General features: G+C 27.2%; 54 protein-coding genes, 5 tRNA genes and 1 other RNA gene (1 of these 60 only partly in view). 38 read left to right on the top strand and 22 right to left on the bottom strand.

Going from position 1 to position 57,671, the window contains the following annotated elements; translation table 4 throughout:
• The 8 genes from VY93_RS00595 to VY93_RS00560 all read left to right on the top strand — a co-directional run.
• Nucleotides 1-242: the 3' portion of a winged helix-turn-helix domain-containing protein gene (locus tag VY93_RS00595; RefSeq protein WP_020003086.1), read on the top strand. The gene continues 421 nt to the left of window position 1, outside the view; only the last 242 of its 663 coding nucleotides appear in the window; its start codon lies beyond the left edge, outside the window; the stop codon is at nt 240-242.
• Nucleotides 243-342: 100 nt separating this feature from the next.
• Nucleotides 343-1,986, top strand: coding sequence for an alpha-amylase family glycosyl hydrolase (locus VY93_RS00590; RefSeq protein ID WP_020003087.1), 1,644 nt, complete (start codon nt 343-345; stop codon nt 1,984-1,986).
• Nucleotides 1,987-1,994: 8 nt separating this feature from the next.
• On the top strand, nt 1,995-4,367 hold the full coding sequence (locus VY93_RS00585; protein WP_020003088.1) for a glycosyl hydrolase family 65 protein: 2,373 nt from the start codon (nt 1,995-1,997) through the stop codon (nt 4,365-4,367).
• On the top strand, nt 4,357-5,034 hold the full coding sequence (gene pgmB, locus VY93_RS00580; protein ID WP_020003089.1) for a beta-phosphoglucomutase: 678 nt from the start codon (nt 4,357-4,359) through the stop codon (nt 5,032-5,034). The genes VY93_RS00585 and pgmB overlap by 11 nt, the downstream gene beginning before the upstream one ends.
• A gap of 157 nt (nt 5,035-5,191) precedes the next feature.
• Complete coding sequence (locus VY93_RS00575; protein ID WP_020003090.1) at nt 5,192-6,745, top strand: variable surface lipoprotein; 1,554 nt, start codon at nt 5,192-5,194, stop codon at nt 6,743-6,745.
• A gap of 2 nt (nt 6,746-6,747) precedes the next feature.
• Nucleotides 6,748-7,602, top strand: coding sequence for a carbohydrate ABC transporter permease (locus VY93_RS00570; protein WP_020003091.1), 855 nt, complete (start codon nt 6,748-6,750; stop codon nt 7,600-7,602).
• Nucleotides 7,602-8,459 carry a carbohydrate ABC transporter permease gene (locus VY93_RS00565; protein WP_011283267.1) on the top strand — a complete coding sequence of 286 codons (858 nt, stop codon included), beginning with the start codon at nt 7,602-7,604 and terminating at the stop codon, nt 8,457-8,459. The genes VY93_RS00570 and VY93_RS00565 overlap by 1 nt, the downstream gene beginning before the upstream one ends.
• Nucleotides 8,460-8,462: 3 nt before the next feature.
• Nucleotides 8,463-10,205, top strand: a complete 1,743-nt coding sequence (locus VY93_RS00560) for an ABC transporter ATP-binding protein (RefSeq protein ID WP_020003092.1) — start codon at nt 8,463-8,465, stop codon at nt 10,203-10,205.
• A 245-nt stretch (nt 10,206-10,450) separates the two neighbouring features.
• Here VY93_RS00560 and VY93_RS00555 read toward each other — a convergent pair whose 3' ends face one another.
• On the bottom strand, nt 10,451-11,770 hold the full coding sequence (locus tag VY93_RS00555; RefSeq protein WP_020003093.1) for a DUF2179 domain-containing protein: 1,320 nt from the start codon (nt 11,768-11,770) through the stop codon (nt 10,451-10,453).
• Between the two features lie 136 nt (nt 11,771-11,906).
• Here VY93_RS00555 and gltX point away from each other — a divergent pair, with 136 nt between their 5' ends.
• The 12 genes from gltX to VY93_RS00495 are packed head-to-tail and all read left to right on the top strand — an operon-like array spanning nt 11,907 to nt 21,509.
• Complete coding sequence (gltX, locus tag VY93_RS00550; RefSeq protein ID WP_020003094.1) at nt 11,907-13,307, top strand: glutamate--tRNA ligase; 1,401 nt, start codon at nt 11,907-11,909, stop codon at nt 13,305-13,307.
• Nucleotides 13,297-13,695 (top strand): hypothetical protein, encoded by a 399-nt coding sequence (locus VY93_RS00545; RefSeq protein ID WP_020003095.1) that lies wholly within the window; start codon nt 13,297-13,299, stop codon nt 13,693-13,695. The genes gltX and VY93_RS00545 overlap by 11 nt, the downstream gene beginning before the upstream one ends.
• A complete protein-coding gene (locus VY93_RS00540; RefSeq protein WP_020003096.1) occupies nt 13,695-14,000 on the top strand; it encodes a 4'-phosphopantetheinyl transferase superfamily protein in 306 nt (101 codons plus the stop codon). The genes VY93_RS00545 and VY93_RS00540 overlap by 1 nt, the downstream gene beginning before the upstream one ends.
• Nucleotides 14,001-14,002: 2 nt before the next feature.
• Nucleotides 14,003-14,761, top strand: coding sequence for a lysophospholipid acyltransferase family protein (locus VY93_RS00535; RefSeq protein ID WP_020003097.1), 759 nt, complete (start codon nt 14,003-14,005; stop codon nt 14,759-14,761).
• Nucleotides 14,751-15,494 (top strand): segregation/condensation protein A, encoded by a 744-nt coding sequence (locus tag VY93_RS00530; protein WP_020003098.1) that lies wholly within the window; start codon nt 14,751-14,753, stop codon nt 15,492-15,494. Before VY93_RS00535 ends, VY93_RS00530 begins: the two co-directional genes overlap by 11 nt.
• The gene (scpB, locus tag VY93_RS00525) at nt 15,484-16,053 is read left to right on the top strand and encodes an SMC-Scp complex subunit ScpB (RefSeq protein WP_011283259.1); all 570 of its coding nucleotides are present in this window, start codon (nt 15,484-15,486) and stop codon (nt 16,051-16,053) included. The genes VY93_RS00530 and scpB overlap by 11 nt, the downstream gene beginning before the upstream one ends.
• A complete protein-coding gene (locus VY93_RS00520; protein WP_020003099.1) occupies nt 16,053-16,898 on the top strand; it encodes an RluA family pseudouridine synthase in 846 nt (281 codons plus the stop codon). Before scpB ends, VY93_RS00520 begins: the two co-directional genes overlap by 1 nt.
• A 6-nt stretch (nt 16,899-16,904) precedes the next feature.
• Nucleotides 16,905-17,207 (top strand): Asp-tRNA(Asn)/Glu-tRNA(Gln) amidotransferase subunit GatC, encoded by a 303-nt coding sequence (locus VY93_RS00515; RefSeq protein ID WP_020003100.1) that lies wholly within the window; start codon nt 16,905-16,907, stop codon nt 17,205-17,207.
• A complete protein-coding gene (locus VY93_RS00510) occupies nt 17,207-18,526 on the top strand; it encodes an amidase family protein (protein WP_020003101.1) in 1,320 nt (439 codons plus the stop codon). Before VY93_RS00515 ends, VY93_RS00510 begins: the two co-directional genes overlap by 1 nt.
• Nucleotides 18,519-19,940 (top strand): Asp-tRNA(Asn)/Glu-tRNA(Gln) amidotransferase subunit GatB, encoded by a 1,422-nt coding sequence (gene gatB / locus VY93_RS00505; protein WP_020003102.1) that lies wholly within the window; start codon nt 18,519-18,521, stop codon nt 19,938-19,940. Before VY93_RS00510 ends, gatB begins: the two co-directional genes overlap by 8 nt.
• On the top strand, nt 19,924-21,042 hold the full coding sequence (locus VY93_RS00500) for a YihY/virulence factor BrkB family protein (RefSeq protein ID WP_020003103.1): 1,119 nt from the start codon (nt 19,924-19,926) through the stop codon (nt 21,040-21,042). Before gatB ends, VY93_RS00500 begins: the two co-directional genes overlap by 17 nt.
• Nucleotides 21,036-21,509: an L-threonylcarbamoyladenylate synthase gene (locus VY93_RS00495; protein WP_011283253.1), complete on the top strand. Its 474-nt coding sequence runs from the start codon at nt 21,036-21,038 to the stop codon at nt 21,507-21,509. Before VY93_RS00500 ends, VY93_RS00495 begins: the two co-directional genes overlap by 7 nt.
• Before the next feature lie 42 nt (nt 21,510-21,551).
• Here VY93_RS00495 and VY93_RS00490 read toward each other — a convergent pair whose 3' ends face one another.
• On the bottom strand, nt 21,552-22,151 hold the full coding sequence (locus VY93_RS00490) for an FMN-dependent NADH-azoreductase (protein ID WP_020003104.1): 600 nt from the start codon (nt 22,149-22,151) through the stop codon (nt 21,552-21,554).
• Between the two features lie 197 nt (nt 22,152-22,348).
• Between VY93_RS00490 and cypl the strand changes: the two genes are divergently transcribed.
• Genes cypl through VY93_RS00475 form a run of 3 tightly spaced genes read left to right on the top strand, consistent with a single transcriptional unit; the run spans nt 22,349 to nt 25,990 of the window.
• Nucleotides 22,349-23,563 (top strand): ABC transporter thiamine pyrophosphate-binding lipoprotein p37/Cypl, encoded by a 1,215-nt coding sequence (gene cypl / locus VY93_RS00485; protein WP_020003105.1) that lies wholly within the window; start codon nt 22,349-22,351, stop codon nt 23,561-23,563.
• Nucleotides 23,553-24,323 (top strand): ATP-binding cassette domain-containing protein, encoded by a 771-nt coding sequence (locus tag VY93_RS00480; protein ID WP_020003106.1) that lies wholly within the window; start codon nt 23,553-23,555, stop codon nt 24,321-24,323. Before cypl ends, VY93_RS00480 begins: the two co-directional genes overlap by 11 nt.
• Nucleotides 24,284-25,990, top strand: coding sequence for a PhnE/PtxC family ABC transporter permease (locus VY93_RS00475; protein WP_020003107.1), 1,707 nt, complete (start codon nt 24,284-24,286; stop codon nt 25,988-25,990). The genes VY93_RS00480 and VY93_RS00475 overlap by 40 nt, the downstream gene beginning before the upstream one ends.
• Nucleotides 25,991-26,262: 272 nt before the next feature.
• Here the strand turns inward: VY93_RS00475 and VY93_RS00470 are convergent, their stop codons facing one another.
• The gene (locus VY93_RS00470) at nt 26,263-27,708 is read right to left on the bottom strand and encodes a protein kinase family protein (protein ID WP_020003108.1); all 1,446 of its coding nucleotides are present in this window, start codon (nt 27,706-27,708) and stop codon (nt 26,263-26,265) included.
• An 82-nt stretch (nt 27,709-27,790) separates the two neighbouring features.
• Between VY93_RS00470 and VY93_RS00465 the strand changes: the two genes are divergently transcribed.
• Together VY93_RS00465 and rbfA are read left to right on the top strand one after the other, a co-directional pair.
• Nucleotides 27,791-28,978, top strand: coding sequence for a phosphopentomutase (locus VY93_RS00465; protein ID WP_026365195.1), 1,188 nt, complete (start codon nt 27,791-27,793; stop codon nt 28,976-28,978).
• A complete protein-coding gene (gene rbfA / locus VY93_RS00460; protein WP_020003110.1) occupies nt 28,978-29,313 on the top strand; it encodes a 30S ribosome-binding factor RbfA in 336 nt (111 codons plus the stop codon). The genes VY93_RS00465 and rbfA overlap by 1 nt, the downstream gene beginning before the upstream one ends.
• 282 nt (nt 29,314-29,595) lie before the next feature.
• On the opposite strand, the gene VY93_RS00455 is transcribed toward rbfA, so the two are convergent.
• Both VY93_RS00455 and VY93_RS00450 read right to left on the bottom strand, forming a co-directional pair.
• Nucleotides 29,596-30,273, bottom strand: a complete 678-nt coding sequence (locus tag VY93_RS00455) for a 16S rRNA (uracil(1498)-N(3))-methyltransferase (protein WP_020003111.1) — start codon at nt 30,271-30,273, stop codon at nt 29,596-29,598.
• A complete protein-coding gene (locus VY93_RS00450; RefSeq protein ID WP_011283244.1) occupies nt 30,273-31,889 on the bottom strand; it encodes an ABC-F family ATP-binding cassette domain-containing protein in 1,617 nt (538 codons plus the stop codon). Before VY93_RS00450 ends, VY93_RS00455 begins: the two co-directional genes overlap by 1 nt.
• Before the next feature lie 110 nt (nt 31,890-31,999).
• Here VY93_RS00450 and VY93_RS00445 point away from each other — a divergent pair.
• Nucleotides 32,000-32,086 (top strand) — tRNA-Leu (locus VY93_RS00445).
• A 3-nt stretch (nt 32,087-32,089) separates the two neighbouring features.
• Nucleotides 32,090-32,165, top strand: a tRNA-Lys gene (locus VY93_RS00440).
• Nucleotides 32,166-32,298: 133 nt separating this feature from the next.
• On the opposite strand, the gene VY93_RS03895 is transcribed toward VY93_RS00440, so the two are convergent.
• From VY93_RS03895 to VY93_RS00390, 9 genes are all read right to left on the bottom strand, one after another.
• Nucleotides 32,299-33,987 (bottom strand): IS1634 family transposase, encoded by a 1,689-nt coding sequence (locus VY93_RS03895; RefSeq protein ID WP_082071141.1) that lies wholly within the window; start codon nt 33,985-33,987, stop codon nt 32,299-32,301.
• A 140-nt stretch (nt 33,988-34,127) separates the two neighbouring features.
• Nucleotides 34,128-35,474, bottom strand: a complete 1,347-nt coding sequence (locus VY93_RS00425; RefSeq protein WP_020002796.1) for an aldehyde dehydrogenase family protein — start codon at nt 35,472-35,474, stop codon at nt 34,128-34,130.
• Nucleotides 35,475-35,543: 69 nt separating this feature from the next.
• Nucleotides 35,544-35,620: transfer RNA gene (locus tag VY93_RS00420), tRNA-Ile, on the bottom strand.
• 32 nt (nt 35,621-35,652) lie between these two features.
• The gene (rpsI, locus tag VY93_RS00415) at nt 35,653-36,048 is read right to left on the bottom strand and encodes a 30S ribosomal protein S9 (RefSeq protein ID WP_011283241.1); all 396 of its coding nucleotides are present in this window, start codon (nt 36,046-36,048) and stop codon (nt 35,653-35,655) included.
• Nucleotides 36,048-36,482 (bottom strand): 50S ribosomal protein L13, encoded by a 435-nt coding sequence (gene rplM / locus VY93_RS00410; RefSeq protein ID WP_020002795.1) that lies wholly within the window; start codon nt 36,480-36,482, stop codon nt 36,048-36,050. Before rplM ends, rpsI begins: the two co-directional genes overlap by 1 nt.
• Before the next feature lie 102 nt (nt 36,483-36,584).
• A complete protein-coding gene (locus VY93_RS00405; RefSeq protein WP_223211464.1) occupies nt 36,585-37,865 on the bottom strand; it encodes a hypothetical protein in 1,281 nt (426 codons plus the stop codon).
• Nucleotides 37,852-38,784: a DNA polymerase III subunit delta gene (gene holA, locus VY93_RS00400; RefSeq protein ID WP_036434382.1), complete on the bottom strand. Its 933-nt coding sequence runs from the start codon at nt 38,782-38,784 to the stop codon at nt 37,852-37,854. Before holA ends, VY93_RS00405 begins: the two co-directional genes overlap by 14 nt.
• A gap of 11 nt (nt 38,785-38,795) precedes the next feature.
• Nucleotides 38,796-39,884 carry a ComEC/Rec2 family competence protein gene (locus tag VY93_RS00395; protein WP_223211463.1) on the bottom strand — a complete coding sequence of 363 codons (1,089 nt, stop codon included), beginning with the start codon at nt 39,882-39,884 and terminating at the stop codon, nt 38,796-38,798.
• 182 nt (nt 39,885-40,066) lie between these two features.
• Nucleotides 40,067-40,489: an MAG0490 family ComEA-like DNA-binding protein gene (locus tag VY93_RS00390; RefSeq protein ID WP_020002791.1), complete on the bottom strand. Its 423-nt coding sequence runs from the start codon at nt 40,487-40,489 to the stop codon at nt 40,067-40,069.
• Between the two features lie 140 nt (nt 40,490-40,629).
• On the opposite strand from VY93_RS00390, the gene rnpB reads away from it, so the two are divergent.
• The 4 genes from rnpB (at nt 40,630) to VY93_RS00375 (ending at nt 45,592) form a co-directional block, all read left to right on the top strand.
• An RNA gene (gene rnpB / locus VY93_RS03890) (RNase P RNA component class B) lies at nt 40,630-40,904 on the top strand.
• An 84-nt stretch (nt 40,905-40,988) separates the two neighbouring features.
• On the top strand, nt 40,989-41,255 hold the full coding sequence (gene rpsT, locus VY93_RS00385) for a 30S ribosomal protein S20 (protein WP_020002790.1): 267 nt from the start codon (nt 40,989-40,991) through the stop codon (nt 41,253-41,255).
• 90 nt (nt 41,256-41,345) lie between these two features.
• The gene (locus tag VY93_RS00380; protein WP_046128303.1) at nt 41,346-43,442 is read left to right on the top strand and encodes a putative immunoglobulin-blocking virulence protein; all 2,097 of its coding nucleotides are present in this window, start codon (nt 41,346-41,348) and stop codon (nt 43,440-43,442) included.
• Between the two features lie 71 nt (nt 43,443-43,513).
• Nucleotides 43,514-45,592 carry a putative immunoglobulin-blocking virulence protein gene (locus tag VY93_RS00375; RefSeq protein ID WP_046128302.1) on the top strand — a complete coding sequence of 693 codons (2,079 nt, stop codon included), beginning with the start codon at nt 43,514-43,516 and terminating at the stop codon, nt 45,590-45,592.
• 44 nt (nt 45,593-45,636) lie between these two features.
• Here the strand turns inward: VY93_RS00375 and VY93_RS00370 are convergent.
• Together VY93_RS00370 and VY93_RS00365 are read right to left on the bottom strand one after the other, a co-directional pair.
• Nucleotides 45,637-45,712 (bottom strand) — tRNA-His (locus VY93_RS00370).
• Between the two features lie 36 nt (nt 45,713-45,748).
• Complete coding sequence (locus VY93_RS00365; RefSeq protein WP_011283232.1) at nt 45,749-45,964, bottom strand: MAG6790 family protein; 216 nt, start codon at nt 45,962-45,964, stop codon at nt 45,749-45,751.
• 122 nt (nt 45,965-46,086) lie between these two features.
• Here VY93_RS00365 and VY93_RS00360 point away from each other — a divergent pair, with 122 nt between their 5' ends.
• Nucleotides 46,087-46,734 carry a DUF402 domain-containing protein gene (locus tag VY93_RS00360; protein WP_020002832.1) on the top strand — a complete coding sequence of 216 codons (648 nt, stop codon included), beginning with the start codon at nt 46,087-46,089 and terminating at the stop codon, nt 46,732-46,734.
• Between the two features lie 41 nt (nt 46,735-46,775).
• Here the strand turns inward: VY93_RS00360 and rpmB are convergent, their stop codons facing one another.
• Complete coding sequence (gene rpmB / locus VY93_RS00355; RefSeq protein WP_020002833.1) at nt 46,776-46,967, bottom strand: 50S ribosomal protein L28; 192 nt, start codon at nt 46,965-46,967, stop codon at nt 46,776-46,778.
• A gap of 256 nt (nt 46,968-47,223) precedes the next feature.
• On the opposite strand from rpmB, the gene VY93_RS00350 reads away from it, so the two are divergent.
• The 5 genes from VY93_RS00350 to VY93_RS00330 all read left to right on the top strand — a co-directional run bounded on the left by VY93_RS00350 (nt 47,224) and on the right by VY93_RS00330 (nt 49,484).
• Nucleotides 47,224-47,616: an MG284/MPN403 family protein gene (locus tag VY93_RS00350; protein WP_020002834.1), complete on the top strand. Its 393-nt coding sequence runs from the start codon at nt 47,224-47,226 to the stop codon at nt 47,614-47,616.
• Nucleotides 47,606-48,739: a hypothetical protein gene (locus VY93_RS00345; protein ID WP_020002835.1), complete on the top strand. Its 1,134-nt coding sequence runs from the start codon at nt 47,606-47,608 to the stop codon at nt 48,737-48,739. Before VY93_RS00350 ends, VY93_RS00345 begins: the two co-directional genes overlap by 11 nt.
• Complete coding sequence (locus VY93_RS00340) at nt 48,732-49,136, top strand: MHO_1590 family protein (RefSeq protein ID WP_109536922.1); 405 nt, start codon at nt 48,732-48,734, stop codon at nt 49,134-49,136. The genes VY93_RS00345 and VY93_RS00340 overlap by 8 nt, the downstream gene beginning before the upstream one ends.
• A gap of 21 nt (nt 49,137-49,157) precedes the next feature.
• Nucleotides 49,158-49,385 carry a phosphopantetheine-binding protein gene (locus VY93_RS00335; protein WP_011283226.1) on the top strand — a complete coding sequence of 76 codons (228 nt, stop codon included), beginning with the start codon at nt 49,158-49,160 and terminating at the stop codon, nt 49,383-49,385.
• Between the two features lie 24 nt (nt 49,386-49,409).
• A tRNA-Trp gene (locus VY93_RS00330) sits at nt 49,410-49,484 on the top strand.
• 6 nt (nt 49,485-49,490) lie between these two features.
• Here VY93_RS00330 and VY93_RS00325 read toward each other — a convergent pair.
• The 5 genes from VY93_RS00325 to VY93_RS00305 are packed head-to-tail and all read right to left on the bottom strand — an operon-like array spanning nt 49,491 to nt 56,259.
• Complete coding sequence (locus VY93_RS00325) at nt 49,491-50,306, bottom strand: alpha/beta fold hydrolase (RefSeq protein WP_020002837.1); 816 nt, start codon at nt 50,304-50,306, stop codon at nt 49,491-49,493.
• 2 nt (nt 50,307-50,308) lie between these two features.
• Nucleotides 50,309-51,289, bottom strand: a complete 981-nt coding sequence (locus VY93_RS00320) for a lipoate--protein ligase (protein WP_020002838.1) — start codon at nt 51,287-51,289, stop codon at nt 50,309-50,311.
• A 9-nt stretch (nt 51,290-51,298) separates the two neighbouring features.
• A complete protein-coding gene (locus tag VY93_RS00315; RefSeq protein WP_020002839.1) occupies nt 51,299-51,649 on the bottom strand; it encodes a hypothetical protein in 351 nt (116 codons plus the stop codon).
• Between the two features lie 14 nt (nt 51,650-51,663).
• The gene (uvrB, locus tag VY93_RS00310; RefSeq protein ID WP_020002840.1) at nt 51,664-53,670 is read right to left on the bottom strand and encodes an excinuclease ABC subunit UvrB; all 2,007 of its coding nucleotides are present in this window, start codon (nt 53,668-53,670) and stop codon (nt 51,664-51,666) included.
• Nucleotides 53,671-53,676: 6 nt separating this feature from the next.
• Nucleotides 53,677-56,259, bottom strand: coding sequence for a DNA topoisomerase IV subunit A (locus tag VY93_RS00305; protein WP_020002841.1), 2,583 nt, complete (start codon nt 56,257-56,259; stop codon nt 53,677-53,679).
• A 252-nt stretch (nt 56,260-56,511) separates the two neighbouring features.
• On the opposite strand from VY93_RS00305, the gene VY93_RS00300 reads away from it, so the two are divergent.
• Nucleotides 56,512-57,630, top strand: coding sequence for a YwaF family protein (locus tag VY93_RS00300; protein WP_020002843.1), 1,119 nt, complete (start codon nt 56,512-56,514; stop codon nt 57,628-57,630).
• The last annotated feature ends 41 nt before the right edge of the window (nt 57,631-57,671 follow it).

The following is a 57,671-nucleotide window of genomic DNA, read 5'->3' as shown; positions in this document are numbered from 1 at the left end:
GCGTTAGCAAAAAAGAAAACATTAATTTAAATATTCCAATTACCGATCTTTTAATTCGACGTAAAATTTTAACCAACGTGGTTTATCAGATCGAATTTGAAAAAATCATAAAATTTGGAGCTAACCCTAGCGTTGCTGTAATTTTTTATGGCTACGATGTCGATAGCATTTGCATTGCCGGTAAATTTTACGTAGATCCAGAGAATTTTAAATTCTATCATCAAGAATTTTCACTTAATTAACTCTAAAACTTGCCGGGTCAAGATTTTAGATTTTACAAAGCTATAAACCTAAATTTTCAATGAAAAAAATATAACATTTACTTGAAAAGTAAAAGTTATTATGAATAAAAAAGTTCTTGAAAATAAAATAATTTATCAAATCTTTCCAAGATCATTCTACGACGCTAATGACGACGGAGATGGTGACTTACAAGGAATTATTAAAAAAATTCCTTATTTAGCTAATCTTGGAATTAACGCAATTTGACTTTGCCCAATTTATTCAACAAAATTCGTAGACGCTGGCTACGATGTTTTAGATTACAAAAATGTCTGAAAACAATTTGGAACTTTAGCTGACTTTAAAAAACTTCAAAAAGTAGCTCAAAAAAATGGAATAGATATCATCATGGATATCGTGATAAATCACGTATCTAGTGATCATGTTTGGTTTAAAAAAGCGCTCGAATCAAAAAATAATAAAGAGCATGATTATTTCATTTGAAGAGATAATCTTTCTGAAGAAGAAAAGAAAGCAGAAAGCCTTTTTGGCGGAAGCGCTTGAGAATACGTTCCACATTTAAATAGATATTATTTCCATTTATTTAGCAAAGAACAAGTTGATTTAAATTGAAACAATCCAAAAATGATAGATGCCATGGTTGACGTGGTTGATTTTTGATACAAACTTGGTGTTAAAGGGTTTAGAATTGACGCCATAAAACATATTGCTAAAGATTTTAAAACACTAGAATCTAATCCTGCATTTGCATGATGTAGTGGCGCTGTTAAATTTTTAAAAGAATTTAACAAAAAAGCTTTTGCTGATAAGCCCGACGCATATACTTTTGGAGAAGCTAGTTCTATAACTGCTGATGAAGTGCTAAAATATGCATCCGGAAAACAAAAAGTTGCAGATAACTATTACAACTTTGCATGATGATGAATAGGTTGGGGGAAATTAGGAAGAAATGAGTACAATCCTAATTGAGAAATAAAAGCTTTTGCTGATAGCCAAAAACCTTTCCAAGAAAATCTTAAAATTAAGCCATACATGATTACAAACTTTTTATCTAATCATGATACTTCTAGATCTATATCTCGTTGAGGAGATACTGACTTTTTCTTTGAAGAATCTGCAAAAAGTCATGCAATGCTTTTATTTATGCTTAAAGGAATTCCTTGTATTTATTATGGAGAAGAAATCGGTCTTTTAAATACTAAATTCAGTGACATTTCAGAATTTAGAGATTGCGATTCATTTAACTTCTACGATAAATACGTTAAGCAAGATAAAGTATTTTCAGATAAAGAATTTTTAAGAAATTCAAATATAAATTCTAGAGATGCTGGTAGATCTTTAATGCAATGAGACAACTCAATAAATGCTGGATTTAATCTAGGATTTGAAACTTGATTTAATTTAGGATCTAATCAAGAAAAAATAAATGTCAAAGATCAAATAAAAGATAAAAATAGTATTTTCAACTTTTACAAAAAATTAATTTACTTAAGAAAAAATGAATTAAATAGTATTTTAATTCATGGTACTAGCGAAATAAATTGCGATAGTAAAACAAATTTAATAACTATAAAAAGAGTTTATAAAACTAAAAAATTAACAGTTTTAATAAACATGACAAATCGTGAAATAAAATTAAACAAACTTCCACAAGGAAGCGTGATTTTGTCAACTTACAATTTAGAAAATGTAGTTATTGACAGTAAATTAAGACCTTATGAATCTATTACAATTTTAAAGTAAAAGATATTATGAAATTTTTAAATTACAATACAAAAGATAAAATAATTTCACAAGTTAAATTTGACAAAAATTTAACTGCCAAAACTGAAAGTATATTTTCTTTAGGTAATGGTTATTTGGGAATTAGAAGCGCAGACGAAGAACTTGCTTGATACAACAAGGAAGACTTTTTCGTTAATGGTATTTTTAACCGCGATGTTAAAGAAGAAGTTAGTGAGCTAGCTAATTTAGCTGATTGTTTATCTAATCCTATTTTTATTAATGGCAGAATTTTTACTGCTTCACATAAAGATTTTTATAATAAATCTCTTGACATTAAAAAAGGAATTCTTTCAAGGAAAATAATTGCCAAAAGAAGTCAATCTGAAATTGAATTTAATTTTGAAAGATTTGTTTCTCAAGATGATTTAAATGTTTATGGACAAAAAATAAAAATCAAAGTTTTAAAAGCAACTAAAGAAAATAATTTTTTACTTAAAGTTGGAATCAACGGACAAGTAACCAACCAAGGAACTCAGCACTTTAGTGAAGGACATAAATTCCGTCCAACTAATGAATCACTTCAAATGCATCAACAAACTACAAACTCAAAAAGATTTGTAGTGCACAATTTAATTACAAAACTTTATCTAAATGGAAAGCTAATCAAAGGTGGAACCGATGATTATGTAATTGATATTGATCGCAGAAGAATTGTCTTTAACATTAATTTAAATCTAAAAGAAAAAGATGAATTAGTTTTAGAAAAATTAATGTCAGTGCACACTAGCGTTGATTCAAAAAATAAAACTATTTCAAAAGAAAAAGTTTTAGCTAACGCTAATGAAAAACATAATTATTTACTTTCTCAAAGCTATGATAATTTAAAAGAAAAATCTATCAAAGCTTTTGAGAAAAATGTTTGAGAAAAATACTTTGTAAAAATTCAAGGAAACGAAGAAAGTAGCTATGATCAATTAGCGCTTGACTTTGCTTTATTCCACTTAAATAATTTTGTTCCTAAGTTTTCTACTACTAAAAACGTAGGAGCAAAAGGACTCAGCGGTGAAGGATATCAAGGACATACTTATTGAGACACTGAATTTTTTATTAATCCAAACTATTTATTTAATGATCCTAGTGTTGTTAAAAACCTCTTAACTTATAGATATAAAGGAATTAAAGGAGCTAGAGATAAAGCTAAAGAATTCAAACAAAGATATGAAGAATCATATTTAGAAGGTGCACAATTCCCTTGAGAGATGGCCTGACCTACTGAAGGTGAAGTTTGTCCATATTGAGGACAAGCTGACATTATTTCAGGAGAGCAAGTTCCTATAGCATCACGCCGTCAAGAAATTCATGTATCTAGTGATATTGCCTACGCTGTAGAGCAATACTATAGAGCAACCAACGATGAAAAATTCATGGAAAAAATGGGTTATGAAATGATTTTTGACACTGCTTGATTTTATACAAATAGAGCAGAAAAACAAAGTGATAATTCATTTGAAATAAAAGACGTAATGGGGCCTAATGAATATAAAGGTAATATAGATAACAACGCTTTTATAAATTTCATGGCTAAATATAACATCGATTTAGCAATTAACTATTACAAAGATCTTGAAAGTAAAAACAAAGATTTACTTAAAAAAGTTTTAAGTAAAATTCCTTACAAAATTGATCTTGAAAAAATGAAGCTAGTTTCACAAAATCTAGTTCAACAAAAACCAAATGATCAAAAAATAATTGCAGAAAATGATCAATTCTTAAAGCTTCCTTTAGTTGATTTATCAAGTTTCCAAATGAGAGGAGATGCTGGTAAAAAATTATTTTCAACTAAAGAGGGAACTAAGATTTTATCGAGTCAAGTTGTTAAGCAAGCTGACGTGGTATTGCTACTTAATATTTTTCCTAATTTATACGATTACGAAACTAAAAGTAAAAACTTTGACTACTACGAAAAAATTACAACTCACGATTCATCACTATCACCAGCAACTTACTGCCTTGAAGCAATTAGGCTAAGAAAATTAGAAATAGCTTACAAATTATTTAAATACGGAATTAATATCGATTTAGGTGAAAACATGAAAAGCTCAAATGCTGGAATTCATGCAGGATCACTTGCTGCTATTTATCAAATGATTGTCTTTGGTTATGGTGGGTTAAATTTCACCGATGGTAAATTATTTTTTGATCCAGTTCTTCCTTCAAATTGAAACCAATTAACTTATAAATTCAAATATTTAAATTGTGAATTTTTAGTTAATGTTTACAAAGATAAATTTTCAATTAAATGTCTTACAAAAGATAAAGCAAGAGAAATTTATATTGAAAATAAAAAATATTTAATTACAAATAAAGAAGAGTTTTTCAAAATTAAACATGCAAATTAAAGCCTTTATATTTGACCTTGACGGAGTTATAGCCGATACTGCTATTTTCCACTATCAAGCTTGAAAAAAAATCTTAAAAGAAAAATTTAACTTAGACTACACCTTAGAAGAAGGTGAAGCACTTAAAGGTCTTTCAAGAGAAAATACCTTGTTAGAATTTTTAAAACTTAAAAGTTTTTCAAGAAAATTATCGGAGCAAGAAATCAAAGAAGTCTGTGATGAAAAAAATGATTTTTACAAAGAACTTCTAAAAAGTAATTTAAGCGTGAAAAACATCTTGCCTGGAATTTCTACTTTTGTTAAAAAAGCAAAAGAAGCAAATATCAAATTAGCGATCGCATCAAGTAGTCACAATGCACCTATGATTTTAAAATCTTTAGAGCTTTTTAATTACTTTGACTACATAGTTAATCCTGCTGATGTTAAAGTCGGAAAGCCAAATCCTGAAATCTTTTTAAATGCGGCAAAGCATTTTAATTTAGATCCAAAAGAATGCGTTGGTATTGAAGACGCCATCGCTGGAGCTAGAGCAATTAAGGCTGCAAATATGAACTTAATTGCAATAAGCCAGTCAATTTCAGAAGAATTTGACAGCGATTTTATGCTTTTAAAATCAACTAGAGAGCTCAATTTTGAAAAAATAATGAATTATTTTTCACTAAAATAGCCAAATTTATCAAAAAAACACTAAGTAAATGCATGCTTAGTGTTTTATTTTTGCAAATTCTTGACTAGTCAAGGATGATAACCAAGAAAACGGGCATATTTAAGTGCTTTAAAATTTTCTAATAACTTTCTATTATATAATAATTATAAGGAGATATATGAAATTATCTAAAAAATTTTTATTAATTGGATCTGCCCTATCGGCAGCGGCTATTCCAGTGATTGCAATCTCATGTGGAGGACAATCAGAAAGTGAACAAGACAAAAAAGTTAAAGCTTTAGTTGCTAAAATGGAAGCAGATGCTAAAGCAGCTGCTCTAAAAACTACTTTAGAAGGTTATTCTAAAGATTTAATGATTATTTTATCTAACAAAGCAGAAGCTAAAGAAGGTAGTGAACTATTAATTAAAGCTTTTAACCAATTCTATGGAACTAATTTAAGCATTGTTCAAGTTGGTGGTTCAGAAAACTATCAAACAACACTTAAAAATAGATTCGCAGCAGGACCTGGACAAATTCTTTTAGTTGGGGCAGAGTCACAAAGTGCTTTCGGTGATATTAATAGCAATCTTGTAAATACCGATGCTAAAACATTTTTAAATATTACAGACACTTCTAAAACATTTGACGATATTGTTTTAGGTGATAAACACTTCATGCCTCAATCAAGAGAAGCATATGGAGTAATTTACAATAAGAAAAACTTCGCAGATGCTAAAATTACTGTTTTTGAAGGTAAAAGCTTTAGCGCATCACCTAAAACTGGACTTAATTTAACTAAACCAGAAAAATACGACGGTACAGTTAAAATGGGTGACGATTTATACGTTTTCGCAGCGGATTTAACCGTTGATGGATACAAAGTAATTAAAGCGCAACTAGCTGAAAAATTACCTACAAAACAAGTATTTTACTCAACTATTAAAGCAGGTAAATCTGACATTTGACCTATTACAAACCACCTGCTTCAAGCTGCTATAGTTTCAGCTAACTTAGGAACTAAAGGAGTTGGTTCTCCTGAATATACCGAATTAGTTGCTAAAATGAAAGATAAAACCAAAACTGCAGAATGACTAAATGAAGCAGTGGCTAAGTCTTTAAAAGATGCACTTGATGTTTATGGTTATAGTGATCCTAAAAATAGCGATCAAAACAAAGTAGTTAACTCTTCATCGCTGATTGCTTTAGGAACTGTTTCAATGGTTCAAAATGGAACATGAGCGCTATCACAAATTAGCGATACTTTAGAAGGTGAGGTTAAAGATTTAGTAGGATTTCTACCAGTTCCTACTCCAAATAAAACAACTGGAAAACTTCCTCTTTTTGCTGGGGCATCACAAAGATGAGCAGCTACAACTCTTGCTAATGAGGAAGCTAAAAAGAAAACAGCTCAACTATTTTTAAGATTTATCTATCAAACAAATAGTGGAGTTACAAATCTAGGTAATTTACTAGGTTCACTAAGTCCATATTCAGTTTCAGATTTAGGTGAAATTAAATCAAATAACGAATTATTTGACTCAGTATTTAACTATGGTGACGAATCAGTAGATTCTTGAATCCAAGCTCATCTTGTTAAAAACTTTAACAATGACTCAGAAGAATTAGTAACTTTTTTTAACCAGGGACTGCCAGGAACTGACGCCGAAGTTGCTAAAAAATTACAAGACATCTACAACAGATTACTTGACCAATTTGCTGATCGTAGCTAACAATGTATAAAAAAAGATTTTTCTTTGGGATGATTCTTCCCAGTATTATAGTTTTTATAATAGTTATTTTAGTGCCTACTATTTTGGCGCTAGGATACTCATTTACCGATTGAAATGGAAGAAGTGGAAAAGACTTAAAAGCATCTTGAATTGGCTTTAAAAATTATGTTGATATTTTTAAAGACTCCCATTTTGCTTCTCGGATTGGTTATACATTTGTATTTTCAATAGCTTCATTGCTCCTTGTTAATATAATCGCCTTTGCATTAGCTTACGTGCTTAATTCTAAGCTAATAAAAGGAAGAAATATTTTTAGAAGTTTTTTCTTTATTCCTAATATCATCGGAGGTCTTGTAATTGCCTACATATGACAAAGCATATTACAGGGCGTATACTATAGCATTTATAAACAAGAAGGTTCATTTGCAACGCTAAATAAATGAAGCGGACTGCTTTCTATGACAGTGGTTTACACTTGACAAATGGCCGGATATATTATGCTAATTTATCTAGCAGCTTTACAAAACGTTTCAAAAACTTTAGACGAAGCTGCTCAAATTGAAGGCGTTTCTAAATTTAAACGCTTTAAATCGGTGGTAATACCTGCAGTTCTGCCAGCACTTACAGTTTCCTTTTTCTTAGTTCTTAGTGGTTCATTTAGGATGTTTGATCTAAACTTTATTCTAACCAACGAGCGTCCTGATTCATCACTACTAGCTTATGATATTTATACCACCGGAGATATAAACACACAATATGGGCTTGCAGAAGCTAAATCCGTTATCTTTGTGATTTTAGTTTCTATTATTTCAATTTCACAAGTGGCTATATCTAAAAAATTCGAGGTACAAGCATAATGAAAAAATACCTTGCAAATAAACATTGAAAAAAAGCCACAATTATTTCATCAACATTAATTGTTTTTGCTATAGCACTATTTTGAGTTTCTCCTTTTGTATTTACTTTAATTAACTCATTTAAGCCATTAAGAGAATCTATTGATAGTTCAAACTTCTTTAAGCTTCCTATTAATTCAACTCAAAATAACTACAGCAAATCATTTTCAGATATAAATTATTTCCACGCGTTTTTACTAACTCTTGGAATTACGATAGCTTCAAATTTATCGATAATTATTTTTGGATCTCTAGCTGCATGACAATTAGCTAGAACCAAAAAATGATACGCCAAAGTTATCTTTTATACATTTTTAGTAGCGCTAATTATTCCATTCCAATCTATAATGTTCCCGCTCATTAATGACGTTGCAGTTAAATTTAACCTTCGTAACGTTATGGGTCTTATAGTTCTATATACTGGATTTGGAATTTCACTAAGTGTATTTATGATTCATGGCTTTATCGCAACTATTCCACTTTCTTTAGAAGAGGTGGCTAAAGTTGAAGGCCTAGGGCCAATTAAAACATTTTTCAAAGTAGTTATTCCGCTACTTAGACAAATACTAACTACTATATTAATATTAAATACAATGTGAATTTGAAACGACTTCTTGTTACCAAATTTAATAAAAAACGCTGGAAGTTATAATTCATTTACATTAATAGTTAATCTATATTCAAACATTGGAGTTCACGCACTTAACCCTGGTCAAATAATGGCCGGAGTAACTTCAATTATCATACCTGTTGTTGTCTTTTTTATCGTTATGCAAAAAAACATTGTTTCAGGAATTACAAATGGGGCTATAAAATAAATTATGGAAATCAAATCAAATAATACTGTTATCAAACCTCAAGGTCTTCCATCTCATATTGAAGATCTATATCAAAAATTAAAAGTAGAATTTTTAAATAATAGAACCAATAGTCCTGATTTAAATGTTTTAGTAATTGATAATATAGACAAAGTTTATGAAAATGGTTTTCAAGCCGTTTTTGGAACCTCTTTTTTTCTAAAAAAAGGAGAATTCCTTTCTCTGCTAGGGCCTTCTGGTTGTGGTAAAACTACTACCCTGCGTGCCATTGCAGGACTAGATACTGCAACTAGCGGACAAATTTATATTAATGGAGCTGATGTTACTTACTCAGAACCTATCGATAGAGATATAACTATGGTTTTCCAAAACTATGCGCTATTCCCTCACTTAAGCGTTAGAAAAAATATTACATTTGGTCTTGACGCTAATCCTTCTAAAATTGGTAAAGAAGCCAAATATTATAAAGAAGAAAAATTTATTAAAAATAAAATTAACAATTTAAAACAAATTCAAAATGATATTGTTAATTTACTTAAAATCAAACAAAAAAATCAAGCGCTTTTAGAAAAAATTCAAAAGCATCAAGCTATCTACGATAAGCTTAAAAACAAACAATCTAAAAAAGCGCTTTCACTATTTTTCAAAATAAATGGATGAAAATCTGTTTATCAAATTAATACCAAAAAAATTGCCGCACTTGAAAGCGATAAAGAAAACGCGCAAGGTTATGGTGTTGAAGTTGAATCTTGAAAGAAAAAGCTTGAAGAAATAAAGCTTAAAAAAGCGCAAGCTGCTAAAGAAGATAATAAAAAAGAAATCAAAGAAGCAAAGTTAAAAGAAGTTAGTGAAATTCTTGGTCTTGATTATTATTTAGATAGAAAACCAGCAGCTCTTTCAGGAGGGCAAAGACAAAGAGTAGCTCTTGGTAGATCAATTGTTTCAAATCCTACACTGTTTTTAATGGACGAACCGCTATCGAATTTAGATGCAAAACTTAGAGCTTCAATGCGTAGTGAAATTAGAAAAATTCACGAAAGAGTTAACGCAGCTACAGTTTACGTTACTCACGATCAAATTGAAGCTATGACTATGTCAGATAAAATTGCAATTATGTCAGATGGATTCATTCAACAAATAGGTTCACCAGACGAAGTATATAAAAACCCAGCGAATTTATTTGTTGCTCAATTTATAGGCAACCCTACTATGAATCTTTTTGAAGGTAGATTCAAAGATGGACACTTTGTATCTAATGACTGAAAAGTTTTAATTCCAAATTGAAAAACAAAAAACATCATGCCTGATGTTGATATCGTATTTGGAATTCGTCCTCAAGATATTTATCTAACTAATGATGATTATCCTAATAGCGATCCAACTTACTTTGTTGAAGTAGTTAGAAGTGAGCTTTTAGGAAACGAAATTCAATATGTAGGTGTTATCAAAGAATTGCAAAAAGAAATTGTATTTATCACCGATACCTACAACAAGTTTAAACCCGGACAAGTTACAAAAATTTCAATTATCCCTGATAGAATTCATATTTTTGACAAACAAACTACCATTTCTTTAACTTCAGAATTTAATTATGAAACTTTATCATCTCTTAAAAACTGAGTGGAGTCTGAAGATAAGATAAAAGTTAGAAGAGATTTATTAGAATTTAGTAAAAAACAAAAATTACAAATATTTTCTGTGATAAAACTACTAAAAAATCTTGTCAAAAAAGTTCTTAAAAAATAACTCGAAAATAAATAACAAAAAAGTAAGCTAAGCTTACTTTTTTGTTGAAATTAAGTATTATTTTTTGTAAATCTCGGACTTTTTATGATCCTTAACTTGCTTATATATTACCAAATTTTTTAAAAACCATATAACTTTTTTAGTATTTTCTAAAACATTTATATTTCGGACGTTTTCAAATTAAAAAGTTTATAAATTTTTTAATATTTTTGTTAATTTTTGAGCATTAAAATTATCGCTATTTGTTAAAAGTTTTTATCAGGTAGATAAATTCAGCCATCAATACTTCTAACGTTAGATATTGAAATAAAAGCGTCTTTATCGATCTTTCTAACGTCATGAATTATTCTTAAAACATGTCTAAATAATATAACTGAAACTAAAACATTTATCTTTTTACCTTTATATCCACCTCTGGCTCTAAAAACGGTAGATCCGGCTACTATTTTTCTATCGTTTTTAATTTTATTTTGAATTTCTTCTCATAGTGGAGAATAAATTTCAAGTCTAACTAATTTAAATTTAGGATAAATTTTATTTAAAACTACTATATATAAAACGTTGATAAATACTGTAGCTACAAAGTTAGGTGATAAATATAATTCAAAGTTTCAAGCTTTATTAAATACAGCTGCCATTTCTTTAGGAATAAAAGCTATATCAATATTATTAGTTGTTAAAAAGTTTTGTTTTGCATTTTGAAGAAGAATAGATCCTGGAAGTCATGAACCTACTAAAACCGAAAATATAACGATAATAATATTCATATATCCAGATATAGTTCCAAATGATTTTTGCTTTACGTTCGCGTATCATTCTCCTACTATTCCAGTAACTCCAGCAGTTCCTCCAATGATTTGAATTATTGCAAAAATAAATGCAAGAACTACTCCATAAAATGTCGCATAAACCAGCAGCGCTGCGATATTTCCTCCATCGCTTCACATTAATGGAATAATGCTACTTAAATGCTTTTGATTTTCAGGCAGAGCTTCTTTAACTACTGGATTTGAAAAATCACCAATTATAAATACATCATTAGCTCCGGGAATTAATCCTATTACAATTGATACCATCGAAGAAACTAAAAGAAATACAACGGTTACAAATATAAAAAACTTACCAATTTTTTTATAACCAAATATAAAAATTGGAATCGATAAAATAATATAAGCCAGCCAGAAAATAATCTGGTCAATTAAGTTACTAATAAAATGCGGAAGCTCTGTAGTATTAACTGCAACTATCTTAGCAACCGACTGTCCAATGGCTGCTAAACCAAAGTTATAAATTCCTACATTTTTAACAAAAAACACACTAAGGGCTCCAAAAAATATTGCCATTGCGATTGTAATTAGCATTATTTTTTGAATCGATAAAGGTTGGTAAAGTTTGCTAAAAAAGAGTCCAAAATTTGACATTTGAGTTCTTCTAAAAGTGGTATTAACTTTTTTAATTTTTCTTTTAGGAACATCGTCATATTTAAGATCTTGAGTTCTATAATCTACCGGTTCAACGATTTTGGAACTTTCTTTATTTACATCTTTGTTATTATCTTCTGTCATAAACTCTCCTTAATGCTTCACTAGAAATATTAATTATAAACTAATATATTGCCATTTTGTTAAAAATTGGCCATTTTTAGCCAAATTTAAACCAAAATGTAATATAATTATTTATTACTTTGTAAGAGTTAAATTTATGAACAAAATTAGAACAAGATACGCCCCAAGTCCAACTGGTTTTCTTCACATTGGAGGAGCTAGAACAGCATTATTTTGCTACTTATTTGCTAAGCATTTTAATGGTGATTTTATCTTTAGACTTGAAGATACTGACGTTAAAAGAAACGTCGAAGGCGGAGAAGCTAGTCAGCTAGACAATCTAGCGTGACTTGGAATAATTCCAGATGAATCTCCTTTAAAGCCAAATTTAAAATATGGAAAATATCGTCAAAGCGAAAAACTAGATAGATATAAAGAAGTGCTAGATATGCTTCTTGAAAAAAATCTTGCTTATAAAGCTTATGATCTTCCAGAAGAGCTCGAAGCTCAAAAACTTGAAAGCGAGCAAAAAGGTTTTGCCTCATTTAGATATGATCCTTCATGATTAAAAATTAGTGACGAAGAAAAAGCTAAAAGAGATTTAAATAATCAATTTTCGTATCGCATCAGAATGCCTAAAGATAAAGTTTTTTCTTGAAACGATTTAGTGCGTGGTGAAATTTCTTTTTCATCAAATGAAATTTCAGATTGAGTTATTTTTAAATCCGATAATTATCCAACTTATAACTTTGCAGTAGTAGTTGATGATCACGATATGCAAATCTCTCACGTTTTAAGAGGAGAAGAACACATCGGTAATACTCCAAAGCAACTTGCGCTTTATGATTATTTAAATTGAAGCTCTCCTCAATATGGACACTTAACTATTATTACCGACATGGGAGGTAAAAAACTTTCTAAAAGAGATCTATCACTAAAGCAATTTATAGAAGATTATAAAAACGAAGGTTATATACCGCATGCTATCTTTAACTTCTTAGCGCTTCTAGGTTGAACCTCAGAAGACGCTAAGGAAGTTATGTCTAAGAAAGAATTAATTTCTAAATTTAACCCAGCAAGACTTTCTAAAAGTCCTTCAAAATTTGATGTAAATAAAATGTCTTGATTTTCAAAAATTTACATGAAAAATCAAAGTAATGAAGAAGTTCAGTCACATTTAGATTTCAAAGACTTTAATAGCAACTCTTCTTGAAAAGAAATATTTACTTCAACTTTTAAAGAAAGTGCAACTACTTATTTAGAACTTCAAAAAGCGCTTAATAATTATTTAAATCCAATGTCAAGCGAACTTGTTTTAAATGAAGAAGAACTCAAAGTTGTAAAAGAATTTAAAGCTAATTTAAAATCTTTTACAGTTGAAGAAATTCAAGCAGCCATTAATTTAACTGCAAGTAATTTAAAACTAAAAGGTAAAGCTCTATTTATGCCAATTAGAAAAGCTTGCACTTATTTAGAACACGGGCCTGAGCTTGCCAAAGCTATTTATTTATTTGGAGAAAAATTAATTACAGAAAGGCTAGCAAAATATGAAAATTAATTTTAAATCAACCATTTTACAAAATGGTGAAACTAAAGAATTTGACTTCACCGCTCCTGTTGATATCGATAGATACGAAGACATGGATACATTTAGTTTTACAGAGCCTACTCAAAACGTAGCTAATCGAATTGAAATATCACATAAAAAAATAAATATCTTTGCAGGGCCTACAACTTTATTTATTGAAAAAGATAAAAATTTAGCCAGTCCATTTATATTAAACACTCCTGATGGGAAAGTAATGGAGGTTAATTTTTATACAAGGCTGTTAAATCTTGAAATAGATCCACTAAATAAATATAAATTTGAATATATTTTATATCGCTTAAATGATTATCAAGAAGATGTCATTGGTAATTTTAAGATTGAACTTACCATTAGCTAATGAATCTTGGAGTTGATTTAGTAACAATATCAAGATTTAAAAACAAGAACAAAGAATTTATTGAAAGACTTTTATCAGAAGAAGAGTTTGTTGAATTTAACAAGCTAGATAACGAAGAATCTAAAGAGCTATTTCTTGCTAGATCTTGAGCTATTAAAGAAGCTATTTTTAAAGCTGATAATTCTTACTTTAAATTTAATAAAATTAATTTAATAAAAATTAATAATGAGTGGAATTTTAAAAATTTTAAAATTTCAATTTCACATGAAAATGATTTATTAATTGCATTCGTAATAAAGGAATAAAAATGAAGAAACTAGCAGTAAATATTACACTTAAGAAAATCGTTTTTGCTTTGCCATGATTTTTTAGAGTTTTAAAAATTAGAAAGATGGCTAAAAACTACAAAAGCAATCCAGAAACTTATTCAGAAAAATTTAGATATAACTACCTTTTAAAGTTATGTGAAAAAATTCTAAGAATTTATAACATTGATTTAGAAGTGCTAGGATATGAAAATATCGAAAAAGGATACGGTTTTATAGTTCCTAATCATAAATCTGGAATTGATCCAATCGTTTTAATAGCTGCTTTAAAAAATCCTTCTCAAGAAGAAGGCGCTGAAAATAAATTTGCAACATTTATTTCAAAAGAAGAACAAAGCAAAATTTTAATTAAAGCAATGTCACTTATTGATGTGGTTTTAATTAAAAGAAATGATTTAAGAAATAGCTACGAAGGATTAATTAACTTTGGTAACTACGTAAAAAACAAAAAAGTTTATGGAGTTATCTTCCCTGAAGGAACTAGAGTTAAAGGTGAAGCTTTAGGTGAATTTAAATCAGGAGCATTTAAAATCGCTAAATCAAATTATCTGCCAATTATTCCTTGTGCGATTAGCAACTCAGCTGATGCATTTAATTCAAATAGAAAAAAACGTTTAAAAGTTACTGTTAGTTTTCTTTCACCTCTTAAACCTCAATCTTTTATGATTCTAGAAAATGAAGCAATATCTAATAGAGTTAAAGAATTAATATCTAAAGAGCTTCATAAAAATGCAAACTAAATTAAATTACGAATTTAATCTACAAAATTATTCAGGACCATTAGATTTACTTCTTGAACTAATAAAAGATAAGAAAATTTCAATTCTTGACATTAACGTTTTAGAGCTTGCCAATCAATATTTAAAAATCATAAATGAAATCAAAAATACTAATTTAGATATTGCTGCTGAATATCTAAATTATGCAACTATCTTTATTTATATGAAAGCTAAATATCTTTCAAATAAACCAGAAGATATCGAAATAGTAACGCAGGAAAAACAAAAGCTAATCAACGATTTAATTGAATATAAACAATTCAAAGAAATCAAAGACGCGCTTTCTACTTTCCAAAAATCTCGTCAAGAAATTTATATTAAAAAACCAAGCAATGTCGATGAATTCATAATCGAAAGTGATTCATCAAGACTTGATGGACACTCTAGCATTACTACTCTAATTTCTACGCTAAGAAAAATGTTTGAAAGAGTTTTTGCGCAAGAACTTAGAAAAGCAAATTTTTCAACCGTTAAAATTAATTCGGCAGATCAAATTAAATTTATTAAAAACGTTTTTGGTCAAAGAAGTGAAGTAAAATTTGAAGAAATTTTTATTCAACCATCACTTACTCATTTTGTCATTACCTTAATTGCTCTTCTTGATTTAGCAAGACAGCAATTTTTAACATTAAAACAAGATAGTCAATATGGCGAAATTAAAATATTAAGGAATTTTGATAACAATGAAGAATAAAATAATTGAAGCACTATTATATATCCAAGGTGATGAAGGATTAAATCTAGAACAAGTTAAAGAAGTCTTTAACTTGAATAACACTCACGAAGCTAAAAAAATAATGCAAGATTTTCAAAAAGATTTCAACAACTTAGATAGAGGCTTAAAAGTTGTAGTTTTTGATGAAATCTTTAAACTAGCAACTAGAGAATCTGTTAGAGCTTACGTTTCTAAATTAGTAACTACTACTGGAAAACAAAGACTAACCAGCGCTGCTATTGAAGTAGCTGGAATTATCGCTTACAAAGGGCCAATTACTAGAGGTCAAATTTCTAAAATCAGAGGTGCAGTATCTGATCACATAGTTAATAACTTACTTAAAAAAGGAATTATTCACGAAGTGGGAGTATCACACACTCAAGGTAATCCAGTTTTATATGAAGTAAGTTCACAGTTCTATGATCATTTTAAAATTTCATCTAAACAAGATCTTCCAAAAATGCGTGATTTTGATTACTCAGATGGTTTTGAAGATGAAAGTGAATTTGACATTTTCCAAAGTCAAAGAGAAATTTAATGGTTAGTTTTAAAGCAAGTAAAAACGATGAAAATCGTTCTCTTTTTAAATTAATTTGTAAATACTTTCCAAATTTAACAATCGCTACAATCGAAAAGCTTTTTAGAAAAAAAGAAATAAAAGTTAATTCAAAAAGAATAACCGATAAAAAATTTGTAGTATCAGAAAATGATTTAGTTGAAGTTTATGGAATTTCTGAAAGTAATTTAAATTTACCACAAATTAAAAAGGTATCTTTTGATTTTCAAATTATTTATGAAGATGCAAATATTTTAATAATTGACAAAAAAGAAAACCTTGTAATTCATGGCGAAGATAATTCTTTAGATAACCAAGTTTTATCTTATTTAAAACATAAACAAGTTGATTCATTTAAACCAAGCCACGTTGGTAGGCTCGATAAAGAAACTAGCGGCTTAATAGTTTATGCAAAAAATTATTTAACACTAAAGCAGCTTAACGAAAAAAGTTTTAATTTCAAAAAAGTCTATCAATTCAAAAGCGACTTTCTATCGAGCTCGCCTCTTGAATTAAAACTTTATTTTTATAAAGATGAAAATAATAAAACCAAAATAAGTAAAACTCAAAAAGAAAATTCAAAGTTAGCTCACAGTATTTTTTATTGTGAGAATAATAAAAAATTTGCCCAAATAATAACCGGGCGCAAACACCAAATTAGACTAAGCCTTGCATATTTAAATAAACCAATATATGGTGATAAAAAATATAAAGGTAAAAAATCAACTAGATTAATGCTTCATAGTTATTATTTAAAGTTTTTAAATTTAGAAGATAATTTAAAATATTTAAATAAAATGGAATTTTATTCTAATCCAAAATGATAGGTACAAATGAAAAAATTTAGCAAAAAAAAGTTTCTTGAAATAGCTAAAGTTATAATGCTAGAGCCAAATGATGAACTAATTGAAAAAATTAAAATTCAATGAGACGATCTACTTCAAGACTTAAAATCTTTAGACAAATTAGATCTTAAAAATGCAGAGCCACTAACTCATAATAACGAAACTTATTATGAAGATTTTTTAAGAGAAGATGAAGTTGTAAATTTTGACGATATAACTAAAGACGATATTCTAAAAAACGCAAAAGAAAAAGATGAAAATTACATTACTTTTGTAAAGGTAGTTAAATAATGACAAAGCTTAAAGTAAAAGGTAATTTTAATTTAGCTTTATCTGAATTAAAAAGCGATAAAAATAACGTAGTTAGTTATTTATATAAAGATCTGCCAACTTTTGATGGCCCTTTAAAAGATTGCGTTTTTACAATTAAAGATGTTTTTGCAACTAATGATGCCCCAACACAAGCATCAAGTAAAATTCTTGAAAATTTTCAACCATCATATAATGCCTATCCTGTTGAATTGTTAATAAATGCCGGAGCCAAAAAAGTAGCTAAAGTTCACTCAGACGAACTTGCTCTAGGAGGAACAGGGCTGCACTCTGCTTATGGAATTGTTAAAAATCCAAAAGATAAATCGAAGCAATCAGGAGGATCTTCTTCTGGATCAGTAGCTAGCTTTAGCAAAAATATTTCATTTGCTTTAGGAAGCGACACTGGTGATAGCGTGCGGCTACCAGCTTCATTTAATGGAGTTGTAGGATTTAAACCTTCATATGGAGCAATTTCTAGATACGGAATGTTTGCATATGCATCGTCACTAGATACCGTTGCTTATTTTACTCACAACGTTCACGATGCTTATGAACTTGCTAAAGTTTTATATCAAGTTGACAAAAGAGATTTTACAAACGTTGAAGTAAAACTTTCAGAAAATAATAAAGCCAAAAAACCTAAAAGCGTGCTTGCTTTAGATGTTTCAAAATACTGCGAAAAATATGTAGCAGATAGCTACACTAAGTTACTTGAAGAATTAAAAAAACAAAACGTAGATATTAAATTAGTTGAACCTAATTTAGACGTTCTTCGTAGCGTTAGAGCTACTTATAAAATAATCTCTTTCTCTGAAGCATCAAGTAATTTAGCCAACCTTACAGGAGTAGCTTTTGGTAACCGTGAAAAAGGTTCTTCTTGAGAAGAAGTAATGACAAATACCAGAAGCAAGCATCTTGGAAAAATGGTTCAAGAAAGACTTGTTTTAGGAAGTTATTTTCTTTTTGATGATAACCAAAAAGATTTATTTTTAAAAGCTCAAAAAGCGAGAAGAGTTATTAAAAATTATTGAGAAAGTTTAATAAATAGTTACGACGTTGTAATTTTTCCAGCTTTTGCATCAGTAGCTAGTGATATTAAAAATCCAAAAAGTTATGACTTTATGGATTATATTTTAACTACATCAAATTTAACAGGTAATCCATCACTATCAATTCCTTTAGGTAAACATCAAAATTTAGATTTCAATCTTTCTCTAGATGGTAAAGTTTATGGTGATGAAGCTCTTCTTCAATATGGACAATTTTTTGAAAAATTAATAAGAGGTATAAATGATTAATTTTGAAACTGTTATTGGAATTGAAATCCATATTGAGTTAAAAACTAAAACAAAGATGTTTTCACCGGTTGAAATCAATTTTAACGCTGAGTCAAATACTAAAGCTAATCAAATTGATTTAGGTTATCCAGGAACTCTGCCTCAAGTTAATAAAAAAGCTGTTAAATATGCAATTATGCTTGCAAAAGCATTAAATATGCAAATCGACTCAAATCTAAGATTTGATCGTAAGCATTACTTTTATCCAGATTTACCAAAAGGTTATCAAATCACTCAGTTTTATCATCCAATTGGTAGAGAAGGTCAAATTAAATTAAATAATAACGGCAAAGAATTCGAAGTTAATATCGAAAGAATTCATCTTGAGGAAGACACCGCAAGACAGCATCATAAAGATAACTATTCACAGCTTGATTACAACCGTGCCGGAATTCCGTTAATTGAAATAGTTACTCATCCAGTTTTAAGATCAAGTGATGAAGCTTGTTTATATGTTGATGCAATTAGAAAAATAGTTCAAACTTTAGAAATTTCTGAAGGAAGACTTGAAATAGGATCACTAAGAGCTGACATTAACATTTCAATTAGACCGTTAGGATCAAAAAGCTTTTCAAATAAAGTTGAAATTAAAAATTTAAATTCTTTAAAAAATATCAAACTTGCAATTGAAGAGGAAATAACGCTTCAAAGAGCAAAGTTTTTTGCTAACGAAGAAGTATTGCAACAAACTAAAAAAATAGATGAAAAAACACTAAAGCTTCAAGTGCTTAGAACCAAAACTTCAGCAATTGACTATAGATATTTTCCAGAGCCAAATATTCCATTTATCAAGCTTTCTAAAAAGTTTATTAGTAGCGTTAAATTAAAAGAACTTCCTTGAGAAAAAGAAGCAAGATACAAGTCTTACAATTTAAATTCAATTTATTTAAATAGTTTGCTTGATGATATTCATCTTGCTAATTATTTTGATTCAATATCATATCCAGATAAAGACAAACTTTCTAAAATTTTTTTTGCAGAAGTAGTATCTCTTGCTAATTCAAAAGAAATGAAAGCTTATCATTTAAATATTGATCCTGAAAATATAACAAAAGCGATTAATCTTTTAGACGAGGAAGTTATTTCTGGAAAATCATTAAAGAAATTAATTCCATTACTAGTTAATTTCAAAGGTGATATTAAAAAGCTAGCAAAGCAAAATTCACTTGAACAAATTTCTGATCCTAACTTAATTAGTAATATAATTAAAGAAATTATTAAAACAAATTCTGAACTTGTTAAAGAGTATCCAACTCGTCAAGAAAAGGTTTTAAAATTTGTTTTAGGAAAACTAATGAAAGACACTGGAGGTCAGGTTAATCCTACAGTTGCTAACGAAATAGCAATTAAAAGTTTAGATGAAGTTTTTAAATAATATTTTAAATCCTAAGCCTAAAAAGTTAACATACAAAAAACTTACAAGGTTAAAATACAAAAAGAAAGTTTTTAATTCTTTTTCTTTTAACATTGTCTGGCCTTTTAGAAAAGACTATATTTCAATAGCTTATGTTGTAGGGCTTAAAGCTGTTATTAGTTTTTTTGTTTGAATTTTAATTAGAAACAAAGACGATAATCGTAAAATTAAAAACAAAAAAGTTATCAATAGAATCTTTGATAACTTCAACACTAAAGAGTATAACTTTATTTGACTATCAACTGCGTTTTTAATTTTAATTTCATTTATACCAGTAATTTATATAGTTTATTTTTTCAATAGCGTTTTAACCCCAAATATAGCCGGCTTAACTCCTGCTGATTTTGAAGAATTATTTTTAAGTTCAATTTTAGGAAAGATAATTCCAGGAACTGATAATACTTTTCTAAAACTTAACGCTAGAGATATTTTTAATAGCGCTGATTTTTCAAGTATTGTTGGAAGTTTTTTACTTTTTGTAGTTGCTATTTATATTTCAAGTGGTGGTTATGCTCGGCTAATTACTTCTTCGAATTATATTTACGATCATAAAAAATTAGGAACTTATATAGGAAACCGTTTCAAAGGTCTTTTTGTGGTTTTCATGGTTGCATTTTGACTTTGAATAATGTCAACTATCCAAATACTAATTGAAATCGGAATTATGAATAACAAAGAAATAGATAGTGATATTTCAAAAGGAATTTTAATTCAATTTACCTTTGGAGTTAACACATTAATCTTTTTCTTTGGGCTGACTTTTGGTATTTATAAATTTGTCCCTTCATTTACTTCTAAATTTAAAAATATATACCGTGGAGCAATAATTGCTACCATTCCTTCAAGCATAATGTCATATATTTTCTCAAGTATTAATCAAAACTCTTCTTATGGAAAATTTGGAAGCACAGTTGGATTCTTTTTATTAGTTGCTCTTTTTGTTAACTGATTTATTTACTTTGTGTTTTTAGGCTTTACTTTTAATGAAGCTTACTTTAAAAATTACGTTGCTAGAAAAACTGATGATAGAAAGTTCTGAAAATTAATAACCTTCTGATGATAGATAATTTTGATGATGTTTTTCTGCTATCAACTGATACAGTTTGTGGCCTTGGAGTTAAGCTAGAAAATAAAGATTCGCTGCACAAACTTTATGCATTAAAAAATAGGCCAGTAGATAAAAAAATAATGATTCTAGCTGGTTCTTTTAATGATATTTTTAAGCTTACAAAATTCACAAAAAAACAAAGAGTAATGGCTTATAAACTCCTTCCTGGAAGCAATTCAATTATTGTTAATAACATTGGAATGAGAATTCCTAACTGTTTAAAACTTAGAAAATTTTTAATTAAAAATGGGCCTATGTATGTAACAAGCGCTAATATTTCAGGCGAAAAACCTTTAAGCATAGAAGAAGCTCAAGTTAAATTTGAAAAAATAAGATACATAGTTGACTATTGCTCACCAAGTGGGTCGCCAAGCAAAATTTACAATCTAGATACAGGTGAAATTTTAGTTAGAGACAAATAAAAAAGTAAGAATTTTCTCTTACTTTTTTATTTGTAATTTTAATTAGAATTGTTTTGCTTTTTCTAAAGCATCTTGTCTGAATTCCTGAACTACATCGTATGGTTTTTTATCAGCAAATACTGATAATTTAGTTCCATTTAGTTCAAATGTATCAACATATTTAGCACCTAAAAATTTTCAAGTTCCAATCAATCAATTTGTATGACTTCCTCATAGATATCAATCTTTTGGAGCACCTTGAGTGGTTACAATCATAACTCTTAGATGATCAAGAAGTCCAACTGCATCACCTTTTTTAGAATATTTATAGCTAAATGTTTTGTTAGCCACCGCCACTGAATCGATGAAGTTTTTAACAACTGCAGTTGGTCCAAAGTTTGTCATTGAACAACTTAAAATAACTTTATCAGCTGCTTTTAATTTATCGATTCATTTATCACTTTCTACATCTTTTCAATATGTAGCAAATGTATTTCTACTTAAAAACACCTCTGCATGTTTTGTGGTATTCAAATCCACAAATTCAAGTTCATCATTAGGATGAACTTTTTTATATGTTTTAACAAATAAATCAAGCATTTGACTTGAATATGACTTTTCTTTTTCGCTAAGGCCACCACTTAATACTAATACTTTTGCCATTATACACCTTCTATTACACCTTCTATATAAATAATTTATATTATAAAACTTTTTTTACATTTTAATTTTGTTATAATTTATTTTAATTTTGTTATAATTTGATTTATCAACAGGGGGTGCTGTAAAAGGCTGAGATTATACCTTAGTGGATCAGGATAATACCTGCGTCACATTGTTTGTGTTTTTTCCTCCTGTTTATGGAGGTTTTTATTTTTAATTTCAAAAAACTAAAGCTGCTTTTGCTGATAATTTTATTTTCTTCTTTTGTAGCTAGTTCTTGTGGCTTTGCTTCTCAAAGTGAACAAAAATTACAATGAGATGCAACGCTAACTTTATATGGACCTAATTTTGGTAATTTATTTTCTGAAAATTTAAAAAGCGCTTGAATTAAAAAAGTTCAAGATAAATTTAACGAATTAAAAAACTCAAATCCTGAAACTAAAAACTATCCTGATGTAGTTTTTGATTTAAAGTTTTTAGATGATAAAAATTTAATATTTCAAAACTTAAATAATAATTTAGAAAATTATGATTTTGGAATATTAAATGCAACTACTATTTTAAAAAATAAAAACAGCGATTTAATTTCACATCCACTACTACAAACCAAAACATTAAAGTTTCTATGATCACTTGATGATTCAAAAACATACTTTGATGGAAGTGAAAATGATCCTTTAATAACTGCGGCTAATGAAGCTAATAAAATTCAATTCGAAAATGAATTATATGGACCATATAGTTCTTGAAATGATGAAAATAAAAAAATATTATTAAAATGAGATGGTTCAAAATATAACGTTTTTTATAAAGACTTTCATGATTCAAATAATTTCAGTAGCGTTTTTAGAGGAAGTATTTTAATATCAGGAACTAAAGAAATAAGAGATGAAATTATAAAAGCTTGAAATGATAAAAATTGAGAAAAATTTTTATCATTTGGAATTGTTATTAGAAACTTTGAAAGCCTTTCAAGATATAATGCGCAAGTTGAAATTTTAGCTAAGCAATTTAATAAAAACGTTTCAGAAATTAAAACTGAATTACAAAACCCTAATAATAAAAATGTTCTAATTGGAAGGGCTTCAAATTCACTTGGAGTTTTATCTAATCAAGGAAAAGTTTTTAACATTGCATTTGACTATGAAGGAGTTTTTAACTGAACTCCACCATATTATGGAAGTGGCAATTTAATATATAACTTTAAGCCTTCTGATAATAATTCTAGTGTTAGATATTTAACATTTACTAATCCTATAATTTACGATCAAGTTTTTGCTAGAAGAGGGCTTTCAGAAATTCAAAAAGAATTATTTGCAAAAGCTTTAGCATCGCTTTCTTTTGAAGATAATACTTACGGGAATTACACAGGATATAATCAGTTTTCTTTAGTTGGTAATAATGAAAAATAAAAATCAAAAAAACATTATTAGTTTTGATAATGTAACAATTAAATATCCAAAATCTAAAGAAAATGTTTTAGAAAATATTTCACTAGATTTGCAAAAAGGCAAAATGATTGCCTTTATTGGGCCTTCTGGTGTTGGAAAAACTACATTATTTAAAATTATTGTTAGAGCAATTAAACCAATTAATGGAAATGTTTTTTTAAATAATGAAAATATTTACAATCTTTCAAAAAACCAATGAAAAACCAAAGTTAAAAAAATTGGTTTTTTAACACAAAAACCTAATTTAATTGAAAGTGATTCAGTTTATTCAAATATTAAAAGATCAATAAATGATTATCAAAATTGATTTTTCAAATTAATTTCTTTTTTGACTTTTGATAAAAGAGTAAAAATATTTGAAACATTAGATAAGCTCGGAATTTTGAATAAAGCATTTTCTAGAGTTTCTGATTTATCAGGTGGACAAAAACAAAAAGTAGAAATTGCAAAATTATTAATTAAAGACGTTGATTTAATTTTAGGAGACGAGCCTACTTCTAATTTAGATTACAAAAGCGCAAATAGCGTTATGGAAATTCTAAAAGAAATAAATAAGAAATTAAACATAACAATAATAATTAATATTCACGATTTAAATTTAGCTACTAGTTATTTCGATCAAATAATAATGATTAAAGATAAACAAATTTTCTTAAATGAAAGCATTAACTTAAAAAATAAATGAAACTTAAATGAAAAAGTAAAAAGGCAAATAGTTTAGTATTTTTATCTAATTTGTTTTTTTACAAAGTCGAATCAAAAAACTCACAAACACAAAATAAATTAAAACCAATTTGGTTTCATATTTTAATTTTATTTTTTCTAGCAGTAATTATTTTTACTTTCTCTAAATTTGACTATAAATTAAATTCATATTTTGGTTTTCAAAATTTTTATAAAAATGTTTTCAAATTTTTTCAAATTAAAAATGAAAGCACTTATTTAGGAAAAACAAATTTAGCCCTTGATTCACTTTCATATTTATGAGTTTCAATAAAATACGCAATTGTAGGAACTTTTATTGGTTTTGTAATTGCGATATTTACCGCGTTTTTATCTAGTTCAAAATTAAATAATTTTTGACTAGCTTTAATAATTAAAAACTTAATTTTATTAATTAGATCTATTCCTGAGCTTTTATTTATAACTTTATTTAATCAAACTTTTTTTAGAGAATTTGCGTTGATTTTAATTTATTTATGATTTTCGTGACTTTGACTTCATAAATATTTTTTAGAAACAATTGAAAGCTTAGATTTAACTGCTTTTTATGTTTCTAAATATCAAGGTAATTCTAGTTTTTATTCTTTTAGAAAAGAAATATTATCAAGACTTTGAAATAAATTTATAGTTTTATTTTTATATTCATTTGAAAGCAATATAAGGTGAGTTTCAATACTTAGCGCATTAGGTGCTCCTGGTATTGGGGTTTTAATTAATTACGCCGCAATATCTTCAAATAATATTGATCAACTTGCAATACCACTGATTTTTTTATTTTTATTTATTGTTTTTATTGAATTATTTAATTACTTTTTTAATAAATACATTCTTGAATGAAATTCAAAAACTTTAAAAACTAATGACTATCAAAAATTAGCAAAAACTTTTAATTATAAAAGTGTAATTAAACTTTTATTTTTCTCAGCTATTGCTATTTTTAGCATTTACCAATTGATAACAATAAACAAAGATTATTTATTAAATGGTTTTTTTAGTTCTTATTTAAGCAATTTCTTTAAACCTGATTGAAGCGTATTTGATATTAGTTCAAATTCAATATCTTTAAATCCGTTTTTACAAATTTTTCAAATTTATGGCTTTGCGCTTGCAACTTTAGTTATTTGTTTATTTGTTACTTTTTGATTTTTACCTTTTATTTCAAAAAATAATAACAATGTTTGATCATCATTATTTGTTAAATTTCTAAATATATTTTTAAGGATATTTCCTAGTTTAGTATTGTTTTATGTATTTTCTAATATTGTATTTTCACCAGCAACGCTCTTAGTGTTTGTAATAGGAATTACTGCTTCTTCTAGTTTAAACAAGCAATTATCTGAAGTAATCGATAATTTAGACAATGAAGTTATTCAAAACTTAAAATATCAAGGTTATTCTAAATTTAAAATATTTTTTTCTTATATATTACCTAGCATAAAAGTAGAGTTTTTCTTGCTTGCTATGTTTTATTTTGAAATATTTTTCAGGTCTTCTATAACATATAGTTTTTTAGCTAACGATGGCCTTGCTTTAGGCTCAAATATGTATTTTCACTTACAGGAAAAATCATTTAATCCTAATAAAGCTTTTGCTTACATGTGAGTTATTGTTTTAAATATATTTTTTATAAATAATGCCGCAAGAATTTTAAAATTAGTAATATAATTAGCGTAGGCATTTATATGCCTATAATGTTTTGTAATAATTAATTACCACAAACAAAGTGGATATCTCTATTCTTTTTTTAATTTATTAAATTATTTTGTTGTTATTTTTTTCAAACTCCTTTAACTCGAATTTGTGTTTCAATTGTTAATTTGTTATTTTTTATTCCTAAAATTCAATTCATTAATAATTTTAACTGCTACCAACTGCGCCGGTAGCGTTCTCTACAATAAAATAATTAAAAATGGTAAAAAGCTGATTTTTCAGCTTTTTTACTTACTTTTTTTATACTTAGTTATGTTTTTTACAAAAATATTTAAATCAAAATTTAAAATATTTTCATCAATATAAATTAATAACAAATAAAAATTGGCTAAAACTTTTATTTTGTAATATTCGTCAAGATTTAAATTTTTATCAAATTCTTTTAAAAGATTTATTTCTTTATTTTTAGATAAATTTAAACTACTAATATAAGTTGCTATGTCAAAATATTTATTGTTTTTCGATAATAATTCATTGAACTGAAGCTTTGCTTTTTTATTATTAGTTTCAATTAATGAAAAATAAAATAATTTATTATGCGATAAAGTATCGGCATCAACACTTTTAAAATCTTTAATTATTTTGAGCATTAATTTTAAATCTAAATAATTTAATAATTTTTCTTTGTGTTTTAAAAATAATTTTTCAACAATTAACTTTAAAAAATATTTTTTAGGTTTTATTTTTAAACTTTGAAAATTTTTAATAAAGCTTGAAGCATTAAATTGCAAATGATTTATTTCATTTAAATTCTCAAAAATAATCATTTTATTATCTTCATAACTTACATTAACAAATAAATCAAATTTATTAAGCTTTTGATAATTTGATTTTAAATTTAAACCTTTAAATGATTGGCTTTTTAATTTAACTTTTTTATCATTAAGTGCATATAAATTAGGTAAAAAATTATCTTGAATAACTTTATTTTTATTTTTTATATAAGTTAAATATTTTTTTGAATATTCATGTTTATAGCTAAGATAATCGAAATGACTGCTTATATAAAAAATATCTTTTAAGTATTTTTCAGTAATGTTAAACACTTTTAAGATGTTTTCTTTACTGAATCCATTTTTGTGTAAATAAAACAAATCAAAACTTAAATAATTATTTCTAACTCATTCATAATCAATAAAATTTACTTCAAAATTTTTATTTACCAAAATGTCTTTAAATGATAAATCACCGTGTTGTAAAACTAATTTTTCATTTTTATATTTATCAACTAAAGACAAATATTTTTTATTATTTGTTTTATACAAATTTCAATCAAAGTTTTCTGTTTTAATTTTTAATTTTGAAAATTCTTTTAATTTTTCTAAAACTTTAATTTGAATTTTGTTAGTTAAATTAACTTTATTTAAATCTTTTCCATCAAATCATTTTTTTATTAAAAATCCATTTTTGTAATAAATGCTTTCTTTAGAATGTTTATAAATTTTTTCTTCAATTTTTCTATTTACCACAGTAAAATCGATAGGTATTTTTAATTGGTATCAACTATCATTAATTAAAACTTTATAAGTTATGTTATGAAAACCTTCATAATATAATTTGGCGTTAGTGATATTGAATTTTTCGCATATTTTATTTAAGTGAATAATGCTAGATTCACTTAAATTACTTTTATGTTTATTTAAAAGTTGATTTTTAATAAAAAGTTTTGACATTAATGTAATTATATTATTTAAGTTTTGATAATAAAATATAATAATACTTACTAAATAAATAAAATAATTTTTAGGAGTTTTTATCAAAAAGTTTAATCGTATTTTTATGATCGTAACAGACGGATTAGGAATTGGTCCAGATCGTGATCAAAAAGCATTTAAAGATGCAGGAGCTAATACTATTAGATCAGCTTCTGTTTCAGAAATGTTTCATATTGATAATTGAAAAAGATTAGGAATTTCAAATATTTCACAAATTCATAATCACCACCCTGTTAAAAAACCTCAAGCTTATGTTGCTAGAATTCAAGAAGTATCAAATGGAAAAGATACCCTAACAGGACACTGAGAAATGATGGGAATTAAAACCTTATCGCCGTTTCCAACATTTACTGAAAATGGTTTTCCTCAAGAATTAATTGATGAATTATCAAAAGCCTTTGATGGTAAAAAAATTGTAGGAAATAAATCTGCTTCAGGAACTGAAATAATAAATGAATTCGCTCAAGAAGAAAAATTAAATAATTCAATTATTGTTTATACCTCAATGGATTCAGTGCTTCAAATCTGTGGACATGAAACTTGAACTGGTCTAGATAATTTATATCGTTATGCTCAAGCAGCTAGAGATATTTGTTCATCACGTCCTGAGTGAAACGTTGGAAGAATTATCGCAAGACCTTATACTGGCGATGATGGTGCATATACAAGAACATTTAATCGTCATGATTATGCAATCAAACCAAAAGCTAATATTTTAAATAAACTAAAAGCTAAAAAAGTTAAAACTATAGCAGTTGGTAAAATTAACGATATTTTTGTAGGTCAAGGAATTACAGAAAGCATTAAAAGTGGATGCGATGAAACTGGAATGGATATTGTAATTGATCTAGCAAGTAAAAAAACAAAAAATGAATTTGTATTTTTAAATCTTGTTCAATTTGATTCGCATTTTGGACACCGTAGAGATGTTCATGGTTATGCAGATAATATTGCAAAATTTGACGTTAAATTAGGTAAATTATTAACAGTATTAAACGATGATGATTTACTGATAATAACCAGCGATCATGGTAACGATCCTTTATATCCGGGATTTAATCACACCAGAGAATTTCTTCCTGCTACAATTTATTCTAAGTCATTTAAATCACCTAAAGTTTTAAAAGATTTAGAAGGTCTTGGAACACTAGGAAATATTGTTGCAAAAAACTTTGGTGTTGATATGGTAATTGAAACTGGTGAAGATATTTTTGACCAATTAGTATAATGAACGAAATTAATTTAAAAAGAAAAGAATCAGAAATTTTAAATCTAATAGCTAACATTGTTGCTTTTGATTTACATAATGTAAATATTAGTGACGTTGTAGTTATGGATGTTAAGCTTTCTAATGATTTAAGTCATGTTAAAGTTTTTGTTGTCGTTGAATCTAACGTACAAAAAACTTTAATTGCTTTAAATAATTCAGCGCCAGCTGTTAAAAGAATATTATCTAAAACATTAACTTGAAGAAAAGTTCCAACAGTTACTTTTGTGCTTGATGCTCATACCGTGCAAACAGAAAAAATAGAAAAAATACTCCAAGAAATTAAAAACGATTAATAAAAAATGCAACATTGCATTTCCATATTGTAAGGTAAACCTTACTACTTACAATTTAATGAAATTGCCGATTTTAAAATCGGCTTTTTATTTTTTTTAAAATTTTATTTTTAAAAACCATAAAAAATTGTTTATAATTTTCATGGTTAATTTTAAATGCACCCAAAAGGGCATTCTCTTTCTTTTAGTAGTAATTTTTAATAAAAAAACTCCCAAAAATTTTTTTGAGAGCGATGACTTGAAAATTACAATGTATAAAAATGCAGTTTCAAATTGCATTTTTTATTTCACTTTGCTAATTAAAGATATCGCGGCAGTTTCAGACCTTAAAATTGTTTTTCCTAAATGAATTACTTTAAAATTAGCTTCTTTAAATTTTGCAATTTCATCACTAGAAAACCCGCCTTCAGATCCTATAGTTAATAACAAATCATTTTTTGTAAGTAAATTTAAATCAAAATTTTGATTGTCGCTTATTTCATGAGCCACTAGTTTTTGATTAACATAAAAATTTAATAAATCCTCAAATGATATTGGATCTTTTAAATTTGGGATTATGTTTCTAAAAGATTGTTCAGCAGCAAATTTAATTATTTTTTCAAATCTATTTTTTTTATTTTGAAATTGATTTAATAGTTTATGTTTTTGCGTGAATTGAGAATAAAATGGAACGATTTCAAAAACACCAAGTTCTGTTGCTTTTTCAATTAATCACTCAAATCTTTCAAATTTAATTAATCCAATTGCAAGGTAAATTTTATAATCAAGCTCATTATTGATTTCTTGCTTAGAAATAATTTTTGCTAAATTATTTTCTAGCTTACATTTATAAAATTCATTTTGATAATTAACTAAAAATTCTTCGCTACCAATTCTTAAAACTTTTAAATGTTTAAGAAGTTCATCTGAAAGTTCAAAGTAATTTGAATTAAGTTTTTTGTCACAAAAAAAGCGATGCATTAATATCCCATTGTTTCTTCGTAATCTTGAAGTGAACCTCTAAAAATAAAGCTTTCAAAATTTGGTTTCATTTCAAAAATTACGTTAGCACATTTATTAACAAAGGCTCTATTATATGTTGTAAAAACAACTCCGCCTTTGTATGCTTGAATTCCTTCAATTACTGAATCAATGCTTTCAGTATCAAGGTGATCTAAAGGTTGGTCAAAGATTAAAAAGTTAGATTCTAAAAGCATCATTCTAGAAAACATTAATCTAGCTTTTTCTCCTCCAGAAGTTACATTAACTTTTTTAAATACTGAATCTGAGCTAAAAAGCATTCTTCCTAAAAAACTTCTCATTCTAGCATCAGAAGCGTCTTTAGTTTCTTCTGTTGAATTTTCTAAAGGTCATTTTGAAATTCATTCAAGAATTGTTTCATCACCTTTAAAGTAGTTGCTATTTTCATTCGGGAAATAAGTATGTTTTATGGTTTGCCCTCAAGTAACTGTTCCTTCGGTTGGTTTTGTAACTCCAGAAATGATTTCTAAAAGCTTAGTTTTGGCAATGTCATCATTTGATAGAACAACCATTTTTTCACCAGGCATTAAAGTAAAGGTTACATCTTTAAATAAATAAACTCCAGCTTCGTTTTTATAGCTTAGATTTTCAACGTTAAGAATTTGTTTTCCATGGTCTCTATGCATTTCTCAACGAATAAATGGATATTTACGATTAGATGGTTTTATTTCATCTAATACTATTTTTTCTAAAGATTTCTTTCTAGAAGTAGCTTGTTTTGATTTAGAAGCATTAGCACTAAAACGTGCGATGAATTCTTTAAGTTTTTCCATTTGAGCTTCTTTTTTAAGGTTACTTTGTTTTTGAAGCTCTCTAGCTAATTCACTTGATTGTTTTCAGAAAGAATAATTACCTGTATATATTGTCGCTTGGTTATAGTCAATATCAACAGTGTGAGTACATATAGCATCTAAAAAGTCGCTATCGTGGCTAACTACTATTACAACATGAGGATATTCAATTAAAAAGTTTTCAAGTCATTTAATGCTTTTTAAATCAAGGTGGTTAGTTGGCTCATCCATTATTAAAATATCTGGATTACCAAATAAAGCTTTAGCAAGTAAAACTTTAATTTTTTCATTCGCAGTTAATTCTTTTAAAGTTAAATTTCACTTTTCTTCTGGGATAGATAAATCACTAAGAAGTTTTTGAGCATCGTTTTCAGCGGTTCATCCACCTAGCTCTCCGTATTTATCTTCGAGCTCTCCTGCTAAGGTGTAATCTTCTATAGTTGCATCTGGATTTGCATAAATTGCGTCTTTTTGTTCTTTGATTTTATATAAATCAGTGTTACCCATGATAACCACTTCAGTAACATTAAATTCATCATACATAGCATGATTTTGATTTAAAACTGATATACGTTTGTTTTTTTCTACAACAATATTTCCAGAAGTAGCTTCTACTTCTCCTGAAAGAATTTTTAGAAATGTTGACTTACCAGCACCATTGGCACCGATAATTCCATAGGTGTTTCCTTCAGTAAATTTTAAGTTAACATTTTCAAATAATGTTTTGTCGCTAAACGCCTTTTTTAAGCCTAATACTTGAATCATTTATTTAATTTTTATCCTTATTTTGAATCGTATTTTTAATTATATTAAAAATATATTTTTTTAGTTTTAAAATAATTTTTTTTGCTATAATAGTTTAGCTAAACGCGATAGCCCAGGTGGCGAAATAGGTAGACGCAAGGGACTTAAAATCCCTCGGTCGCAAGACCGTGCTGGTTCAAGTCCAGTCTTGGGCACCATTTGCGTCCTTAGCTCAGCAGGTAGAGCAAATGGCTTTTAACCATTGGGTCAGAGGTTCGAATCCTCTAGGACGTACCATTTCATTATATGATCAAAACAGGCCTTTATAAGCTTGTTTTTTATTTTCTTTTTTCCTGCGTTTCCAAGTTGTAATGAAGAAAAAAACGAATACACCTATAAATAAGGCGTATTCGTTTTTTGCGCTTTTAAATTACAATGATAGACCATCAACCGCATATTGAAAATCACTATATATTTTGTTTAATTCCTTATGTCCTGGGTCTAAATTATTCTTGATTTTACTTACAACTTTACCATTGACAGTCTTTGTTGTGATTGTTATAAGTTTCAATGCATCTATAAACATATTCATTGTGAGTTTTTGGATCTCTCCATTATCTTTATAAAATTTCTTTAATTTATAAATGCAATATTTCAAAACAATTAGAGACAAAAAGCATAAAAATACATGAGATTGAATATGCTCGTCTTTATAAACGTACATCGGTCTAACTTCGATTGCTGATTTTAAGGTTCTGAAACTTTCTTCCACTTTTCATTGTCTATTATATATTTCATTGGCTTCTTTTGAATTTATGTTTGTTATGTTCGTTTCAATCATATAAAAGCCATCTTCATTAGCCACTTTTTTAATTTTTTCAATATTTAATCTTCCGACTGTTTTAGCATCTACATCAATATACTTTTTCTTATATTCAGCAACCAAAGCACTTAATGGCAATTCACCGTTAATAGACTTTTTTTTCAATTTATTAATAAGATTTTGTCTTTTTATTTTGTCTAAAGTTTGTTTTGAAGGGCTAAAATAGACAAATTGTTTTCTAAAGGTATCGCTATATCTTTTTTTATTTTTGTTTTTAGCTCAAATAGATTCGACGAATCTAGATTTAGTAAAATACTCATTTTCTTGAACAAAGCCTTGTTCATTTACTATAAATGCTTTATCTTCTTTTCCAAGAATATCAATACGTTTCTGAAGTATATATTTATATCCTTTTTGTTCTAAATATCTTAAATTTGCATTTTGAATAATACCTTTATCAGCAACAATTATTATGTCTTTTGTTTTGTAAATTCTTTGCATTTCGATTAAAAATTTCACAAGAGTTTTAGAATCTGCAGTATTTCCTTTTAAAACTTTATAGTGAAAAGGAATACCATTATTATCAACTGCCATAGCCACAACAATTTGATCTTCATCATGCTTTCCATCTTTAGAAAAACCTCTTTGTTTCAAACCATCTCTTGAAAAACTTTGAAAATAAACAGTTGTATTATCAAAATGCATTAATTTTGCGTTTCTAGTTGTCAATTCTTGCATTTTGTTATAAATATTGACTAAAATTGCATTTTTATATTCTAAAAAAGTATCGAAATAGTTATAAATTGAAGATTTTTTTATATCTATCTTATGTAAAAAGTCATTTTTGTTTTTGTATTGACAAATATAACTTCTTGGTTGAATTATTCTTGTTGCAACAATAAATTCCAATACTTCTTCTAAAGATTTGTGTTTAGTTTTCGGTAATCCTTTAAATAAATCTAGTTCTTTAATTACTTTATAAATCAATTCAATACCAACGTTTTTTACATTTGTTTCGACAGATGTCGGGTTAAGCAATTGAAAAAATTTGGTTTTAACTTCAATTTTATCTTCTCCAACAGGAACCAATCTAGCAATTTGTTTTAAATCATCGATGTTTTGTAGAGAATATTTTTCTTTAATTTCTTCTCAATAACCTAATCCAACTAAATTACCAATCCCTTTACCGTATCCTTTTGATATTCCTAATGCAATGTAAATCCCTTTTGGGTTTTTTCTTTTATACAGAATGTAGTTACTCATATTTATATTATACATTATTATCATTGTAATCATTGTAAAAAATTAAAATAATTAAAAAATGTACTTATATACTATGTATATAAGTAATAAGGTAAAAGGTATAAAAAAGAGCTTCCAAACTTGGAAACTCAGGTTTTTTATTTTCTTTTTTTAAAAAAACTAGCAAATGCAGTTTAAAATTTAGAAATTTTTTGTATTAATTTTAAGATTTTGTCACTTGGTTTTAAGGTTAAATATCTTTTAGAATCATCTTTGTTTGGTTTATAGTGAACAATATTTTTTTGATGTGAAAATGCTGCAAATCCATCATAGCCGTGATACTTTCCAATTCCTGAAAGTCCAACTCCGCCAAAACCGAAATCTTTTTCTTCAACTTGTTGGATAACATCATTAATGCAACCACCTCCAAATTTAACATTTTCTAAAGCGTATTTAATGTTAGCTTTGTTGTTGCTAAATAAATATAAAGCAAGCGACTTTTTTCTAGACTTTATTTTAGCTATTAAATCTTTAAAGTCACTATATTCAACAAGCATTAATGCTGAACAAAATAATTCATAATCAAATTTAGGATCATTAAAACTTGTTTCTAAAATTTGAAAATCAAATTTTTGACTTTCATAATTATGTTTTAAATCAGGAAATTTTTTTAATACATTTTCAAAGTGTTGTTTTGTAATTATTTTAGAAATTAAATCTGAATTTTGAAATAGTTTTTGTCTTTGCTCTGATAAAACTTTTAGAAATTCATCTTTAACTTTTGAATGAATTGCAATGTAATTTGGCGCAATGCAAGTTTGACCTGAATTTAAATATTTGCTTCAGATTAATTTTCTTGCAGTTATTTTTAAATTAGCACTTTCATCAATTATTAAAGGATTGGTTCCACTTAATTCTAAAATTACTGGAATCATTTTGCTTGCAGCTTTTTCGTATAATATTTGTCCAACTTTTGTATTTCCAGTAAAAAATAAAAAATCAATTTTTTGTGTTTCTCAAAGTTTATCAACAGTTTCTTTACCACCTAGAAATACTTTGACATGTTTTGGATTAAATAACTTTTCACAAATTTTTTTAATTAATTCTGATGAATGACTTGAATATTCTGAAGGTTTAACTAAAAGCGTATTTCCAGCTGATAGTGCATTAATAATTGGAACAAATGTTAAGTAAAACGGATAGTTTCATGGCGTAATTATTAAAACCTGTCCATAAGGTTCAAATACTGTATATGTTCTTTTGTTTTTTAAAAAATCAAATAACTTAAACTTTTTAGAAAAAAGTTTTCCTGGATGGTTAACCACTTTATTTTTACTTCACTTTTTAAGGTTTTTAATATAAAGCTTTAGCTCTTTTAAGATTGGTCAAATTTCACTAACTTCAGCTTCAAAGTTATTTTTATTTAAATCTTTATGTAAAGCATCATAGATATCTTGTCTATGTTCTATTATTAGGTTTTTTAACTTTTTAAGATAAGAAATTCTTTGCTCTAATGATAAATTAATGTCACTTTTATTCATATTTCACTAAGTATACTTTATTAAGAATAATAAAAAACATGACAAATGTTATGTTGGTCATATTTGAAATGGTGCGAACGAATGGACTTGAACCATCGACCTCACGATTATCAGTCGTGTGCTCTAACCAGCTGAGCTACGCTCGCATATAAATGCATGCAATTGCATGCAAAATAAATTAACGTTTTGAGAATTGTCTTGCACGACGTGCAGCACGAAGTCCAGGTTTTTTACGTTCTTTTATACGAGCATCTCTTGTTAACATACCTTCAGCTTTTAGTTTTGTTCTGTAGTCAGGACTAGCATGTAATAATGCTCTAGCAATACCTAGTCTAATTGCTCCGGCTTGACCGTTTAGTCCTCCACCTTTAACATTTACAAAAGTATCAAATTTTTGGAAAGTTTCTGTTAAAACAAATGGTTGATTAGCGTCTTTTAAGTATAAATCTGATGTTAGATATTCTCTTGCAGGTCTTTTATTAATGTGAAATTCACCTTTACCAGGTCTAATAATAACTCTTGCAACTGAAGATTTTCTTCTTCCTAATCCTTTATATTCAACTGCTTGTGTCATTATTTAACTTCTAACCTTTCAGGATTTTGTGCTTGGTGTTTGTGTTTTGGTCCAGCATATACATAAAGATTTTTTCTTTGTTGATTTCCTAATTTTGTATGAGGGATCATTCCGCTAATTGCTTTTTCTAATAAAGCTGTAGGCTTTTCTTCACGTAATTTTTCTGCAGTTCTAGCTTTTAATCCACCAGGATATCCAGAGTGTGAATAATACACTTTATTTTTTTCTTTTTTTCCGGTTAATTTAACTTTTTCTGCGTTAATAATGATTACATTGTCGCCCATATCTGCATTAGGTGTAAATGTTGGCTTGGTTTTTCCTCTTAATACTGAAGCAACCAATGAAGCTAAACGTCCTAAAACTTGATTTTCGGCATCAACAACAAATCATTTTTTGTTTGAGTTTTCTTTATTAACTATGGTAGTTTGTCTCATGTTGATTCCTTTTTTGTATATTATTTTGATTGGTTTGTATGTTAATTTATAAAATACGTATAAGCTTATAAATTATAACAAAAAATTTAAAAAATATTCAAATTAATTTGTTTCGAAAAAATCGGACTCAAATGCTAATAAAAGGTTGTCTTTTTGACTATCATCTATAAATAAATTTTTAAATTTTGAAGTGTTGATTTTTATTATTTTTTCGGATAAATTGCAAAATAATAAGTATTTTTCGTTTTCAAAATTTAGATAAATTTTAAAATATTTTACTCCTAAAATATTAACATAAAGCGCTTTAATTTTTAAAGCGTTTTTGTTTTTTAATTTGCTTCTAAAAAAACCATTGTTTGAATAACTAAAAAGTAAGTTATTTGTGTGATTGTAAAGAAGTTTATGTGAAAATGTTTGAATGAATTCATTTTCATTTTTTGGATATAAATAAACAAATGAAAAATAATCAAAATTCATTATTGCAAGTTTACTAATTGTATTTATTTGGTTTAAATATTTGAAAATTTTAACTTGCTTAGATGAAAGAATATTTTTAGCATCATAAATTAAAGAAACTGAATTTTTCTTGCAATCAACAAAGTTTTTAATTAGTTTTCTAAAAGTTAAATGCTGCCCACGATAAAAATGATGATCAAAAGCTGATACTTTATAAAAGTTTTTAATTTTTATAATTGAAGATTCAATTCCATAAATTTCACATTTAAATTCTTTTTTAATGTTTTTTAAAAGCTTATTGATAATGTCAATTTTTTCATAGCTTTGGTAATTAACTATTTTTTTGAATTTATTATCGTCAAAAAGTGCAGTTGAATTTTCTATAAAGAAACCTTTTGGATTTCAATGATTGTAAAAAAGAATTATTTCTCTAAACAAGTTATATAAATCATCGTGAATAAAAAGAGAATTAATTTCAACTTCTTTTGTTAAAAAGAAATCCATTAGCATGTATTTGCTTTTTTTATACAAATCACTGCTTTTGATTTTTAAAAAGTTTTGAATGTTTTTTAAAACCTTTTCTTTTTTCTTGTAATCGATTGTAAAGTAAACATCAATGTTATTTTTTTTGCAAACATTGAAAAATCAATCAAAAGTTTTATATTTAATAATAATTAAAGCTAAATTTATATTTGCTTTTTCTTCAATTGAATGGTTTCATAAAAAGTCATATAAATCAGGAATTACAATTTTTAAATTCAAATAGCTTTGAACTAAAATCTTGTCAAGTAAATTTTTTAAGTAACTTCTTAATTGATTCCCAAAAAAGTTAACTTCTTTATTTTCTAAATTTGTTTTAGTTAAATTAATTTCTATATTTGAAAAATCTAAAAATACAAACTTATTTTTATCTTTAAGCTTGTCCAAATTTTTTGATGAGAAATACTTCAAATATATCATTAACTAAATCGCCTGTACTTTTGTATTTATTATCAATTTCTAAAAGTTCACTTACTATATCTTTTAATTTATTTATATTATATAGGTTATAAATATTTAGAAATTCAATTATTTTTTGAACTCTAAATTCATGGATTTTTAAATCTTTAGCTATTTCAAAGTTATTTTTGCCTTGCTGAAATAGATAATAAACCGAGCATGATAAATGTAAAAAATTAGCAATTTGAGCCAAAATAGTAATTACTGATTTATTTTGAGCTACTTCTTTTAGATATTTAGAATACAAATTGTAAAAGTTTCTCTCAGTTAAGGCATTTACAAACGCAAATTCAACACTTTCGGAATAATTAAAAATATTTTCATCAATTACTTCTTTAGTGATTTTATTTTCTTTAATTAAAACTTTGTCAAGTTCTTTGATTAGTATTTCTAAATTTTCTGTTGACTTTTCAATTAGATAATATATGTCCAAACTTTTAACTTGAGCATTTTTTGATTTTAAATAATCAATAATGTAATAAACTTTTTCTTTTTTTGTAAGTTTTTTAAATTCAAAAACTTTGTTTTTTGATTGCAGTTTTTCTAATAAATTATTTTTAGGAATAAAGTCTTGATAATTAACAAATAAAACTATTTTTTCATTATCATCGCTAAGCGTATTTATTAATTTTTCAACTTGTTTTTTATCTTTAAAATCAAAATCATTTACGAAGATTAATTCTTTTTCTTGAAATAAATCGTTTTGTGAGTAAACTTCATAAAAAAAGGCAAAATCTTTTTTGTAATAAATATTTGTAACTTTATAATCGGCGAATTGCTTTTTAATTTCTTCAATTTTTTTATTAATTAAATAATTTTCGCTGCCGTAAATTAAAATTTGATTCATTTTTAAAAATTTTAACAATATTTAACTTTTTTACCAAAAATAAATATTAAAAATAAAAGCAATGTTCATAATATTTCACTTTGATATATAAATTCTATTTTTGCTAAAACGCTAACTTTTGAAATTAAATTAACAATTTCTTCAAATCCTAAATACAAATAGTTTAATAGGAATTTGAATGGCATCAGGATTAAACTAGAAATTATTAAAACTTCAATTACTGGCGCCATAATAATTAATGAAAGCATTGATAAAAGCGAATTGTTTTTATTAAAAATAATAATTAAAATTTGACTAATTATTCAAATTAGAAAAAACGTTATAACTTTCTTTCAAATATCACTTAAAATAAAACTTTTTAAAAAATCATTTATTAAATAAATAAAAATTACAACTACAAATGAAAATCAAAAACCAAGTTTTAAAACATAATATTTATTAATTAAAATGACAAATAAAAAAGCTGAATAAATTTTTAAATAATTGTTATTTCATTTTTTAAATTTTTGAAACTTTTCAAAAACAAAACCAAAAAATATCATTAGTATACTTCTATAAACTGAAGGTGATTTTTTAACAAATAAAAAATAAATAAAAATTAAACTAAAGGCAATTATTTTTGAATTATCAATTTTCTTTGTAATTTTTGCAATTGATAAATAAATTAAAGAAAAATGAAAACCACTAATCACAACTAAATGAATAACGCCAATGTCATTTAAGTTTTTAAATAAATCATTTTTATCTTCAGCAGAATAACCGAAAATAATAGGTATGACATAATTTTTATAAACATGTTTCTGGCTTAAATAGTTAAAGAAAAAATACCGCAGATCATAACTTTTTCATTCATTAATTTTTAAATTTAAAATTTGAAATTTAACATTTTCAGATAAATAATATTGTGAATAATTGCTTTCTATTTTTTCAAGAACACCACTAACCTGAAAACTTTGATATAAATTTAAATTTTCTTTAGTTTTTAAAAGGTATTTATTAAAAAACAAATCTTTTGCAATTAAATAATTATTGTTTTTAGAAATAACTTTTAAGTTTAAATTAGCAATTTCTTTGTTTTCATATAAGTAAAAATTTTGCACTAAATTTTTAACTAAAATGCAGATCAAAATCACAAAAGTAATAGCAATTATTTTTCAATATTTTTTCTTTAAGAAAAATAAACTTATCAAAAATAAAATTAAGCCAGAAACTAAAAAATATAAATTTTTATTTTCAAAGAACAATAATAAAAAGCCAATTGTAAAAAATAAAATCAAATAAATTAATTCAGAATTAAAAACGTTTTTAATTTTTCAATCGTTTTTATTCCAACTGAAGAAATATTTAAAAGTTTTTCTCAAGTTACATTTACTGGATTTTTTTCTCTAAATTTAACAATAGCTTTAGCTTGCTTGCTAGATATTTTAAAAGCTATTAATTGGTTTTCTGATTTTAGATTTTTTCAATTGAGCTTGTAGTTTTTAAAAGGTATATAAACTTCAGATTTTTCAGGCGCTATTTCATCTAAATTAAAACTTGAAAAGTCAGCATAAGAATTAGCCTGCGCGTGGAAAAATAATTCCCGATAAGTAAGCGGTTTTAAGCTTTTGATATTTTTACCGTTTCTAACTGCGCCAGTTACATTATAAAAATAAACTTTATCGTTAAAGTTTTTACTAAGGCTGCTTTGATCGCTATTGAACATCAAAATTATTCCTAGCAAAATAATCGCAAGGCCAAAAACCAAACTAAGAAGTTTTCAATACTTTTTAATCACAATTTATAAATTAAATTTTTTAAATTTTGATCAAAAATAAAACTTTTAGGCTTTTAGTATAATTTTGCTGCATCGGTCAGTAGCTGCAGATGCAGAGGAAAGTCCGTGCTAGCACTACCTGCGATGGTAGTAGTGATCTTGCTAAATCTAATAAATTTAGGCTTTTTGACGACTAGTGCCACAGAGACGATAAATGTGAAACGGGTAAACTCCAAGAGCTAGAAACCCAAATTTTGGTAGGGGAATTCGAGTTTAATAACTGAATTAAACTCGAAAACTATTTTTTAATAGTTAGATAAATTACTGACAATTGAATTTCAATTACAGAACACGGCTTATAGATGCAATAAATCTCTTTATGGGATTTATTTTTTATTTGTTGTGCTATAATTTAAAAGATTTTTTCATTAATGAAAAAGGAGGTATCATGGCTAATATTAAATCTAAGATTAAAAATATTTCCAGAATTGAAACTGCACGTGTAAAAAATGCAGCTATTAAGTCTAGAGTTAAAAAAGCAATTAGAAAAGCTCGTGAAGCTATTTTAGAAAATTCGCCTAAAGCTCAAGAATTAGTAAATAAAGCTCACCATGAAATCGGTAAAGCCGTATCTAAAGGTGTAATGCATTTAAATAAAGGTGCAAGAAAAAGTTCAAGATTAGATTTGTTTTACAACAAAACAAAAGCTCAATAATATTAAAATGTAATGTTGCATTTTTTTTATTTTAGCTTACAAAGTTGTAAAATTTATATGTAAGTAAAAGATGTAAGTAAAAGGATAGGAATGATCAAAGTTAAAAAAAATAAAATTATCCTTCTATTCGGGATTGCTTCAGCGGCATTAGTATCCACTGCTGCTATATCAGCAACGGTGGTAAAAATTAATTCAAGTTACCTATCTAATCAAAACGCTTTTGCCTTTAATCGTAGCAGAAGCCTTGAATTAATTGACCGTGGCAGAGCAGAGTCAAGATTTAATTCAAATACTGATAATAATTTAGAGGTTCCACAACCAAAAAAAGATGATCCAATCAAACCTACTATTGTTGTAAATCCACCAATTGTTGAAGAAAAACCACCAGTAATTTTAAAACCCGAACCACCTAAAGAAGAGCCAATAGTAGTAGTTGCTCCTCCTGTGCAAACTCCTCCTCAAAGCAATTCAAGCTACGATGGAAGCATTATTGATATTCAAACAATAACCAGCACAGTTAGCGAAAAAAGTGATTGAAATAAACCAACCGGTCAAAGGCTAAGCGTCGCTCTTCAACAGCAAGCTCGTGAAGCTATTGGAAAAGCTCAAAAAGCATTTAACGATGTTTTCTCTAAATTAAAACCAAATGCAGATGGTACCGTTGAATTTACAGATGACCAAAAAGAAGAACTTGCAAAATCACTAGGAGTTCCAGCCGACAAAAAAGAATGATTCTTTAAAATGTTTCTAAAAAACTTTGAAGAAGGAAATCAAATTACAGATATGTATGGCATGCTTAGTAGAGATCAATCAACCGCTAAAACAAACCGTGAGATGTTCTTACACGCTATAAATAATGTTGACTTCGATTTCTATTTCAGTATAAATAACATTCCTTATATAAAATGAGAATACGGTAACGATATTACAATTGGTGGAAGACCTCCTTCAGATGCAGAAAATGTTGTTGTCCAACATCAAATTAATTTAAACAAGAAAAGATTTTTATCAAGTGATTCTAAGTGACGTAGATACTCACCTCAAATGATTGCAGATAACGATTACTTTGGTTGAAAACAAGAAGATATCACTTCTACAGCCGCGCAAGCTATTGGAATTAGTGATACTTCTGGAATTAAAATTTCTAAATATACTCCAGAACAAGATAACGCAACAGTTACTGATAAATCAACCGTTCGTTATGCGCTAACTCTAGATGCATCAAATCCTAATGCATATGCTGCCGTTATTAGAAATTTAAACTTAATGAATCAGCACAACTATAAAGTTGAAGTATTTAACGTTAAACATTTAGGTGTTGATAAATCACAAAACTTTGCAGCAGTCTTTAGAGCAATGCCAGATACTATTAAGCTATTAAACTTATTCTTTGATGATACTAATACTGACGCGTTATCAGGACTTAAAGATAAAAAAATTGAATCTCTTGGTCTATGAACTACTAAAAACCAACTTGATGAAAACTGAGGAATTGATCCTTATGTTCTAAAAAATGTTGAAAACATCGAATATGATTATCAAAACTCACAAAGTGGAGATTATCCTAGAGGCGCAGAAATAGCCGGTTCAATAATTTTTAGAAAACTTCGTTTCCACAAAGAAGATACTATTCCACAAATACAAGAAGGTCTTAAAATCGCTTTAATTGATAAATCAGATTTAAGAGCTTTCCAGGGATATTGAGGATCAGGATCATGACCATCTGAACTTGACTTTTCAAATATAGTAGCGGTTAAAAGTCTTAAAGGCTTTACATTTGGACCAGCAAATGATTTAGTGTTTAAAAAACTTACTTTATTTAACGACACCTTTAATTACGTGCTAAGCGCTAGCGATTTAGGTGACTCAGGCTTTAGACATATGCTCTTTAAAGACACTAAGCCTAGTGAAATTAATTTCAGCAACCAAGGATCTACATTTAATTCATATCAAATATATATCCCAGGAAATACTAGCGATTTAAAATCTAATTGAGTTCCTCAACTTCAAGGACTATTATATGGAGGTGGAAGAACCTTTAAGAAAACCATTTACGTGGATAACCAAGAAATGGCTCAAAGATTGTCAAAAAGCGGCGTTCCTGGTTTATATGGATTTAGCGTACAAGTAAAACCAAATGGATACGATCCAAATAAAAACGAAGCTTCATTGGACTTTTCTTCATAAAATAGATGCAATTTAAAAAATTGCATTTTTTTTAATAAATAAGAGTAAAATTTAACTTATTAAGGTTTATTATGAATAAAGTTAAAAAGAAAAAATTAATTATATTATTTGGTTTTTCTAGCGCGATACTAACGTCAGCTGCTGGAATTTCTTTTGGTGTAACTCAGCTTTCACAAGCTTATAATTCAAATCAACAAATAATAGCAATTAATAGAAGTAGAAGCTTTAATTTAATTACTGCTAAAGCGATTAAAAATTCAACCGAATTTAATACCGATTTAAATTTAGAAGAGCTCAAAGAAGAAGACAAAGTTCCAATTCAAGAAATTGAAGAAGTTCCTAAGCCAATTGAAGAAGTCAAAAAAGAAGAACCTCCTAAAGTTGTAGCTCCAAAAGTAGAACTACCACAGTCTGAAAATCCACCGCTGCTATCATCAGCGGGTTCTATTGTTGACTTAAATTCAATAAAACCTACAGTTAGCGAAAAAAGTGATTGAAATAAACCAACCGGTCAAAGGCTAAGCGTCGCTCTTCAACAGCAAGCTCGTGAAGCTATTGGAAAAGCTCAAAAAGCATTTAACGATGTTTTCTCTAAATTAAAAGTAAATCCTGATGGAACAGCAGAATTCACTAAAGCGCAAAAAGAAGAACTTGCAGATTCACTAGGAGTTCCAGCCGACAAAAAAGAATGATTCTTTAAAATGTTTCTAAAAAACTTTGAAGAAGGAAATCAAATTACAGATATGTATGGCATGCTTAGTAGAGATCCATCAACCGCTAAAACAAACCGTGAGATGTTCTTACACGCTATAAATAATGTTGACTTCGATTTCTATTTCAGTATAAATAACATTCCTTATATAAAATGAGAATACGGTAACGATATTACAATTGGTGGAAGACCTCCTTCAGATGCAGAAAATGTTGTTGTCCAACATCAAATTAATTTAAACAAGAAAAGATTTTTATCAAGTGATTCTAAGTGACGTAGATACTCACCTCAAATGATTGCAGATAGCGATTACTTTGGTTGAACTCAAACAGATATAACCAGCGAAGTAACTAGCAGAGTAACTCTACCTTCAACTGATGGAATTAAAATTTCTAAATATGTTGCTAACAGTGATAACGCTGTAGCAACTGATAAAACTACTCCAAGATACGCGCTAACATTAGACGCTTCTAACACAAGAGGATATTCTGATGTTATTAGAAATCTTCAAACGCTTAACGCTGCTGGATATAAAATTGAAGTATTTAATGTTAAAAGAATAGGTCATCAAAAAAACCAAGATTTTTCTGCGGTATTTCGGGCAATGCCAGATACTATTAAGCTTTTAAATTTATTCTTTGATGATACCAATACCGATTCATTAGTTGGACTTAAAGGTAAAAGAATTGAATCGCTAGGACTATGAACTACTAAAAACCAACTTGATGAAAATTGAGGAATTGATCCATTTCTTTTAAAAGATGTTGAAGAGATCGAATTCGATTATCAAAACTCACAAAGCGGAGATTATCCTAGAGGTGCAGAAATTGCCGGATCTATTATTTTTAGTCGGCTAAGATTTGACAAAAGCGATACTTTACCTGAAATTCAAAAAGGTCTTGACGTTGCTTTAATTGAAAAAGCAGATCAAAGAGCATTCCAAGGATATTTTGGTGCCGGTTCATGACCGTCAGAACTTGACTTTACCAACCATCCAAATATCAAAACTCTTCAAGGACTTAAATTTGGCCCAAAAAATGACTTAGTTTTTAAAAAGCTTTATTTATATAACAATAGCTTTAATTTTAACTTAACTGCTGATCAATTAAGCAAATCTGGATTCCATCATTTACTTTTTAGAACCGAACCATCAAAACACGCTGAAATTCACTTTAGCAACGAAACTAGAGTTAATCAATATCAACTTTATATTTCAGGTGATGCATCTCAAATGACTGGAAAGTGAATTCCAGAATTTCAAGGTCTTTTATACGCAGGTCAAAAAACATTTATCAAAACCATTTACGTAGATAACCAAGAAATGGTTAATAGACTAAACGACAGCCGCGTTCCTAGTTTATATGGCTTTTCAGTTGTAGTTAAACCTGCTGGTTATACCGGAAATGAAAGCTCTGCAGATTTAGATTTTTCAAGTTAAAAAATAAAAACAAAAAAGATAGCTACGCGCTATCTTTTTTCATATGGGGCGAACGACGGGATTCGAACCCGCGAATGACGGAACCACAACCCGCTGTGTTGACCACTTCACCACATTCGCCAAAGCCAAATAATTATAGCATATAAAAATGGTCTATTAGACCACTTTTATAAGTACTTCTTTTGAAGCTCTTTTTCCGATTTTATGATTTTGTTCAATATGATAAATTTGAATTTTATCATTTGCACGAGTGTGAACGGCATACTTTTGCAGACGTCTAAATGTAACAATGTTATGCTCTAAATCTTCGATTGTGTTAGATTGCGCAATAACCTCATTAGTTGATGCTAATTTTGCTTTATATCTATACATATTTGTCTCCTAATTTAATTATAACCTATTTGCCAGGCATATGAAAAATATGCAAAATTTTTGCTTTTTATTATATAGTTATATAGATAGAATTCTATTTACTAATAATATTGAAAGGAATAATGGCAGCTATAATTAACAAACCTTCTTGAAACCAAGCTAAAGTTAATTCCAAAGTTACTATTCAGGCTTACAAATACGATGGATCTTTATATAGAAAGTGAAAAAACGCCTCTATTATTTTAAATAATAGTCGCCACATTGTTTTTTATCTTAAAAACACTAAAGTTTATAACGAAGGTAAAACTTCATATAGCTGGCTGTATCGCCATGATGCAATTTGATTTATGCCCAAAGATTCCTTTTATAATTGCATTATTTCTTTTGATGATACCGGGCTGCTATATTATATAAACGCAGCATCAAAGCCATACTTTGAAGAAAACGTATTAAAATTCATTGACTTTGATTTAGACATAAAGCATTCTTCTAAAAAGCATCTTCAAATTGTAGATAGAATGGAATTTAAAACAAATTTCAAAAAAATGAAATACCCAGAAAAGCTTAAAGACATAATTTATAAAGAAATTCATAATATCTTTTTAAATTACAACGAGTATAAATATTTCTTTAGCGGAAGAGTTTTAAATTACTACGTAGAGCTGCTTAAAAAACAAGGCTATATTTCCGAATTTCAAGCCAAAAGGCTTCGCCAAATAATTAAAAATGACTTTGTCTCTGAAGAAGATCAATATCTGAAAAATTTGTAAACAAAAAACTGAAAATTTATTCAGTTTTTGTTTTGCAATTATTAAATTAGACCTTTTTTTCTTCAAGTTTTAAGTGTTTTGGCGCTAATTCTTAAAGTTCTTTTACCACTTCCAAAGTCAACTCTTACTTTTTGAAGATTAACATTGAATTTTCTTCTTGAAGCGTTCATTGCGTGTGAACGTGTGTTTCCTGACATAGGACCAACACCTCTAAATCAATCTACTCTTGACATTGTTATATTTCCTTTCCTTAAACCTTGAAATACGCGCTAATAGTTTTTCTATTATAACAGAAAAACGACTTTTTTAGCAATAAATTTTTATTATTGTATAAAAATTAAGTTTAGATTACAAATATTAAGCTTTTTTTACACTTTTGAGCAATATGTTGCCTTAAATAAAAATTTATTAATATTTTTATTTGATTTTTACATTTTTTGTTTTTTATAATTCTCCCAAGGTTTTTGTTGGCGCATTCAGGAGATTCACATGAAAAACGCAACCAAAAGCGATGAAAACAAAAAATTAAGAACTGAATGTAATGCATTTGTAAAACAAGTTTTTTTAACATATGAAGCTTGAAATAATCAACTTAGAAAGCAACTTCTAAATTTAAAGTTTAAAGAAAGCTATTTAAAAGATAAAAACTTATCACAAGAAGTTCATAAACTTGAGATCAAAATTAAAGCTTCTGGTAGCATGATACAGTCAATATTAAGTGTTATGAAACCTGAAAATTCTTGAATAATAGAAAAATGCTTTTTAGATAAAAATACAAGAAACAATTCTCTTTGATACAAAGATTATTTTTCAAAAAGCACATTCTATAAAAGAAAAAATTTAGCAGTCAAGGAATTCGCTCAAATATACTTTGATTTTTAATTACACTCTTGACTTTCAAGAATTTGATAAGAAAAACGAAATTAATAACACCAACTTCAAAGTAAATATTGTTGGTGATTTATCTCAAAAAGATTTTAAATTTCAACTTGAACTTTCAAGAGTTTGAACCAATAATTTATTTTCAATATCCATCTTTAATACTTTAGATAAAAATAAATATGCTTTAGATCTTGCATTAAATTCAAAAGATGTTTTAAAAGACGTTCAAAGAGATTTAAATCAAATTGAAATGCCTTTTAATTTAATTCAACTTTCATATAACAAGTTAAACAATATTTTTGTTACTATTTACAACAAAAATTATCCAAATGAAAGAATTCAGTATCAAATATTACTTTCAACATTTAAAAAAGTAAAGCTTAATTTAAAATCTAACAAAGAAAATATAGATTATAAAATTCCATATCAATACTTATTTAATTTCAATTCAAATAAGACTTGATATTTAGATAAAACATTTACAAATATTAAATGAAAATTTCACAACCCTTCAAAGCAAAGATCTTTAGGTGAAATTGCTCAAATTTTATTTGAAAATGATGATGCTTTTTATTTTGAAACAAGAAGAAATAAATTAATAACAGAGCTTCCTGTCGTTAATTCGGCTTCGCTACTTGCTAAACCTTTATTTGACACTCAGTTTGAATTAGCAATTGAAAGCAACTTGAATAATTTAGGTTTTATTCAAGATGCCAACGACATCAAATTTAAAAAATTATTTCTAAATTTTAACGATTATATTTCTATTGATAATCTTAATCAAAGAGTCGAAATAAATGGAGATATCGCTCCTACTAAAAAATTCACTGTTCCTAGATTTTTCATTGGAACCTTAAGATACTCACTAATTTTTGAAAATTCTAACTTTGAAATCACAACCGAAAAGATTTTAAAATTTGAACAAGATGAATTTATCGACTACAGTAGACCTAAAATTAAAATAAAAGATATCACTGATGATGTTAACTTTAGTTTACTAAGATTAAAATACAAAATTAATTTAAGCAAAATTATTAATTTTATTTCTTTGGAAGACGATCAGCTAAATTTCAATTACCTACTTAGAAATAATTTAATTTACAAAAAAGATGAAAATGAATAAAAAACACAAATTTTTAACATTTCTTTTCTTGTTGATTTTAGCTGGGGCATCAGGATCTGCAATTTATTTTTTATATCAAAATGATTGAAAGCTTAAAAAAGATAAAGCTAGTGATTCAGACAAAAGATTTGAATTTACATCACAAGAAAATGTCTTTCCTGATTTAGATGCTGAATACTTTCAAAAATATATAAAGCTAAATTCACAAAATAAAGAAGAAATTAAACAAGAAATAGTTCTTCCAATAGTTAGCGATGTTTTATCAAGACTTAAGTCTGCAGAAGGCAAAGTTGAATTTGACTACACAGTTAAAAATACCAAAAATATTGAAATTTATTTCAAGTATAAAAATGGATCTAATTATCAAACTAAAGCCTATCTTGTTTATTTAGATTAATAATTAATATATAATTAAAAAATGAATGTTCAAGAAACAGTATTTGCTCATTTAAGAAAATTAACAAAAAAAGAATTTCATTTAGATTCTTTACTTAGCGATTTAAAACTTGATTCACTAGATATTGCTGAATTAATAATTGAAGCTGAAAAGAAATTTAAAATAGAAATTTCTGATGAAATGTTGCAAAATTTAAAAAAGGTTAGCGACATTGTAAATCTAATTACAGATTTAGTAGAAGCTGAATAATTTTGTTGTATAATTCTTTGGCTTAGGAGTATAGTTCAACGGTAGAACAACGGGCTTCAACCCCGTGTGTTGTGGGTTCGAATCCTGCTACTCCTGCCATTTTTTTTATTCTTTTATTTGGCTTAAAATAATTTCTAAAACCTTTTGAAAAGAATCAAAGAATATGGCATGTCCTGTTTTTGAAAGTTTATAAAGTTTGAAATTAAGCTTGCTTGCTAATTCTTCTAGACTTTCAATTTTTACGTATTTATCATCTTCGCCTGATATTGCGCAATAATTTTTAGCATCTTTATATAAAGCATATAAATCATTTGATAAAAAATCAAAATTAACAATTTGATCATTAACCATCTTTTCAAATGCTGTTTTTCTTTTTGTATAAAAATCAGAATTTAATTTATCAAAAATTTTTGCTGAATTAACAATAGCTAAGTTACTTGGATTATAAAAAAGATCAAAGTAACTTATTTTTTTGTCTTCATTATTTTCAGGTAGTAAATGATTAATTAAAAACTTTTTATGCTCTAAATTTTCTTTATTTCAAGGCGAAAATGGCGAAGCTAAAAATGTGTATTTAATTTTTGAATTTTTATTTACATACAAAGCTGAAAAAGCGCCAAGTGAATGGGAAACAATATAAATATTATTTTCATTTTTTAAAATATTATTAATAAAAAATTCAGTAAGTTTACCGTAGGTTTCTAGCTTTAAATTTTGCTTATAATCTGATGCTCCACATGATATAAAATCAAATGCAGCTAAACGAAAGTTTTTATTTTTTTCTTTGCTAAATGAATAACTTGTTTTTAAAGAATCTCCAAAACCATGTAAAAACAAAACCAAGTTCTCACTTGGATTTTGCTCGCTTTTTTCTTCATATTGATAATTAATATTTAAATCTTCAAAAACAAATTTATTCATAATTATCCAAAAATTACTTCTAGAATTTCTTCTTTTTCTAAAGTGCCAAAGTAAAATTTTAAATCTATTTGACTTAATACTTTGTCAAATTCTTCTTTATCATAAACTAAATTAATAAAGTTTGCAGTTAAGCTATCAAGAGGTTTTAAACTTAAAAAGTCACCTTCAAAAACAATATCTCTAACGATATTATTAACCACATTATATTTAACAGTTAAAATTCCACCGTTAAATTTCTTGGTGTTTTTAACTGAAAATTCTGGATTTTTGCCATATATTCAATCTCTACTTGAATTTCTTTCAATTATTTTTTGAACTTTATTTTTATATCTTAAAACAGGAAGCTCTGAATATTGAGCATCATAGTTTGTTACAAAAAACTTGATTAAGTCATCAATAAAATCTTGAACTGTAATTGAGTAATTTAATTCTTTTGCAATGTTTGTAACTCTTTTTGCAACAGATTTAATTCCTTTTGATTCAAATTTAATTTTTGCAGGAGTTAACGCATTTGCTAGCTTTGTTAAATTAGCATCAAAAAGAAGAGTACCATGAGATACAATTTTATTTCCTTTTATATATTGAGCGTTTCCTGATATTTTTGCGCCATTACATAAAATATCATTTCTACCTTTAAATTCAGCATTAAGCCCTAACGAATTTAGATATTCAATGATAGGCTTTAAAAAACGATCATATCCGCTTTTTTTATTATAAGTAGTAATAAAAGAAAAACAAATATTTCCTAGGTCTTGATAAACTGCACCACCACCTGATAGTCTTCTTGCAAGTTTAATGTCATACTCATCGATGTAGTCTTTTTTTATTTCTTCATATGCGTTTTGGTTTTTACCAATAATTACCGCATTAGAGTGTTGATATAAAAATAAAACATCTTCTTTAAGCTCGCCATCATTGGCTAGCATTTCTTCAAAAGCTAAAGTTTCATATGGTGATTGTGATCTTGCTTTAAAAATAATCATAATTGCCTTCTATTTTGTAATTCTTACATCAAAGTTTGTTATCTTTTTTTCTAAGAAATATTTAATTTCTTCAAATTCTAAATCATTTAAATCAACTGCTTTTTTATTAACTAATTTCTTTAAATTTTTTCCGTTAACAAGTTCTAGTAAACCTAAATCAAAACGGAAATTATAACCATTACTTTTTAAAAAGTAAATTAAATCTTCAATGAATCATTCACAGTATTTTTCATTGAATTCAAGTGGCCTTAACGTATTTTTAATATCTATTACAAATTTAGACATTTCAAAATAGATAATTTCAAAATCAAAAGATAAATTTAAATCTTTTGATGTTGCTTGTTTGTAACTAATTGCCATTTTTTAATTATATTTTATTTCCCTTTATTGCTTTGACTTTGTTTGATTTCATGAATCATATCTCTTAGTCGAATTGCTTCTTCGTAATCATATTCTTTTGCGGCTTTTTTCATTTGGATTTCTAGATCTTCAATTAAGCTATTTAAAGTCTTTTTCTCGTTTTTGCTAAATTTAGACTCCTGGCTCTTTTTAAGAAGAATTTCCATTGCATTTTCATAATTTTCATTATAAATAGCCCCTCTAATAGGCTTGATTATAGTTTTAGGAACTATTCTATACTTTTGGTTATATTCCATTTGAATTTTACGCTTGATTTTATTATCTTCCATCATTTCTTTGATGGCATTTGTAATAGTATCAGCAAAAAGTATCGCTTGCCCGTTCGCATTTCTTGCTGCTCTACCTACTATTTGAATTAACGATTTTGTATTTCTTAGAAAACCATTGGAATCGGCATCTAATATAATAACTTTAGAAACTTCGGGAATATCAATCCCTTCACGAAGAAGATTAATTCCGATAACTACTTCGTATGTTCCCATACGAAGTTTTCTTAGAATTTCATTTCTAACAAAAGTTTCATGATCTGAATGAATATAAGCGGCTTTTATTTTTCTATCAATAAAGTAATTAGATATTTCTTCGGCTAGTCGTTTAGTAACTGTTAATACCAAAGTTTTTTCTCCGGTTTTACGTTGCTCCATGATTATGTTATATATTCTTTCAATTTGATTTTCTTTAGGATATATAAAAATCTCAGGATCAATTAATCCAGTAGGCCTTACGTATAGCGTTGTAACTGCTCCTGCAGTTTTATTAATTTCATAAGCTTCAGGAGTAGCTGATATATAAATCTTGTTAAATGAAAAAGAATTTTCAAATTCATCGAAAGTTAGTGGCCTATTTTCTAGCGCACTAGGAAGTCTAAAGGCATATTTTACAAGCTCATTTTTTCTTGATCTATCACCGGCATGCATTGCCCGAATTTGCGGAAGGCTCATATGAGATTCATCGATAAACATTAGCGAATTTTCAGGAAAGTAATCTAGGATAGTATAAGGTCTTTGACCAAAGGTTCTACCATCTAAATACATAGAGTAGTTTTCGATTCCTTTGCAGTGACCAAATTCTTTCATGTCATCTATATCGTTATTAGTTCTTTGATTGATTCTAGTAGCTTCTAGAATTTGGTTATTGTCTTTATAGTACTTTACTCTTTCTTTGAGCTCTTCTTGGATTTGAGGAATTACTGTGCTGTAAATACTATTATCAGTAGCATAAGCATCACCAGGAGATAGTGTATAGTGAGATACTTTTTTAATGGTAGTTTTTTCTAATGGATGAACAAAAGCAATTTCTTCAATTTCATCATAAGAAAATGAAACTCTAATCATTTTAGTTTCAGAGTCTGCTGGAGCGATAAAAACCAAATCACCTTTAACTGCAAATCTTCCAGGAACAACGTCAAGGTCATTTCTTTCGTATTTGTTTTTGGTTAGCTTGATGATAAAGTCTTTAACACTTATTTTTTGGTTTAAATAAAAGTTGTAAAAACTTTTATTGTAAACTTCAGGATTAAGCGCACCATAAATCGCGCTAACGCTAGCTACTACTATTACGTCTTTTCTAGTAAGTAGCGAATTATAAGCGCTTAGCCGTAAAATTTCAATTTGCTGGTTTGTAGCTGAATCTTTTTCTATATAAGTATCGGTATTTGCTTTATAAGCTTCAGGGCGATAATAATCAAAGTAACTAATAAAATATTCAACTGCGTTTTCAGGAAAAAACGCTTTAAGTTCTGAATAAAGCTGACTAGCTAGCGTTTTATTGTGACTTAATATAATAACCGGGCGATCAAATTCTTTAATAACGTTGGCAATAGTAAAAGTTTTACCGCTTCCGGTAACTCCTAAAAGAACTTGATCTTTACGGTTGTTTTTAATTCCTTGAACAAGTTCATTAATTGCTTTTGGTTGATCTCCTTGCGGAGTAAAATTTGAATTTAATTTAAAAATTTTCATGTTTTATTATTTTGTGAATTCTTCGTAATCGGTTAATAAATCTTTTAAAGATCCTTGAATTTCAACAGGTTTTTTTCTTCCAACAACCACTTCTTTTTCTGGTTCTTGCTTTTCTTCTTGTGCAGGATTTTCTTTTGGTTTTGAACTGTTATTTATAGTTTCTTTTTTTAAAGATTTAATAAGTGATACGCTTTCAAAATTATCAAATTTATATTTTAAAACTGCGCTTTTCTTTTTATCTAAATGATTAAGTTTTACTTGATTTAATTCATTTAATGTATTTTTAAAATATAAAAAGTCTGTAGCTAATGTATCCTCAAATAAAAGATAGTTTTTGTTTTGAAGTTTATATTTTTTATCAAAGATATTTCTACCTTTAATGTTTTTTGGAGTTAGCACTATATCTGCTTCATTAAAGTAAAAATAATTTAAATCACTGCTGAGTGCAAAAATTTCATCGCCATAAGATACGATAGTAAAGTTACTTAATTTATCGCCTACTGAAAAATAAATAGCTTTGCTTCCTCTAGCTTTAGTGCTATAAAACATTATTTCTGATTCAGAGAATTTAGAAATAATTGAATTTTCAGTAATAGCTACTAAATAACTATCTAAGTTAGTTAATTTAGCTTTAATTAAATAATCATCTTCATTTAATGGCATGGCAGTATATTTTTTAGTAAATCTTGAAACTAAAAAATCTTTAAGCATTACTCTTTTAAAGTAACCTTTTTTGGTCCCCAACATTACTGATAGATTTTCTTCAAAATCACTAACTTCAATTACTGAAACTATTTCCTCGTCAGGCCTAATATCTGATGCGAACAAATTAATATTATTTCCTAAATCTTTTCACTTAACTTCTTGAATTTGGTAAATTGCAACAATTACATAATTACCTAAATTAGTAAAGCAAAGCAGAAAGTTAACAGTGTTAACTTTGCTAAAGAAAACTAAATTATCTTTTTCTTTTAAAGCATAATTTTTTCATTCATTGTTTTCTAAAACTTTATCGCTAAATCTTTTGATAAATCCATTTTTAGAAATAGAAACGTTAATGATTTCTTCTTTAACAAGATCAAGCTTGTTATATGAAACTTCAAAATCTTTTTCTTCAATTTGAGTTTTTCTAGGAACACTAAATTCTTTTTTAATAGCTTTAATTTCATTAATTAAAAAGTTATTAAATTCTTTTTCATTGTTTAATAAATTTTCAATTATATTAATGGTTTCTTCTACTTCAACTTTTTCTTTTAAATAAATTTCTTTATCAGTTTGACTTAGTTTATATAGCCTTAATTCTGCAATAGATTCAGCTTGCAATTTTGTGAAGTTAAAAGCTTGAATTAAATTATTAACAACTCCCATTTTTGAACCTTGGGTTTTTCTAATTAATTCAATAACCTGCGAGGTAATTTCTGAAACTTTAATGAATCCATTAATAATTTCAAGACGAACTTTAGCCTTATTTAAATCATAGTTTAATGAAAGTGTTTTTACGTTTTTAATATGAGCAATGTAACTTGAAATTAAATTTTCTAAATTCATTAATGTTGGTGAATTATTGTCGATTACTATATTGTTATATGAATAAGTAATTTGCATTTGTGTTTTAGAAAATAAATAATTTAAAATGCTCTCTTCATTGGAATTAATATCTAGTGTAATTAGAATATTAATTCCATCTCTATCTGATCTATCTTTGATTTCAATAATTCCATCAATTAATTTATTTTGAATTATTAAATCAATTTCATAAACTAGCTTTACCTTAACAACGCCATATGGAATTTCGGTTATTTCAATAAATTTATTTTTGCCTTTTGTATATATTTCATATTTACAAAAAAGCTTAATTTTATTTTTTTCGTTTCTTCCATTTTCTAGCGCTTCTGCGATTCCTTTAGTTCCTTTAATAACTCCACCAGTAGGAAAGTCAGGCCCGAGCACAAAATTAGAAAGCTCACTGTAGCTAGCTTTAGGGTGTTTTATTTTATAAACGCAAGCGTCTATTATTTCGCCTAAATTATGCGGCGGCATTTCGGTTGCCATTCCAATTGCTATTCCTCTTGATCCATTAACTAAAAGATTAGGAAACATGGAAGGAAGTACTATCGGTTCAGTTTCTGAGTCGTCAAAGTTAGGAATAAATTTAACAGTTTTCTTTTTAATATCGCCAATTATGTAGTTTGCAATTTTAGCAAGCTTTACTTCTGTATAACGCATTGCAGCTTGCTTATCATCATCGATTGAACCTATATTTCCATGCATGCTAAGCAGAGGAATATTCATTTTTCATCACTGCGCCAGGTTTATCATCGCGTCATAAACAGAAGTATCTCCATGAGGATGATACTTCCCGATAACATCTCCTACAATTCTGGCCGATTTTTTGAATTTTTTATCAAAATCAAGCCCCAGCGTATACATAGAATATAAAATTCTTCTATGGACCGGCTTTAGCCCATCTCTAACATCAGGAATTGCACGGTTGGAAATAACGTATTTTGAATAAGTTTCAAAACGCTCTTCCATAATTTTATCTACTGATTTAGTAATTATTTTTTCAATTATTTCTTTTTTACTCATGAAAACTGCTTTGTTTATTAATATATGCTTTAACTTATTTTAATATTTTTAATGTAAAATAATATGACTAAATAAATGCTTAAGCTTAATTTAGCAAAGCAAATGCATATAACAATATTATTATATAAGGTATCAAAATGAGAAAAGTAGTTAGACTTAAAAACAAATTACGTGCTGAAGCTCGTAAAGAAAAAGTTAGAAAAGAACAACTAAAACTTAAAAGAAAAGCTGATAATAATTAATTAAATAATTATGGTTAATTTTTCTTTTCCACTTTCTAAAGTTGAAGATTTATCAAATTATAAACCTGGCTTTTTTTCATGATCTGGAACAAAAGCTTACTGAGATTCAAATCTTCCGGCTTTTATAAAGAATGGAAATTTCTTTTTTATTTTCGCTATTGTTGTTTTATTTTTGCTTTTTGTCGGGATGTGAGTTTTAAAGCGTCAAATTATTGCTAAATACAAACTTTCACTTCAAAATAATTCTAATTTTTATAAATATTTTCACATGACCTTAGGGATCACTATTTTATTGTGAATGATTGGTAGATCATTAATAATTTATTTTGTAATGGGTTATCCTAGATATTGAGAAACCATACCAGTACATTTTTGTAGGCTTATGGGAATAATGCTCGGAGTGCTACTTATTACCAATAAACTAAAATACATCAAATACGTGGCTCCTCTGGCAGTGCTTGGAACTTTAATGGCGCTGCTTTCTCCTGATTTAACTATGGAAGTTTATTTTGATAAAAATGTTTCTCAAAGCGATTTAGATGCGCTAAGCGCTCAAAAAATATTTTTATCAGGTAGAGATCAATATATAAATTTCAAAGTAGAAGAAGTCTTTAAATTAAGATGAGGAATATTTAACTTTATATTCTGAGATTACTTTTTCTTCCATACATTTTTACTAGCAGCCTTTGTAACTATAAATTTTTTAAATCCAGGTAAGCTAGGCTTAAAAGAAATAAGCAAAACTCTACTTGTTTGTTTTATGTTTGTAGGAGCTATGGCTTCGATAAATCATCTGCTTGATAATAGTCCTGCAGTTTCAATAAATTGAAAATCAAATTATTGATACTTAGGAACTAATGAGATAAATAATCTAAGCACGCTAGTTCCTCCATTTACTGAATTTCCTTTTTCTATTTTTACTTTTGTTCTTGTTGGAGTTGTATATCTTTTATTTGTAAGTTTTATGCTTGCGCTTCAAGATAAAGTCTACATTAACGTTTTTGCAAAAGGAAAACAAGTTAAATTCAAAATAATTGAATCTGAAAATTATTTATATTGAAAATCATCTTTTAAATTGGCTTTTAGCTCTCTGCTAAAAACCATGAAAAAATTATTTAGAAAAGCTTAATGCTTTTTTATTTTTCAAAAATTTATTAAATTATTTTCTAT

Origin of the sequence: Mycoplasmopsis synoviae ATCC 25204 (assembly GCF_000969765.1) — a bacterium.
In the GTDB taxonomy this organism is placed as follows: Bacteria; Bacillota_I; Bacilli_A; order Mycoplasmatales; family Metamycoplasmataceae; genus Mycoplasmopsis; species Mycoplasmopsis synoviae.
The sequence above is the reverse complement of the archived record's forward strand: the minus strand, read 5'-3'. Positions and strand labels throughout refer to the sequence as shown.